The sequence below is a fragment of the Citrobacter sp. R-1.5.2 genome (genome assembly GCF_035064245.1).
Taxonomy (GTDB): domain Bacteria; phylum Pseudomonadota; class Gammaproteobacteria; order Enterobacterales; family Enterobacteriaceae; genus Citrobacter.
This window is the reverse complement of record NZ_JASEYC010000007.1, coordinates 52,560-102,410: the sequence shown is the minus strand read 5'-3', so window position 1 is coordinate 102,410 and position 49,851 is coordinate 52,560. Positions and strand designations below refer to the sequence as shown.

Below are 49,851 nucleotides of genomic sequence, written 5' to 3'. Positions count from 1 at the left end.
GGGGCGCTTCGCTTGCCCGGCCTACATTTATCTACTCTTGTAGGCCGGATAAGGCGTTAGCCGCCATCCGGCAAAATGCTCGGGGGCGCTTCGCTTGCCCGGCCTACGTTTAGCTACTCTTGTAGGCCGGATAAGGCGTTAGCCGCCATCCGGCATTTTTATCAGGAGGCCAGAGACAGCTGGTGTTTCTCAACGTATTCTGCCAGCCACTGTGTCATGCGGGACTGCTGTTCGGCAGTTAGCCACATCCCTTCTTTCGTACGACGCCACAGTGCATCTTCTGCACGGCGAACCCACTCGTGCTCGACCAGGTATTTCAGCTCGGCTTCATAGAATTCATGGCCAAAGTCTTCGCCCAACTCGGCAACCGAAGTCGCTTCGCCGATGATCCATTCCGTGTTGCTGCCATAGGTGCGAGAATAATGGCGCGCCAGCGACTCGGTCAGGAACGGATAGCGACGGCGCAGTTTTGCCGCGTAATCCTCACGATCGCCACCAATATCGCCGCCTGGCAGGATGCACTCTTTGGTCCATGCTGGCCCAATGCCCTGATAGTAAGATGACAGTTTTTCCATCGCGTGTTCGGCCAGTTTACGGTAGGTCGTCAACTTGCCGCCGAAGACGGACAACAGCGGAGCTTTGCCGTTTTCATCATGGATATCCAACGTGTAATCACGGGTGATAGCCTGTGGTGAGTCTGATTCGTCATCGCACAGCGGACGCACACCTGAATAGGTCCAGACGATATCGTCACGGCCCAGCTGTTTCTTAAAGTGAGCGTTGTAGACTTTCAGCAGGTAATTGATTTCGCTTTCATCAATTTTCACTGCTTTTGGATCGCCTTTGTACTCCACGTCGGTCGTCCCGATAATCGAGAACTCATCCATCCATGGGATAACAAACACAATACGTTTATCTTCGTTTTGCAGGATGTACGCCTGCTTCTGGGTATGCACGCGCGGCACCACAATGTGGCTGCCTTTAATCAGGCGGATACCGTATGGTGATGGCAGGTGCATGCCGTCGTCGAAGAACTCTTTTACCCACGGGCCGGTGGCGTTTACCAGACCGCGCGCCTGCCAGGTGTGTTTTTTACCGGTATCGATATCTTCAGCTTCAACAACCCACAGACCGTTTTCACGGCGAGCGGAGGTGGCGCGGGTACGGGTTAATACTTCCCCACCTTTACGCACCACCATTTGGGCGTTTGCCAAAACCAGACGTGCATCGTCTACCCAGCAGTCAGAATATTCGAAACCGCGCACAATCTCGGGTTTCATTACGGAATCCGCGCCAAAACGCAAACCGGTCGAGCCCGGCAAACTGGTGCGTTTGCCCAGATGATCGTACATAAACAGACCAATACGGATCATCCATGCCGGACGCAGGTGCGGGCGGTGGGGCAGGCGAAAGCGCATTGGGAAGGCGATATGCGGTGCCATTTTCAACAGCACTTCACGTTCGGCCAGCGCTTCGCTAACCAGGCGGAATTCGTAGTGTTCCAGGTAGCGCAGGCCACCGTGGATGAGTTTGGAACTGGCGGAGGAGGTCGCGCAGGCTAAATCCTGTGCTTCCAGCATCAGCACGGATAAACCGCGTCCAGCGGCATCTGCCGCGATACCGGCACCGTTGATGCCTCCACCTATCACAATCAGATCTTTGGTTTCCATGCTGGCCTCTCGCACTTTCGTTATAGCTCATTAATGTTCGTTATCGAGCATAATAGCAAAGAATCGCGCCATTGGTAACATCGGATAAACAATTTACAGTGATACATATAACATTATGGCGTTTACCTGCTCAGGCAACGTACACTGGAGGGTAATATTGGTTACCTGCCAGAACATAAGTAGAACTTAAAAAGAGAACACCATGGATCAGTTTGAATGTATCAATGTCGAAGAAGCTCATCAGAAACTACTGCACGGAATGGCGGTGCTGGTGGATATTCGCGATCCGCAAAGTTATGCGATGGGTCACGCACCCCAGGCGTTTCATCTGACGAACGATACGCTGGGGACGTTTATGCGTGACCACGATTTCGATACCGCCGTGATGGTGATGTGCTATCACGGCAACAGCAGTAAAGGTGCGGCGCAGTATCTGCTTCAGCAAGGTTATGATGCGGTTTACAGCGTCGACGGCGGCTTTGATGCCTGGCATCGACATTTTCCTGCAGAAGTGGCATACGGTTCGTAAGCTAACAAAGATGCAGCCTGAAACAGGCTGGGTCTATATACTGTCCTCTTTTGTGTGGAATAAGCGACAGCAACAATGTTGATGATTACTTCTTTTGCTAACCCCCGCGTGGCGCAGGCGTTTGTTGATTACATGGCGACACAGGGCGTTATTCTGACGATTCAACAACATCAGCAAACGGATGTCTGGCTGGCGGATGAGTCCCAGGCCGAGCGCGTGCGGGCTGAACTGGCGCGTTTTCTGGAGAATCCGGGCGATCCGCGTTATCTGGCGGCAAGCTGGCAGTCGGGCCAGACCGACAGTGGTTTGCGCTATCAACGCTATCCGTTTCTTGCCACGTTACGCGAACGTGCGGGTCCGGTGACCTGGGCGGTGATGGCCGCGTGTGTGCTGGTGTTTATCGCAATGAATGTGATGGGTGACCAGGCGGTTATGCTCTGGCTGGCATGGCCGTTTGATCCTACGCTGAAATTTGAATTCTGGCGTTATTTCACCCACGCGTTTATGCACTTCTCTCTGATGCACATTCTGTTCAACCTGTTGTGGTGGTGGTATCTCGGCGGTGCGGTTGAAAAGCGTCTGGGTAGTGGAAAACTGATTGTTATTACCGTGATCAGCGCCCTGTTGAGCGGCTATGTTCAGCAGAAATTTAGCGGCCCGTGGTTTGGTGGGTTGTCTGGCGTGGTATATGCGCTGATGGGCTATGTGTGGTTGCGCGGCGAGCGTGATCCGCAAAGCGGTATTTTCCTGCAGCGTGGTTTGATTATCTTTGCTTTGATCTGGATTGTTGCCGGCTGGTTTGATCTATTCGGCATGTCGATGGCGAATGGCGCTCATATCGCTGGGTTGGCCGTGGGTCTGGCAATGGCGTTTGCCGATACGATGAATGTGCGGAAACGAACTTTGTAGGCCGGATAAGCGTTAGCGCATCCGGCAAAATTTCAGGGAACACTAATGAAGCAAACACAACGACATGACGCGATCATCGAGCTGGTAAAAAAACAGGGATATGTCAGCACCGAAGAGCTGGTGGAGCATTTCTCCGTCAGCCCACAAACGATTCGCCGGGATCTCAACGATCTGGCCGATCAGAACATGATTCTGCGCCATCATGGCGGCGCAGCGTTGCCGTCCAGTTCTGTGAATACCCCGTGGCATGACCGTAAGGCGACACAGACGGCGGAAAAAGAGCGTATTGCCCGTAAAGTGGCCACGCAGATCCCGAACGGCTCCACGCTGTTTATCGACATTGGCACCACGCCGGAAGCGGTCGCTCACGCGCTGCTTAATCACAGTAACCTGCGCATTGTGACCAACAATCTCAATGTGGCGAATACGCTGATGGCAAAAGAGGACTTCCGCATTATTCTGGCCGGTGGCGAACTGCGAAGCCGCGATGGTGGGATTATGGGCGAAGCGACCCTCGACTTTATTTCACAGTTCCGTCTGGACTTTGGCATCTTAGGGATAAGCGGTATCGACAGCGATGGTTCGCTGCTGGAGTTTGATTATCACGAAGTTCGCACCAAACGCGCCATTATTGAGAATTCACGTCATGTGATGCTGGTGGTGGATCATTCGAAGTTTGGTCGTAATGCGATGGTGAACATGGGCAGTATCAGCATGGTCGATGCGGTATATACCGACACGCTGCCGCCTGCTGGCGTGATGCAGGTCATTGCTGACCATCATATCCAGTTAGAGCTGTGCTAAGCGAATTCCAGGCCTGATACGCGTAGCGCATCAGGCGTTAACTAAACGCCATACCCCATCATTTTCAGCAGCTTCTGCGCATGTTGCACCGCATCCTGGCGGTGCGCCACGCCAAGCTTTTGGTACAAGTTGCGGATATGCGTCTTAATGGTCGTCGCAGCAACAGCCAGCTCACCGGCAATCTGCTCGTTGCTGTAGCCAGAATAAATCAGACCGAGAACCTGCCATTCACGTTGGGTCAGCGGGCTGGTACGGATCAGCTCCGGGACGTCCGGGTGGGTGAGCAGGCGTTCAACGAACCCTTCATCAAAGTGGGCGAATTTGTGGCGGTGATGCTGGTTAATCTCGCGCAAAATACGCTGCGCACGATGCTGCTCAAGTTCCGGTAATGTGTTGAGCTGAATCAGCTGGCGTAGCTGCTGCGCCATGGCCTCGCCTTCGATCACAAAGTGGCTGATGAACCCGGTGCGGTTCGCCAGTTGCAGGGCATCGAGCAACACCCGCTGTGCATCATTTTTACGCCCCGCTTGCCAGTACAACTGGTTAAGCAGCAGCAGGTTACGGTTAAGATCGCTCATCAGGCGCAGGTTACGCGCATTTTCGTTTAGTTCTTCCAGCACAATTTCTGCCGGTTCAAACTCACCCAGCAGGATCTGCGCGCGGGCGATGTTACGCCACTGGCTTTGCAGGAAGTGGTTGTTAGCGAATTCTGGTTTCGGCGTGTGGCGCAGCCAGTTGGCGGCGGAGTTTTTGTCACCGACCATTTGCCAGTAAATGACGCGCACCTTATCGGCGTTGGAGATCCAGTCGCTGTGATAGTGGCCGTTGCCCAGCAGGTTTTCCAGACGGTTGAGCAGGCTGCGAGCGTTATCAAGATCGCCCCGAGCCAGTGAACACTGAACCAGCAGCGCCAGGCACTGAAGCTGTTGCTGCGGCTGGAAGGTTGCAAGCAGTTCAATGCCGCTGCGGGCAGAGGCCTCTGATTCATCCAGACGCGCCCATGCCCACAGGAGTTGCGCCCGTATACGCACCAGAAATTCGTGCATCGGCAGCTGTTCCAGATGCTGCTCTTTAATCAGCTGGAACGCTTTTTCCTGTGTCTCCCAGGCGGCCTGTAAAAAGCCCTGGGCAAATAAAATTTCGCTTTGTTGGATCAGACTCCACAGCGCGTAATGCCAGACGTCATGATGACGCGCCATTTGCTCTGTTTGCTGCATCAACGCCAGAGAACGCGTGAGATCGCCTTTACAGTGCAGGACTTCACCGTGCACTGACGTGGCAACGATTCGACTATAAAACCAGGCAATCGGTAATTCATCCAGTGCCAGTTTTGCCAGACGTTCTGCCTCGTCCGGGTTGCCGTCGTTAATCGCTACCTGCGCACGCAAAGCGTTAAATTCGGCATGTAGCGTCTGTTCCATATCGCCTTTCATTTCCTGCTCTGCGCGAGCCAGCAGGGTGTTAACTTCGCTGTAGCGGTGTTGGCTTTGCATCAGCCAGGCCTGCAGCAGCACCAGGCGTGGATTTTCCAGCAGGCTTTCCCACGGCAGAGCTTTCAATGATTCTTCAAGTAATGCCAATTCGCTGTGGTTAAACAGTCCCCACGCATGGTTAAGCAGAATATCGCGCAGCATATGGGCGTCACCTGCCGCCAGCGCGTGGTGGATGGCTTCCGTCGGAAAACCTTGCGCCATCCAGCTTTCAGCGGCGGCGCGGTGTATTTCGGGAAGCTCGGTAGCTAACTCCCACTGACAACGCTGGCGTAAAAAGCTGCCAAATAGCGGGTGATAGCTAAACCATTCGCCGACATCATCCATCCGCTGCAGGAATAATCCCTGCCGCTCAATTTCCTCCAGCCGCATTTGGCCGTTTTCTTCGCCCGTGACCCGAACAATCAGCGCATCGTTCATCGAGCGCAGGATGGCGCTTTTTAGCAGGAAATGACGGGTTCCGATATCGACGCTGTCCAGGACTTCATCGACCAGATAATCGGATAAATGGCTGGCGTTGATACCGGCCAGACGTCGTGCCGACTGGTGGGCGGAATGGTTGTTCTGACGGGCAGATAAGGCGATCAGCTGTAACGCCGTGGCCCAGCCTGCAACGTCATCGCACATGCGGCTACTTTCCGCAGCCTCAATCGGGGAGGACAGGCGGCGGTCAAAAAATTGTTTGGCTTCCTGGTGGTTAAAGGCCAGCTGCTGGCTGCCGATTTCCAGCAGTTGATCGCGTACGCGCAGGTTGGCAATGCCCAGTTGTGGTAGGTTACGCGACAGCACGACTAACGTCAGATTTTCCGGCTGATGGCGCAGGAAAAAACGCATTGCTTCGTGGATGGCTGGATTGGAGATCAGATGATAATCATCCACGACCAGATAGAGTGGACGATGCCACTCCGCCAGTTCAATGAACAGCTGGGCAAACAGTGAGGTCAGGCTGGCATACTGGCGTTTTTGCACCATGGCTTCGCTGGTGGTGCAGTGCCCACCGGTCGCCTGTTGGATTGCCGCAATCAAATAGCTGGCGAAGCGCTCTTGCTGGTTATCGCCTTCATCCAGGGAGTACCAGCCTAATTCGTTCTTCCCCGCCGCCCATTGTGAAACAAGCGTTGTTTTTCCATAACCAGCAGGACTTGTTATCAGGGCAAGCCTGAAATTGTTCGCGCCGGAAAGTTTAGCCAGCAGGCGCTCACGAACCACCGTATGGTCGAGTCGAACCGGACGACTTAATTTAGACGGAATCAACATAAGTTAGTCACTTCACTGTGTGAATATGGGGGAAAACGATTTTTTTTTGCGCTTCGTAATTAATAGATATAAGGTCGGCCAGATCGGGATTTATTGCAAGCTAAGCGGACTTTTTGTGTGTCTGATTTTGCACTATGTCACAAATCTATACATCTATTGCAATAATTGTTTTAAAGAGTCGCAACAGGCATGGTGACTGGATCCAGCGTTATTTTTACGGGGTGGAACAATTCCTCTTTTTTAATGTGGCTACTGTGGCGATGAATAAAAATCGATGAATTTTGTGCTCGACTTAAAACTTTCATGTGAAATATCTCAAGCAGAATATGTATTTCAGGTTAGAAACTATTTCTTCGTTTACATATTTTTTCTAAATGTCATCTTCCTGTTTGATATTGTCTGGATAATCTCTTTTGATTAATGCGAAAACCGCGATGCATTTCAGGGGTATGCGGAGAGCCTGCGTATTTATCGGCCATAATTCCCCTCTTAAAGTGGCGGCGATCACATTTTAACGCTCATCCCCGCTCCTCCTCCCTGTCTAATCCCTGGCAGGATGAGGAAGGTCAACAACGAGCCTGGCAAACTAGCGATAACGTTGTTTATTACCTAAGGACCTGGAATCCCTATGTCACAGCCTACTTTCAACAAAGATCAATTTCAGGCTGCCCTGACACGTCAGTGGCAGCGCTTCGGTTTATCGTCGGCTCACGAAATGACGTCGCGCCAGTGGTGGCAGGCCGTGAGTGGGGCGTTGGCTGAATTACTCAGTGCCCAGCCTGCGGTGAAACCGGCAAAAAATCAGCGTCATGTTAACTACATCTCAATGGAGTTTTTGATTGGTCGTCTGACGGGGAACAACTTGCTCAATCTGGGCTGGTATCAGGCGGTGAGCGACGAGCTGAAAGCACACGACATCAACCTGACCGACTTGCTGGAAGAAGAAACCGATCCGGCGTTGGGGAACGGGGGGCTGGGGCGTCTGGCAGCGTGTTTCCTCGACTCGATGGCAACGGTTGGCCAGTCAGCAACGGGTTACGGCCTCAATTATCAGTACGGTTTGTTCCGTCAGTCATTTGCTGATGGTCAACAGATGGAAGCGCCGGATGACTGGCATCGCGGCAGCTACCCGTGGTTTCGCCACAATGAAGCACTGGATGTGCAAGTCGGCATTGGCGGCAAGGTCACCAAAGACGGGCGCTGGGAGCCGGGATTCACCATCACCGGTCAGGCCTGGGACCTGCCGGTACTGGGCTACCGCAACGGCGTGGCACAACCTCTACGTCTGTGGCAGGCCACTCATGCGCACCCGTTTAACCTGACCAAATTTAATGACGGTGATTTCCTGCGTGCGGAACAGCAGGGGATCGACGCCGAAAAACTCACTAAAGTGTTGTACCCGAACGATAACCATACGGCAGGCAAAAAGCTGCGCCTGATGCAGCAGTACTTCCAGTGTGCCTGCTCCGTGGCAGACATTCTGCGCCGTCATCATCTGGCAGGACGTAAACTGCACGAACTGGCCGACTACGAAGTTATTCAACTGAACGACACCCACCCGACTATTGCGATCCCTGAACTGCTGCGCGTGCTGATCGATGAGCATCAGATGAGCTGGGACGATGCATGGGCGATCACCAGCAAGACGTTTGCTTACACCAACCATACTCTGATGCCTGAAGCGCTTGAGTGCTGGGATGAGAAGCTGGTGAAGGCGCTGCTGCCGCGCCATATGCAAATCATCAAAGAGATTAATGACCGCTTTAAGAAACTGGTCGATAAAACCTGGCCAGGCGATGCCGCCGTTTGGGCGAAGCTGGCGGTGGTGCACAACAAACAAGTGCGCATGGCGAATATGTGCGTAGTCAGCGGCTTTGCGGTTAATGGTGTGGCAGCGCTGCACTCTGATCTGGTGGTGAAAGATCTGTTCCCGGAATACCACCAGCTGTGGCCGAACAAATTCCATAATGTGACTAACGGAATTACCCCGCGTCGTTGGATCAAGCAGTGCAACCCGGCGCTTGCAGCGCTGCTGGATAAGTCGCTGAAAAAAGAGTGGGCCAACGATTTAGACCAACTGATTAACCTGGAAAAATACGCCGACGATGCGAAATTCCGTCAGCAGTACCGCGATATCAAGCTGGCGAACAAAGAACGGCTGGTGAAGTTTATTAAAGCGCGTACCGGTATTGAGATAACGACTAACGCTATCTTTGATATTCAGATCAAGCGCCTGCATGAGTACAAACGCCAGCACCTGAACCTGTTGCATATTCTGGCATTGTACAAAGAAATCCGTGAAAACCCGCAGACGGATCGCGTACCGCGCGTATTCCTGTTTGGGGCGAAAGCGGCTCCAGGTTACTACCTGGCGAAGAACATCATTTTCGCCATCAACAAGGTAGCGGAAACCATCAATAACGACCCGAAAGTTGGCGATAAGTTGAAGGTCGTGTTCCTGCCGGATTACTGCGTCTCGGCGGCGGAAATGCTGATCCCAGCGGCGGATATCTCCGAGCAGATCTCGACGGCGGGCAAAGAGGCCTCCGGCACCGGTAACATGAAACTGGCGCTGAACGGCGCGTTAACGGTGGGTACACTGGATGGCGCTAACGTCGAAATCGCTGAGAAGGTGGGTGATGAGAATATCTTTATCTTTGGCCACACGGTGGAAGAGGTGAAGGCGCTGAAAGCGAAAGGATATGACCCGGTGAAATGGCGTAAGAAAGACAAAGTGCTGGATGCGATTCTGAAGGAGCTTGAAAGCGGTAAATACAGCGATGGCGACAAGCATGCTTTTGACCAGATGCTGCACAGTATCGGCAAGCAGGGCGGTGACCCGTATCTGGTGATGGCGGACTTCGCGGCCTACGTTGAAGCCCAGAAGCAAGTTGATGTGTTGTACCGTGACCAGGATGCCTGGACGCGGGCGGCGATCCTGAATACCGCGCGCTGCGGCATGTTCAGTTCAGACCGCTCAATCCGCGATTATCAGGCTCGTATCTGGCAGGCGAAACGCTAAGGAATCGCGATGGAAAGCAAACGTCTGGATAATGCCGCGCTGGCGGCGGGGATCAGCCCCAATTACATTAACGCTCACGGCAAACCGCAGTCTATTGGTGCCGAAACCAAGCGGCGTTTGCTTGAAGCCATGCATCGCACCACCGCCGCCACGCAGGTGGCGGTGACGCCGGTGCCCAATGTCATGGTGTATACCGCGGGTAAGAAAATGCCACTGGCGGTTGAAGGTTGCGGGGAGTTTAGCTGGCTGCTGACCACTGAAGATGGTGTGCAGCACAAAGGGCATGCCACCGGCGGCAAATCTTTTCACCTTCCGACGAAACTGCCGGAGGGCTATCACACGCTGACATTGACGCAGGGCGAGCTGCGCACTCACTGTCGCGTCATTGTGGCGCCAAAGCGCTGCTATGAACCGCAGGCGCTGCTGGAGGGGCAAAAACTGTGGGGCGCGTGCGTTCAGCTCTACACCCTGCGTTCAGAGAAAAACTGGGGGATTGGCGACTTTGGCGATCTCCGTACCATGCTGGTGGACGTGGCGAAACGCGGAGGGGCGTTTATCGGTCTTAATCCGATTCATGCGTTGTATCCGGCGAACCCGGAGAGCGCCAGCCCGTACAGTCCGTCTTCGCGCCGCTGGTTAAACGTCATTTATATCGACGTCAACGCAGTGGAGGATTTTCATCTAAGCAAAGAGGCGCAAAGCTGGTGGCTGAAACCCACAACTCAGCAAACCCTGCAACGCGCGCGGGATGCCGAGTGGGTTGATTATTCTGCCGTTACCGCACTGAAGATGACTGCGCTGCGCATGGCGTGGAAAGGCTTCTCCGCTCGTGACGATGAGCAGATGGCAGCATTTCGCCAGTTTGTGACTCAGGAAGGCGAAAGCCTGTACTGGCAGGCAGCCTTTGATGCGCTGCATGCGCATCAGGTGAAAGAGGATACGTTGCGCTGGGGATGGCCGGTATGGCCGGAAGCTTTCCAGTCGGTAGATTCGCCGGAGGTCAAACAGTTCTGCGCAGAGCATCGTGACGAGGTGGATTTCTACCTGTGGCTGCAGTGGCTGGCGTATACCCAATTTGCGGATTGCTGGGAAACCAGTCAGGGCTTTGCCATGCCGATTGGGTTGTATCGTGATCTGGCAGTTGGTGTGGCAGAAGGTGGGTCAGAGACCTGGTGTGACCGTGAACTGTATTGTCTGAAAGCCTCCGTTGGTGCGCCGCCGGATATTCTTGGGCCGCTTGGGCAAAACTGGGGGCTGCCGCCGATGGATCCGCACATCATCACGGCACGGGCCTACGAACCGTTTATCGAACTGCTGCGTGCCAATATGCAGAACTGCGGCGCGTTGCGTATCGATCATGTGATGTCGATGCTGCGCCTGTGGTGGATCCCCTACGGAGAGACTGCCGATCACGGCGCCTACGTCCATTATCCGGTTGATGACCTACTCTCTATTCTGGCGCTGGAAAGTCAACGCCATCACTGTATGGTGATTGGTGAAGATCTGGGTACTGTGCCGGTAGAGATTGTCAGCAAACTGCGTGATAGCGGTGTGTATTCCTACAAGGTGCTCTATTTTGAGAATGACCATGAGAAGAATTTCCGCGCGCCAAAAGCGTACCCGGAACAATCAATGGCAGTCGCGGCGACGCATGACCTTCCTACGCTTAAAGGCTATTGGGACAGCGGCGACCTGACGTTGGGTAAAGCGCTGGGGCTGTATCCGGATGAGGTTGTGCTGCGGGGGTTGTATCAGGACCGGGAACTGGCCAAGCAGGGGTTGCTGGATGCGCTGCATAAGTACGGTTGTCTGCCAAAACGTGCCGGGCATAAGGCATCGCTGATGTCGATGACGCCGATCCTCAATCGCGGGATGCAGCGTTATATCGCCGACAGCAACAGTGCACTCCTGGGTCTACAGCCTGAAGACTGGCTGGATATGGCGGAACCAGTCAATATTCCGGGCACCAGCGATCAGTACAAAAATTGGCGGCGTAAGCTTACCGCCACGCTTGAACAGATGTTTGCCAATGAAGGGGTGAACAAGCTGATTAAGGATTTGGATAAGCGCCGAAAAGCAGCCGCGAAGAAGAAGTAAAAATGCCGGGGATTTCCCCGGCTTTTTTATGGTGATAGCTCGTAGTATGTAGGCCTGATAAGCGTAGCGCCATCAGGCTGCCGGATGGCGGCTTTGCCTTATCCGGCCCTACAAGCCGTCTCGATTAAACCACCATACCCAGCAGCAGACACCCTACCAGACCGCAGACGGAGATAATGGTTTCCAGCATTGACCATGACTTAATGGTTTCACCGATGGTCAGGTTGAAGTACTCCTTGAACAGCCAGAAACCAGGATCGTTCACGTGGGAGAAAATGACGGAACCGGAACCTACTGCGATAACCATCAGCTCTGGGCTTACGCCGGTGGTCGCGATCAGCGGTGCCACAATCCCACCTGCAGTGATTGCTGCAACGGTTGCAGAACCCAGTGCGATACGCAGTACCGCAGCAATAGACCATGCCATCAGCAGCGGAGAAACGTTAGATCCGTGCATCATTGAAGCGATGTACTTGTCGACGCCGCTATCAACCAGGACCTGTTTGAAGGCACCGCCACCACCGATGATCAACAGCATCATCGCGATGATTTTGATTGAGGACACCAGCGTGTCGTTAATCTGATCCATCGAACGTCCACGGTTCAGACCAAACGTGAACATCGCAATCAGCACCGCGATAAGCGTAGCCATGACCGGGTCGCCAAGGAATTCTGCCACCGTCAGGAAAGCATGACCTTTTGGCAGAATCATCTCCGCGACGGCGCGCATGGCCATCAGAATGACCGGTACCAGAGAGGTCCAGACGCTGACGCCAAAGCCCGGCATTTCTTCTTCAGTGAAGGTTTTCGCGCTGTACAGACCTTCCGGGATCGGCTTATCGATGCCTTTCAGGAAACGTGCGTAGACCGGACCTGCGAGAATGACGGTCGGGATTGCCAGAATCGTACCAAACAGCAGGGTTTTACCCATATCGGCGTGGAAAATGGTCGCGATAGCGGTCGGACCCGGGTGCGGCGGCAGGAAGCCGTGAGTCACGGACAGCGCAGCGGCCATCGGCACACCAACGTACAGCAGCGGAATATTCGCAGCAGCAGCGATGGTGAATACCAGCGGCAGCATCAGCACGAAGCCGACTTCGTAGAACAGGGCAAAACCAACGGTGAAGCCGGTTAAGACCACCGCCCATTGAATGTGTTTTTTGCCGAATTTAGCAATCAGCGTGGTCGCAATGCGCTGCGCACCGCCGCAGTCTGCCAACATTTTGCCCAGCATGGCGCCAAAACCCATAATCAGGGCGAGGCTGCCAAGGGTTCCGCCGACACCGGCTTTAATAGAACCAATGACTTTATCCAGTGGCATCCCTTGCATCAATCCGACAGCAAGCGCCACCAGGACGAGAGCGATGAAACCGTTCATTTTGAAACGGATCATCAGGAGGAGTAACAAGATTACACCGATAGCAACGATGACTAATGGCATGATTTACCTGGCCTTTACTTTGTTATGGGTAACGTCAGTGTTTAGATGACAAATTCCGATTGTCCCGACCGGGAACAGAGTATTCACAGCACCAATGCTGATTGCCTGTAAAACTAATCAGTTTAGCTGGCTGTTATATGCGTCTTGGGTGCTGATACGAATGATACGGGTAACATGCTGCGCTTGAAAATCACCTGGGCAGGCAAAATTTAAATTATGAGAAGCTGGTCAAATTATGGAGGGTTTTATTGCAGGAATGTAACAGAGGAATGTTGGCCCGGTTAGGTAGAAGGCCGGATAACGCGTTAACGCGACTATCCGGCATCAATGCCCGATGACGACGCTGATGTGTCTTATCGGGGCTGCGAATACTCTACTGGTCTGGTCTGGTCTGGTCGTTAGTAGTAAGAGTGCTCGCCACGCTGGTGTTCGGTTAAATCACGAACGCCCTTCAGTTCGGGGAATTCAGCCAATAGCTGTTTCTCGATACCTTCTTTCAGCGTAACGTCGACCATTGAACAGCCGTTACAGCCGCCGCCAAACTGCAGAATGGCGAAGCCTTCATCGGTAATTTCCATCAGAGAGACACGACCACCGTGGCCAGCCAGCTGTGGGTTGATCTGCGATTGCAGCATATACTCCACGCGTTCCATCAACGGCGCATCATCGGCAACTTTGCGCATTTTTGCGTTCGGTGCTTTCAGGGTCAGCTGAGAACCTAATTGGTCAGTGACGAAATCGATTTCTGCATCTTCCAGATACGGTGCGCTCAGTTCATCAACATATGCGGTCAGCAGGTCAAATTTAATGGCGGTGTCGGTTGCTTCCACGGCGTCCGGCGGACAATAAGAAACGCCACATTCAGCGTTAGGCGTGCCGGGATTGATCACAAATACGCGGATTTGTGTCCCTTCTTCCTGATTTGCCAGCAGTTTGGCAAAGTGCGCTTGTGCAGCATCGGAAATATGGATCATAGTAATGGCCTAATAGTTGACTATTTTACTTGGTTATAATACGCCCATCATCGAGGCTCTACAAGGTTCGACACAGGCACCATACCTGGACAGTCGCCGCGCCGTTGCGTAAAAGCAGCTGCGCGATTTCCGCGACGGTACTTCCGGTAGTGACGACATCATCCACAATAACCATATGGAGTCCCTGCACTGGCAATTCAAGGCGAAAGGCATTTTTCAGGTTACGTTTGCGTAACCGGGCGCTGAGATGGTGTTGTGTAGCGGTCGCCCGCACCCGTGTTATGGCCTGCCTGTTCCAGTCACAGCCTAGCCAGCGTGCTAAAGGACGGCATAGCAAGTCGCTTTGATTGAATCCCCTGCGCCAATGACGACGTTGCCAGAGCGGTACGCTGATGAGCCTGTCTGGCAGGGGGGAACCGTGAGTGCGTCGGGCCTGCAATACCTCCAGCAACAGCAGACGTGCAAGCGCAGGGGCTATTTCGTTGCGTCGTGAAAATTTAAGCTGGTGGATAAGCCCGCTTACTGGAGGAACATAGTCGCTGACTGAAACCAGGCGCTGCCACGGCGGTGGTTTTTGTAGGCAACGACCACAGGGAACCGAGGTGTGAATGGCCGGTAGTCCGCACTGCGGGCACAGACTGTCGTGCTGGCGTATTGCCTGTGTGCAGACTGAGCAAATCCCCCAATGCCCCAACCTCAGCGGCATTCGGCATAGCCAGCATAATCCTGGTACTGTTAGCATAGAGACATCCTTGTTAGCTAAAAGAGAACAGTAACTGATGAATGACATCTGGTGGCAGACCCAGGGTTCGGGAAATTGCCATCTTGTGCTGCTGCACGGATGGGGACTGAATGCAGAGGTGTGGCATTGCATAAGCGAGGAACTGAGCTCGCATTTTACACTGCATCTTGTCGACTTACCGGGATTTGGCCGTAGTCAGGGTTTTGGCGCGATGTCGCTGGAAGAGATGGCTGAACGGGTATTAAGACAGGCTCCGGGGAAAGCCATCTGGCTCGGCTGGAGTCTGGGCGGTCTGGTGGCGAGTCAGGTAGCATTGAACCATCCTGAGCGCGTTCAGGCGCTGGTGACGGTTGCCTCTTCTCCCTGTTTTAGCGCGCGCGAAACGTGGCCGGGCATTAAACCAGAGGTACTGGCTGGCTTCCAGCAGCAGTTGAGCGAAGATTTCCAGCGTACGGTGGAACGTTTTCTTGCACTACAAACGATGGGCACGGAAACCGCGCGTCAGGATGCACGGGCGCTGAAGAAAACGGTACTGGCGCTCCCCATGCCGGACGTCGACGTGCTCAATGGTGGACTGGAGATCCTGAAAACGGTCGATCTACGTGAACCGCTGTGTGCGTTAAACCTGCCGTTCCTGCGCTTATACGGTTATCTCGATGGCCTGGTTCCGCGTAAAGTGGTGCCAATGCTGGATGCTCTGTGGCCGAAGAGTGAGTCACTGGTGTTTGCTAAAGCCGCTCATGCGCCGTTTATCTCACATCCTACAGAGTTTTGCGCCGCGCTGGTGGCGTTAAAACAGAAACTGAATTGTTTCTAAAGTAACAGATATCAGCGTAAACGCTTTATCCGGCCTGAACATTTGCAGTTATTTGTAGGCCGGATAAGCGTAGCGCTATCCGGCAAAGAGCATCTGATTAGCGCAAAGCCCACCACTCGCGCAGGCAAGCTTTGCCTTCCGGACAACTCTTGCAACTTCCGGACAGACACCCATCAGCATCCTCCTGAATCCGCACAGCTTTGCCCATCTTCTCTAACTGATTCAGCATGGCGTCAATCATTGGCTGCGGGGTATGCAGCGTGTGGCTAATTTGTTTCGCCTCCATGCGCCCCCGCAGAGCCAGTAAATCACGAACCTGAATAAGCGATGCCATCGTCGATAACCTTAGTGGCAATCGCCAGTGGTGCTTGAACAGCAGGAACTTGCCGTCCTGTTGGTCGCCAGCAGCGCGAGGTCCACGTGGCTGCGAGCGCGACGTAGCAGACCCAGCAATACGATGTTAAACAGGATGACCGCTAAAATGCACACCAGGCTGTAGGTCGGGTGCTCTTTGTAGCTGACCGTCTGATAAAACAGCGTCGACAGAGAGTAGGCGATATTCAGGCCCCACAGAATCGAGAAGCTCATCCAGCCACGGCTGGATTCACGCGCGATAGCGCCCATCACTGAAATGCACGGTACATACAGCAGAACAAAGATCAGGTAGCTGTATGCCGCAGCAGCGCTGCCAAATTTCTCGCCCATCACGCCCATCGCGCCAGTGGCCATCTCACCGTCACCTTTACTGGCTTCGATAGGGTTGGCCAGAACGCTCAGGCTGAAGGTGTCTTTCAGGCTTTGCCAGGTTTCATCTACCGCACTGAGCAGCTCGTCACCGAGGTGGAAATCTGCCGGGTTGAACTCTTCTTCCTGAATGTTTTCTGCGGTATAGAGCGTGTTCAGCGTACCGACAACCACTTCTTTCGCCATCGCGCCGGTGAACAGACCTACGGTTGCCTGCCAGTTATCTTCGTGAACACCAATCGGTTTAAAGACAGGGGTAATAACGCGGCTAACGGAAGCCAGAGCTGAGTCGTTGATGTTGTCGACGATTTTTCCGCTCAGTGAGAAGCTGTTAAAGGCGCTGAGGAAAATACTGACGATGATGATGACTTTACCTGCACGCAGAACAAAGCCTTTCAGGCGCTGCCAGGTCTGAATAATCAGACTCTTAATGTGCGGCACGTGGTACACCGGAAGCTCCATCACGAACGGTGTAGCTTCGCCACGCATGATGGTGTGTTTGAGCATCAGGCCGGTCAACACCGCCATGATGATACCCAGTACGTACAGCGAGAAGACCGCCAACGCGCCGTTCTGACCAAAGAACGCGGCGGCAAAGACAGCGAAAATCGCCAGACGTGCGCCACAGGACATAAACGGTGCCATCATGATGGTCATCAGACGTTCGCGTGGGGCATCCAGCGTACGTGCGCCCATCACTGATGGTACGTTACAGCCAAAGCCGACGATCAGCGGGACGAACGATTTGCCCGGCAGTCCCAGTGCCTGCATCAGGCGGTCCATCACAAACGCGGCGCGTGCCATGTAACCTGAGTCTTCAAGGAAGGAGAGGAACAGGTACATCATGCCGATTTGCGGTACCAGCGGTAGCACGGTGTTAATCCCGCCGCCAAGGCCCTGGGCCAGGAAGATGGTTAGCCAATCCGGGAAATGTAGCGTATAGCCAATCCACTGAATACCATGGATAAAGAGCGCTACGGAGCCAACATCAAACAACGGTTGCAGCGCGCCGCCAATGTTGATGGCGAGCAGGAACATCAGGTACATCACGAACAGGAAAATCGGCAATCCGAGGAAGCGATTGAGGATGATTTTGTCTACTGCGGTGGTGAAGCGGCTGGGTTCTGCGGTCAGGGTGTTGCTGACGGTATCGCAGATAGCGGCAATGCACTGGTAACGGGCATCGGCAATATGCAGCGCCGGATCATCCATCGTTGCGCTCAGACGTGCAACGGCAGCATCCAGATTTTGTGCAGCATCACCGGCGTAAGCACGGCTGTAGATATCGCCTTCCAGCATTTGCAAGCCCAGCCAGCGGCGCTGTTTAAGCGGCATATCTTTAGCCATCGCATCGGCGAGGGTATCAGCTTCTTGCAGCAGTGGCTGGGCATAATGGACCAGCTCGACGGTGTCGTTTTCTTTGTAGCGATCGATCGCCAGCTTCAGTGCTTCAATGCCGCGGGCGCGGGTGGAAACCAGCGGAACCACCGGGCAGCCAAGACGAGCGGAGAGGGCGTCGATATCGATACGGATTTGCTGTTTCTCAGCAATATCCAGCATGTTCAGCGCGACAATACAGGGAATGCCCAGCTCCAGCAGTTGCAACGTCAGGTAGAGGTTGCGTTCAAGGTTGGAAGCGTCGACAACGTTGATTAGCAGATCCGCATCACCGCTTAAAATGTAGTGGCAGGCAATTTGCTCATCGAGAGAGGTTTGAGATGAGATCGTCGTCAGAGAATAGGTACCGGGTAAGTCGACCAGTGTGACCTGATGGTCAGTGGTCGCGAAATGACCTTCTTTACGCTCGACGGTCACACCAGCCCAGTTACCCACACGCTGGCGTGCACCGGTGAGTTGGTTGAATAAGGTTGTCTTGCCGGAATTAGGATTACCAATTAAACCAATGGTTAGTTTTTTCATTTTTATAGACTCACTGTATTAACAGGAAACCGCTTCCACTTCTAATAACGCCAAATCCTTCTTACGCAATACCAGACTTACACGACGCGTTTCAATATGGATAGGATCGCCGAGCGGGGCGACGCGAACCACATTGAAGGACGACCCGGGCAGCATGCCGAGGGATAACAGTTTCTGTCGATAAGCCGGGCTGATTTCACGGGCAAAACCGGTAATTTTCCACGCACTGTCAGGAGTGAATTGCATAGGGACCTACTTATATCTCGCTAACTGGATGATTACCTCATGGGGCGACAGGGCGGCATGAGACCAGATGATTAGCCAACGTAAGGAAAGAGTAAATAATCAACAAATCAATGATAATGAGAATGGTTTCTATCATCAATAGAATAAATGTGACGGAATGTTGGATTGAAGAATAATTTGAGTCAATTTTGATATGGCTCAATATTTATTCTGGTTGGGAACGAAGGATGCGCGGAAGTAATTATTGGGGATCTTAATGTTTAATTAAGGTTTCATCTGTTAATAAAGTGATAAATATATTGTGGAACAAAGCGAGGCATAGATTAAATATGCCGGATGTCGACGCTCATGCGTCTTATCCGGCCTACGAATTAATTGCGCCAACCCGGCCGGACAGGGCGTTTACGCCGCCATCCGGCACATGGTTTAAACTTAGCGCTTTTTACCCATTGCCGCCGCCAGCGCATCCATCATCGCGCTGTTGCCCGCAGGCTGTGCCTCACGGCCACGCGGTTTCGCCGCTTTTGGTGCCGGGCGATTGCCCTGAGTGCGTTCGTTATTCCCGCCGCCGCGACGCGCATTAGTTTCACCCGGCTGCTCGTCCAGACGCATGGTCAGCGCGATACGCTTACGCTGCAGGTCAACTTCCAGCACTTTCACCTTCACAATGTCGCCCGCTTTCACCACGGTGTGTGGATCTTCGACGAACTTATTCGACAGTGAAGAGATATGCACCAGACCATCCTGATGAACGCCGATATCAACAAACGCGCCGAAGTTGGTGACGTTGGTGACTGCGCCTTCCAGAATCATTCCCGGCAGCAGATCGTTCATGGTTTCTACGCCATCGGCAAACTGCGCGGTTTTAAACTCAGGACGCGGATCGCGGCCCGGCTTTTCCAGCTCTTTGATGATGTCGGTGACGGTCGGCACCCCGAAGCGTTCGTCGGTGAAGTCGGACGCTTTGAGATGACGCAGCGCGTCGCTGTTGCCCATCAGGTCACGCAGCGATTGCTCGGTGGCGGCCAGAATGCGTTCCACTATCGGGTAGGCTTCCGGGTGAACCGTGGAAGCGTCCAGCGGGTTGTCGCCGTGGTTGATACGCAGGAAGCCCGCGCACTGTTCAAAGGCTTTTGGCCCCAGACGACTGACTTTTAGCAACTGCTGACGGTTCTGGAACTGGCCGTTCTCATCACGCCAGGCGACGATGTTTTGCGCCATCATGCGGGTCAGGCCGGCAACGCGGGTCAGCAGGGGGACGGAGGCGGTGTTCAGATCAACGCCGACGGCATTTACGCAGTCTTCCACCACCGCATCCAGCTTACGGGCAAGCTGGGTCTGGCTAACGTCGTGCTGATACTGGCCCACACCGATAGATTTCGGGTCGATTTTCACCAGTTCAGCCAACGGGTCCTGCAGACGGCGAGCAATAGATACTGCGCCACGCAGCGACACATCGAGGTCCGGGAACTCCAGCGCCGCCAGTTCAGAGGCAGAGTAAACCGATGCCCCGGCTTCACTGACAATCACTTTCTGTGCGGTCACTTGCGGGAATTGCTTCTGTACGTCGAGGAAGAAACGTTCGGTTTCGCGCGACGCCGTACCGTTACCAATGGCTACCAGCTCTACGTTGTACTTCTCACATAACGCTGCAACGGCAACGGCGGCTTTGGCAGCCTGACCGGTATGTGGATAAATAGTGTCGGTGGCGACCAGCTTGCCGGTACCGTCAACAACAGCCACTTTTACACCGGTACGCAGGCCCGGATCGAGACCCATTGTGGCGCGCAGTCCGGCCGGGGCCGCCATCAGCAGGTCGTGCAGGTTACGGGCAAAGACGTTGATTGCTTCATCTTCTGCGCGTTCGCGCACAGTGCCCATCAGTTCGGTTTCGAGGTGCATCAGCACCTTAATGCGCCATGTCCAGCTGACAACGCCTTTACGCCAGCTGTCTGCCGGTTCGTTGTTCAGTCGCAGGCCAAGGTGATCCTGAATGATTTGCTCGCCGTGGCTCTCTTTCGGTGGCTCATCGAACTGCGGATCGGCATTTAGAGACAGCTGTAAGATGCCTTCGTTACGGCCGCGGAACATAGCCAGCGCACGGTGAGACGGCACGGTAGAAATCGGTTCGTGGTGATCGAAGTAGTCGCGGAATTTCGCGCCTTCCTCTTCTTTACCGCTTACCACGGTGGAAACCAGATGCGCGTTTTTCCACAGGTAGTCACGCACTTTCGCCAGCAGTGCGGCATCTTCAGCGAAGCGTTCCATCAGGATGTAACGTGCACCGTCAAGGGCCGCTTTGGTATCCGCCACACCGTTGTCGGCGTTGAGGTATTTGGCCGCTTCTGTTTCCGGGTCGTGAGACGGCGCGTTCCACAACAGGTCTGCCAGCGGCTCCAGTCCGGCCTCAATGGCGATTTGCCCACGGGTGCGGCGTTTAGGTTTGTACGGCAGATAAAGGTCTTCGAGTTCGGTCTTACTTAACGTGCCGTTGATAGCGTTTGCCAGGTCGTCGGTCAGTTTGCCTTGCTCGCCGATAGATTTCAGGATCGCCTGACGGCGGTCTTCCAGTTCACGCAGATACCCCAGACGGGTCTCCAGATTACGCAGTTGCGTATCATCCAGACCGCCGGTGATTTCCTTACGATAACGTGCGATAAACGGCACGGTGTTCCCTTCGTCAAGCAGGCGAACGGCAGCTTCTACCTGTTCTGCACGAGCCTGAATTTCACCTGCGATAATGCGGCAGAAAGAATCATTCATCATGGATAGCTTCGTCTATAGGATAAAAAATCAGGGGATAGTTATACGGACTGACTGGCAAAAATGCCAGTCATCTACAGGGGCTTCGGATTGTTCCGGTCTCACTTCACGTATTCGATCTCATTGACGTACCAGCTGGCTTCCCCGGCAGGGGTGTTCACCACCGCGAGATCGCCGACCTCTTTTTTCAGCAGCGCACGCGCCATGGGGGAATCGATAGAGATGTAATCCTTACGGCCAAAAATTTCATCGTAGCCAACAATGCGGAATTTGCGGATATCGCCATTGTCGTTTTCAATCTCGACCCACGCGCCAAAGAAGACTTTACCCTCTTGCTGTGGGGAGTAATCGACAATTTTCAGATTCTCCATGCACTTGGTCAAATAACGGACGCGACGGTCGATCTCGCGCAGGCGCTTTTTATTATACTGGTAGTCAGCATTTTCGCTGCGGTCGCCCAGACTTGCGGCCCAGGTAACCTTCTTGGTGACTTCCGGGCGCTCTTCACGCCAGAGATAATTGAGCTCTTGTTTGAGTTTTTCATACCCTTCACGGGTTATCAGGGGCGTTTTCATCTTATTGTTTTACCTTCGACTCTGTGATGATGCGCACAATTAGTATTACATGAGCATATCAACAGAATAAATAATGTATTGCGAGAAACATTGTATACTTAAGCTGCTGTTTAATATGCTTTGTAACAATTTAGCCTGGAATTCATACCAGAATTTGCTGGTGACTCACGCGAGCTTTCTTAAGAATATACACTTAATTGTTGCGAACCTTTGGGAGTAATAACAATGCAAGAGAACTATAAGATTCTGGTGGTCGATGACGACATGCGCTTGCGTGCGCTTCTGGAACGTTATCTGACCGAGCAGGGCTTCCAGGTTCGAAGCGTCGCAAACGCTGAGCAGATGGACCGTCTGCTGACCCGTGAGTCCTTCCACTTGATGGTTCTGGATTTAATGCTGCCAGGGGAAGATGGCCTGTCAATTTGCCGCCGCCTGCGCAGTCAAAGCAACCCAATGCCGATCATTATGGTGACGGCGAAGGGCGAAGAGGTTGACCGTATCGTTGGGCTGGAAATCGGTGCTGACGATTACATCCCGAAACCCTTTAACCCACGTGAACTGCTGGCGCGTATTCGCGCGGTGTTGCGTCGTCAGGCGAACGAACTGCCGGGCGCGCCTTCTCAGGAAGAAGCCGTTATCGCTTTCGGTAAGTTTAAGCTGAACCTGGGGACGCGTGAAATGTTCCGCGAAGATGAGCCGATGCCGCTCACCAGCGGTGAATTTGCGGTGCTGAAAGCGTTGGTAAGCCACCCACGTGAACCGCTGTCCCGCGATAAACTGATGAACCTGGCGCGTGGTCGTGAGTACTCCGCGATGGAACGTTCCATCGACGTGCAGATTTCTCGTCTGCGTCGTATGGTGGAAGAAGACCCGGCTCATCCTCGTTATATTCAGACCGTATGGGGTCTGGGCTACGTTTTTGTTCCGGACGGTTCTAAAGCATGAGGCGAATGCGCTTCTCGCCACGAAGTTCGTTTGCTCGCACGTTATTGCTTATCGTCACCTTGCTGTTTGCAAGCCTGGTGACGACCTACCTTGTGGTGCTGAACTTCGCGATTCTGCCGAGCCTCCAGCAGTTTAATAAGGTCCTGGCCTACGAAGTCCGTATGCTGATGACTGATAAACTGCAACTGGAGGACGGTACGCAACTGGTAGTGCCACCTGCATTCCGTCGGGAAATTTACCGTGAGCTCGGTATTTCCCTCTATTCCAACGAAGCCGCTGAAGAAGCGGGTCTGCGTTGGGCGCAACACTATGAATTCTTAAGCCATCAGATGGCGCAGCAGTTGGGTGGTCCAACGGAAGTACGTGTTGAGGTCAACAAGAGCTCGCCTGTCGTCTGGCTGAAAACCTGGCTGTCGCCCAACATCTGGGTACGCGTGCCGCTCACTGAAATCCATCAGGGTGACTTCTCACCGCTGTTCCGCTATACGCTGGCGATCATGCTGCTGGCTATTGGTGGCGCGTGGCTATTTATCCGTATTCAGAACCGGCCGTTGGTGGATCTTGAACATGCAGCGCTGCAGGTAGGGAAAGGCATTATTCCGCCGCCGCTGCGCGAGTATGGCGCCTCTGAGGTGCGCTCTGTGACCCGAGCCTTCAACCATATGGCCGCCGGTGTAAAACAGCTGGCCGATGACCGTACGCTGTTAATGGCGGGCGTGAGCCATGATTTACGCACCCCGCTTACGCGTATCCGTCTGGCGACGGAAATGATGGGCGAAGAAGACGGATACCTCGCGGAATCCATCAACAAGGACATCGAAGAGTGTAATGCCATTATCGAACAGTTCATCGATTATCTGCGAACGGGTCAGGAGATGCCGATGGAAATGGCCGATCTGAACTCGGTATTAGGTGAAGTGATCGCGGCAGAAAGTGGTTACGAGCGTGAAATTGATACTGCATTACTTCCTGGCGTCATTCAGGTGAAGATGCACCCACTGTCTATCAAACGCGCGGTTGCTAATATGGTGGTTAACGCTGCCCGCTACGGTAATGGCTGGATTAAGGTCAGTAGCGGTATGGAAGCGCATCGCGCCTGGTTCCAGGTCGAAGATGACGGGCCGGGTATCAAACCGGAACAGCGTCAACACCTGTTCCAGCCGTTTGTACGCGGCGATAGCGCGCGTAGCACCAGCGGCACGGGCCTGGGACTGGCGATTGTGCAGCGTATTATCGATAACCATAACGGTATGCTGGAAATTGGTACCAGTGAACGGGGCGGGCTGTCGATACGCGCCTGGCTTCCGGTGCCCTTCACGCGTGCGCAGGGGACAACGAAAGACGCGTAGAAAAGGGAGGCTAAATGCCTCCCTTTTTATTTCGCTAACCGCCTGATGTTGCTGCGCTTATCAGTTGCTGTAGGCCGGATAAGACGAAGCCGCCATCCGGCACTTTTGGTTACAGCTTCGGACCGGCGCTGACTAACGCGGCGCCCGCAGGCGTGTCGGTGTACTTCTCGAAGTTCTCAATAAACAGTTTCGCCAGAGCATTGGCTTTTTCCTGCCACTGCTCCGGGGATGCGTAGGTATTACGCGGATCGAGAATACGTGTATCCACACCCGGCAGTTCGGTTGGGATTGCCAGGTCAAACATCGGCAGACGGAACGTTTCTGCGTCATCCAGAGACCCGTTCAGGATGGCATCGATAATGGCACGGGTATCTTTGATTGAGATACGTTTGCCGGTGCCGTTCCAGCCGGTGTTAACCAGATAAGCCTGTGCGCCAGCCGCCTGCATGCGTTTTACCAGCACTTCTGCGTACTGCGTTGGGTGCAGTGACAGGAATGCTGCGCCGAAGCAGGCAGAGAAGGTTGGTGTTGGCTCAGTAACGCCACGCTCGGTACCAGCCAGTTTGGCGGTAAAGCCAGACAGGAAGTGATACTGCGTTTGATCGGCCGTCAGGCGAGAAACCGGTGGCAGTACGCCAAATGCGTCGGCGGTCAGGAAGATGACTTTGGTTGCATGACCCGCTTTTGACACCGGCTTAACGATATTGTCGATGTGATAAATCGGGTAGGAAACGCGGGTGTTCTCGGTTTTGGAACCATCATCGAAATCGATGGAGCCATCTTCGCGCACGGTGACGTTTTCCAGCAGGGCATCACGGCGGATTGCGTTGTAGATTTCCGGTTCAGCATCTTTAGACAGTTTGATGGTCTTCGCGTAGCAACCGCCTTCGAAGTTAAATACGCCGTCGTCATCCCAGCCATGCTCATCATCGCCAATCAGGCGGCGTTTCGGGTCAGTGGACAGCGTGGTTTTACCGGTACCGGACAGACCAAAGAAGACTGCAACATCACCTTTTTCACCGACGTTTGCTGAGCAGTGCATCGATGCAATGCCTTTCAGCGGCAGCAGGTAGTTCATGACGGAGAACATACCTTTCTTCATCTCGCCGCCGTACCAGGTGCCGCCAATTAACTGAATGCGTTCAGTCAGGTTGAACGCCACGAAGTTTTCGGAGTTCAGACCTTGTTCTTTCCACTGTGGGTTAGTGCATTTTGCACCGTTCATCACGATGAAATCAGGTTTGAAATCAACCAGTTCTTCGTCGCTCGGGCGGATGAACATGTTTTTGACAAAATGTGCCTGCCAGGCGACTTCAGTAATGAAGCGCACGGAAAGGCGGGTATCCGCATTAGCACCGCAGAAAGCATCAATGATAAACAGACGTTTGCCGGAGAGTTGATGGGTGACTAACCCTTTCAAATGCTGCCAGGTTTCCTGGGAAAGCGGTTTGTTGTCGTTCTTACCTTTACCTTTGTCGGACCACCAGAGAGTGTCTCGTGTGGTGTCGTCACGGACAATGTACTTATCCTTTGGCGAACGCCCGGTAAAGATACCGGTATCAACTGCAACGGCGCCCAGATTCGTCAACACGCCACGCTCATAACCTTCCAGGTTTGGATCAAGTTCTTCCTGATAAAGCGTGTCGTAGTCTGGATTGTAAACGATATCCTGAACGTCATTGATACCATAAGCCTTGAGATCTTGCGGGGTTAAACTGTTGTTCACACGCATTTCACTGCTCCTTAGCCAATATGTATTACCTGGAATAGTAAGGTTTTTTAGGGATTGCTAACCGCGACAAGGCTCATAGATTTACGCATCCGGTAATTCCACGAATAACCGAATACGCTGCGACTCCTGTCACAAAGAGGCGGATATTATGGCAGGAAACCCTTTTTTGTTGTGGAAAATGTTCTTAAAACGTTAATGGAGAGTGTTTTTGGCGGGAATCTTGTGAGTGTAATCGCATTCATGTAAGAAATAAACGTAACTCAAACATAAACAATATCGATTCACCTCGCGCAGCTGAGGTCCGAAATGGGCTGACGAATACTCATATTTGTGAAGTTGATGCGATAATTAGATTTTATCTTCTTTCTGGAAAACGACATGGACAGTGTTGAGCTTTCACCAACGACCCGCTGGGGCATGGTCTTTATCGGACTGCTACAAGGGTGTGTGTGCTACCTGCTGATGGCGTATCTTGCGCCGCAGAACAGTGACTGGCTGTTCTACGGAATGCCCGTAACGATTGCACTCTCCTCCGCGCTTTTGCTGGCTGTCGTCTCATTTAAGCAACGTGCGCTATGGTGCTGGATGGCGCTGATCTGCGTGGTTGTGCTGGCGATGAGTGTGTGGCTGAAGTGGAGTGCGGCGGACAGTGACAGATGGCGACAGGATGACATTTTTTTTGCCTACGGTTGGCGCTTATTGTTGATGGCGATGCTGGCTTTGCCGTGGATTCAATATCAACTTCACGCCCGTCGTGAACAGGCTCGCTATCCACAGTTTTATACCTACCTGTGGCTTAACTCGCTGACGTTGCTGATCGCTTTTGTGGCCAACGGCCTGTTCTGGCTGGTGCTCCTGCTGTGGAGTGAAATGTTTCAACTGGTCGGAATCACTTTCTTCAACACGCTTTTCTTTGAGACTGACTGGTTTGTCTATCTGGCGCTTGGCCTGATCACTGCACTGGCAGTGGTACTGGCGCGTACGCAGTCGCGCCTGGTTGCTGCGGTTCAAAAGTTGCTGACGTTCCTCGCCACAGGTTTACTCCCACTGGTTGCACTGTTAGCGCTGATGTTTATGCTGACCCTGCCTTTCACCGGACTGGATGCTATCTCACAGCGCGTGTCAGCGGCGGGTCTAATGTCTACGTTGACGCTGATCTTCCTGTTGCTGATGGCCATCGTACGCGAGCCGCACAAAGAGGCGTTACCTTATCCTGGTGCATTACGATATTTGATTAACGCTTCACTGGTTGTTGCTCCTCTCTATATGCTGATTGCCGGTTGGGCAATGTGGCTGAGAATTCATCAGTATGGCTGGACGCCTGAGCGTTTGTATGGCGCATTAGTGGTCTTTGTATTACTGGTGTGGTCCCTCGGTTATCTGGTCAGTATTTTGCGCGCTGGAGGCAATCCGCTCGATATTCAGGGAAAGGTCATTCTTGGCGTTTCGCTCCTGACATTGGGCCTATTGATTCTGCTGACGTCGCCGGTCATTGATGTCTGGCGTATTAGCGTCAATAGCCATATGGGGCGCTACTACAGCGGGAAAATTACGGCTGACCAGGTCAGTCTGTATATGTTGGATCACAGCGGAAAACCCGGTCGCGCCGCACTGGAAGCATTACAAAAAGATGATGCGTTCAACAAAGACAGCAAACGCAGGCGTGATTTAAATGCCATTCTGCGAGGGCATCGCGATCCGGTAAATGAGCTGACGGCAACGCAGTTAGCGCCGAAGGTGATGATTGCACCGGGAAGCAAGAAACCCGATGACGCGTTTTGGACGTTTTTACAGGGACAACGCTACCGGATCGCTTCCTGTATCGAGCAGGATGCATGTGTGTTGGTGGATCAGGATCTCAACGCGGATGGGCAGCCCGAGCAAGTATTGTATGCTTTTGGTGATGGGGAGAGTCTGGTCTTTGGCGTTAAGGAGAACAAATGGGTGTTGATTGCGACAGCCCGACTACCGGAGGGATTCAATAAAGAGCAACTGCTGCAGGCGCTGGCGAATCATCAACTGGATTCGGCCCCCAGAGTCTGGCGGGATATCACCATTAATGGCAAAAGACTGCCAATGACTTATTACAATGAGTGAATCTGTTGCCGGATGGCGGCGCGAGCGCCGTATCCGGCCTACAACAGTTTTACCGTAGGCCTTAAAGCTGCGCGCCACCGGGCAAAACGGGGATTAATGCACCTGTGGATCGGCAGGGGAGGCGTTGCTGCGGATCTCTGCAATATCCATGGCGTTAAACAGATAGTGGCTACCGCAATAATCGCAGTGCATATCGATCTCACCTTCTTCTGCCAGAATGCTGTCAACTTCTTCATCCGGCAGCGTTTTCAGAGCGCCTGCGCAGCGTTCGCGTGAACAGGTACATTTGAACTCAACATCCTGCGGATCGTATAGGGTGACTTCTTCTTCGTGGTACAAACGCCACAGAACTTCGTTGGCTGGCAGCGTCAGCAACTCTTCGGCTTTGATGGTTTCTGTCAGTGCAGCAAGGTGATCGAAATCATCTGCCTGTGCGTTTTGCGCTGGCATGACCTGCAACAGCATACCGCCAGCAGCAGGTTTACCGTCGACGTCGCCAGTACGGATAAACAGACGCGTCGGCAGCTGTTCTGAACGCATGAAGTAATCTTCCAGGCAGGCCGCCAGCGTGTCACCTTCCAGACCGACCACGCCCTGATAGCGTTCGCCTTCTTCCGGTGTAATGGTGATCACCAGGTAGCCGTTGCCAACCAGTGTTTTCAGATCGGCATCTTCAGGGATATCACCCTGTATACGAGCCACTCCGCGCATTTGCTGGTTGTTGTTGCCGTTAATTACCGCCAGGCTCAACGGACCGTCGCCTTGCAGTTGAACGGTGATATCACCGGCAAACTTCAGCGTCGCGGTCAGTAGACTGGTGGCAACCAGCAGCTCCGCCAGCACGGTTTTGACCGGCTGTGGGTAAGTATGATTTTCGAGGATCTGTTGCAGGGTTTGTGAAACGGTTACCAGCTCGCCGCGCACGGCAAAGTTTTCAAACAGATAACGATGTAATTGGTCATGTTGCGGCATAATCATCTCTCTTGCAGGTGACAGTCACTCGCTGTCGCCGTGTTTAAATCGTAACAGGTCGCGGCGCTCTTTTTTGTCCGGTCGCCTGTCCGGATGCGGCATGGTTAACGCGTTAAGTTTACGCGCCAGCGCCATTTTTTCGCGTTTTTCCACGCTTTCCGCGGTTTCTTCATACAGCATAACGGCTTCAGTTGCCGGGCGACGCTGCTCGCTAATGGCTTTAATAATGACCGTCCGTTCGTCATTTCCCTGGCGCAGGGTGAGGGTCGCATTTAGCTCGACAATCTTACTCGGCTTGCTGCGCTGCCCGTTGTAATGCACCTTACCGCCTTCAACCATTTCGCGGGCGACTGCGCGCGTTTTATAAAAGCGTGCTGCCCACAGCCATTTATCCAGCCTGACTTCGACAAGGGGCTTCTCTTTCATGGCATCTCCTTCACATCAGTGAGGGGATCAGTCGGCGGTAGTCATTGAGTGACGGATGGCGTGCATACTGTTTTTCCGCTGTACCGGAGTCGGGATTGGTTACGCCGAGGCAGTAACGAATGCCGAATTGAGCAGCGGCGTCGAGAATGGGTTCGCTGTCGTCAATAAACAACGTCTTCTCTGCACTCATTCCCGTTTCTTCAGCGACAGCGTGCCATAACCGCTGATCCTCTTTGGGATAACCAAATGTGTGGGTGGAAAGTAATAAATCAAGGTGTGAGGCCAGACCGGTATGCTGAAGCTTCACCGCCAGGTTATGCGGATGCGCATTGGTGAGCAAAATACGACGTTTGCCGCTGGCTTTCAGAGCATCAAGGAACGGTACCGTATCTTCACGCAGTACGGCGCGTGGTCCCTGTGCGGTTGTCATAGCGCATATATCCAGACCCAGGCGTTCGCTCCAGTAATCCAGACAGTACCAGTTTAGCGTATGCTGTACGGCATGATACTGCTGACGAATAAATTCCTGGGCTTCCTGGGGAGAGATACCCTGTTGCGTGCCGTAGGTTTCCGGCACCAGTTTTTGCCAGAAATAGTTATCGAAAGCCAGATCGAGCAGCGTACCGTCCATATCCAGCAGAACGGTGTCGACGTCCTGCCAGGCAATATCTATGTGCATGGAAACTCCCCAGAGGAAAACAAGATGCGCGACAGGGTAGCATATTCCGTCGCGCGGGCGTGTTATCGAATCAGGCTTTCTGGGGCCTCAATCAGCGTTGGATTCAGGCAACTCTCGTAATATTCCTGAATCTCCGTGATGCGGGAACGATGACGCTGGTAACGTCTGAATGCCTGAACGCTGTTGTAGATAGCGCATCCCAGCATGGAGAGCATCAGCAACGTGGTGCCAAGATAGCGCCATAAACCTGAACGATCCGGGATTCGGTGCAGGCCAATGTGCTGGGTACCGTTGGCGTCGGTCGAGATGTTGGTGACAATCCCTTCAGCGCGAAATGGCGTTTGCATAAGCATCTGGGCAAGACGCTGGAAGGCGTTCCATTGTTCTTGTGGCGGATAGTCGTACAACGAGGTCGCCGGCCAGGGCTGATCAACCAGGTCGCTGCCTTCGTCACTGATAATCAGGAAACCACCGGGGGCAGGGCTATTCAGTGCCTGAGCCGCCCGGGCGGTCTCGCGTGAAATGAACGGTGCCGTAGAGGTATTCACCAGGTTATCCAGTGATTCGGCGCTTACCGGGCGCAACAGCACATTTACACCATCCAGTTTCCCGGCGTTTGCTCGCTTAACGAGAGCGTTCCAGTCCTTACTGTTACCCAGGTTAACCAGGGCATTTTTCAGGCGTACGCATTCATCTTCGGCGGCACACAGATCGGCGGTTTTCAGGACAATATCGCCAAAATCATCCAGCAACACCATGCCGGACTTCTGAATGGCTGAGCGTAACGATGAGCTGACGCGAGAGTCATCGTCGGGTTTGGGGTGCAGTTGGCGATTAACGCTTTGGGTCAGCGCCGTCGCCTTATTGACCAGGTCGGATTCGGGCAGCGGTAGGGCGCGCGCGTCATTCCAGATAATCTGCGAACAATCAAATGGCATAAAAGGTGTCGCAGGTTGTGCGTTCCAGCTCCCCTGAGTATGGATGTTACACATCCCCGTGCCACTCAGATGCAGCGTATCGCCCACGCGTACGCCTGCCTTTTCCAGTTGCTTAACGCTGGTGGCCTCAATAGTTTGCGCCCCTTTCATCCAGGAAAGCGTAAGTTTAATCGGCATATCCAACGGGACCCAAAACAGCAGCATTAGCAATACCAGCAACGAACCGCTGGCAATGACGGCGCTGCGTAGCCAGTGCTGCAACGGGAAGTTTTTCACCTCGTCATGCAACGATAAAAAACGCCCCTGGCGGACAACATGGCGATCCAGATAGATATCAATATCCGTTTGCTGGCCAAGGTCCTGTGCAATGTAAGGCTGCCAGTGTGGTGGATAAATCAGGTCAATAATACCCAGGGAGATATTATTAATTTGCTCCTGATCGTTTTCACCAAACAGCCCCCAGCGACGTGGAGTGCCACGCAGACAGTGGATTTCTCGTAAGGCCGTTTTAGACGGTGGTGCAAACAGGCCCCACAGACCCGCAGCCAGCAGCAACACTGCGCCACCGGCGGTCCACGGTACGAACGTGTCTGGCATGATTAAACAGAAAAAGAACAGCAGGAATGATGCGGCAATCAGTAACGCTTCGCGCAATCCCGACGGGCGGCTGAGCGCATACTCTTCATGCGTTTCCTGGCGAATATTCAGCAGTTCAATCTGCTCGCTTTCTTCACCGCGTATGGACGCCTGAGTAGACGCGGTATGCTGTAGCGCATAGCCACGCGCTTCCTGCATATACTCTTTCAGCGTGTGACCGTTCAACGAGATAACCAGCGGCAGCGTATTGGTGTGGATCAGCTCAACGCTGTTTTCATCATTGATGTATTGTTCCCAGAAGGGAGGCAAATGTACTTCGACGGAGTCGAGATAGTAGCGCCATTTGTTCGGATCGTCGGTGGTGATGCCATAGCGCGTAATGGAATGCGTCAGTACGATGACGCTATTACTTTGGGCATTCAGGGTTAACGATACCGGTGCCGAACTGGCACCTGTTGGGCCAGGCACCTGCTGAATTTGACTGAGGTTTTCGAGATAGTTTTCGACCGCACCACGTTCTTCGGGTGTTAGTTTACGCTTAGAGGCGTCAGAGAAGACGTTGCTCAACGGTAACTTTTGTTGTCTGAGTTTTGATCTGAATCGCCACCCTGCAAGCAATGAGCAGGCTAGCAAAGCAGCTAAAAAAATCAGAATGGTGCTCATGCTTTCCCCATCTTACTTAGTCTGTCAGGCGTGGTCAGTCGCACCCTGTTCAATATTCGTGATTCTGTGGTTGGCTATCGGCAAGTGTGGAGTTGAACTTGAGCATCTTTAAGTACAGCCCAATAAATGCGAATAATAGCAAAATCACCAAAAACGGAATATCAGCAAATTCCTGGAGTTATTTCAACCTATTGACTTTTAGTTTGAAATAGGGATTAACTTTTAGTACGTTACATAAATGTAAATAAACGGCAATTCACATTGCCGAAACCGTGCTGTATATCGCACAATAACCCCAGATTTCACAGCAAAGATCCTCATGATGAGCAAATCATTACAAAAACCCACGATTTTGAAAGTGGAAACCGTCGCACAATCCCGACTCTTTAAAGTCGAAAGCGTGGACCTTGAGTTCAGCAACGGCGTACGTCGTGTTTATGAGCGTATGCGCCCATCCACGCGCGAAGCGGTAATGATTGTGCCGATTGTGGATGACCACCTGATCCTCATTCGCGAATATGCGGTCGGAACTGAATCCTACGAGCTTGGTTTTTCCAAAGGGTTAATCGATCCGGGTGAAAGCGTGTTTGAAGCGGCTAACCGGGAACTGAAAGAAGAAGTGGGATACGGTGCGAAGGACCTGACGTTTTTGAAAAAACTCAGCATGGCACCTTCCTATTTCTCCAGCAAGATGAATATTGTGGTCGCAGAGGATCTTTATCCTGAGTCACTGGAAGGTGATGAGCCTGAGCCATTGCCACAGGTGCGCTGGCCGCTGGCGCATTTGATGGATCTGTTAGAAGACCCTGACTTCCACGAAGCGCGTAATGTCAGCGCGCTGTTCCTGGTTCGTGAATGGCTGAAAGGGCAAGGGCGATTGTAGTTTATGTTGCCGAATGTCGGCTGACGCCTTATCCGACCTACAACATCCAGCAATATCAAATGATTGCGCCGAAAATGTAGGCCGGATAAGCGAAGCGTCATCCGGCAAAAGATTAGAACAACTCGTGCGTCTCACCATTATCGATAATGGTTGTCCCCACCTCATGTACCGCCTGTTGCGTTGGCTGAGTACCTTCAATGAAATACTCCGCACGGCTGTTACCACCGTTCGCCAGTTGGCCGGTGCTACGATCGATATTGACGGTAACGATACCCGGTGGCGGCGTCAGCGGCTGCTCAGGTACACCTTCTAATACACTCTTCATGTAGGCATCCCACGCAGGTTGTGCACTCTTCGCACCACCTTCGTAGCCGGAGATTTGGTCTTTGATCGCGCCGGATGCCGTCGTATGTCCGAGATCGCGACGATGATCATCAAACCCGATCCATACCGAGGTCACTACTCCTGGGCCATAGCCGGAGAACCATGCATCTTTCGAGCTGTTGGTGGTCCCGGTTTTCCCGCCGATGTCATGGCGCTGTAAATCACGTCCTGCACGCCAGCCGGTTCCCATCCAGCCTGGTTCACCAAAGATATTGGTGTTCAACGCGCTCTTGATCAGGAAGGCCAGCGGCGTGTTGATGACGTGTGGTGCGTATTCTTGCGTTCCGCTTTGTGCGACCAGCGCCTGGTTAGCTTGTTCCAGCTGTGGCATGGGCACGGCGGCATTTTGTTGTTCCTGGGATACCGCAACATCTTCGACGTTACTGTTTTCCAGTACATTAGACTTCTGCGTATCGCCATAAATCACCGGAATATCACATTCCGGGCAGGCAATTTTTGGCTTCGCCTCAAAGATAACGCCACCCATATCGCTTTCAATCTTACTGATGAAATACGGGTCGACCAGGAATCCACCGTTCGCCATTACCGCGTAACCGCGAGCAACCTGCAGCGGAGTGAACGAGGCTGAACCCAGCGCCAGTGATTCAGTATGCACAATGTTCTGTGCCGGGAAACCGAAACGTTGCAGATACTCTGCCGCGTAATCCACACCCATTGCGCGCATAGCACGAACCATCACCACGTTTTTCGACTGACCCAGCCCCTGACGTAAGCGGATAGGGCCAGCATATTGCGGCGGTGAGTTTTTCGGCTGCCAGTCAGAACCTGCACCGGCATCCCAACGGGAAATTGGTACGTCATTCAGCATACTTGCCAGCGTCAGGCCTTTATCCATCGCGGCGGTATAGAGGAAGGGTTTGATGTTCGAACCCACCTGGCGTAATGCCTGGGTCGCACGGTTAAATTTGCTCTGGTTGAAATCAAAACCACCCACCAGTGCCAGCACTGCGCCGTTTTGCGGGTTAATCGAAACCAGTGCGGAGTTAACATCCGGCACTTGTGCCAGCCACCAGGCGTCGCCAACCTGGCGTACCCAGATTTGCTGACCGGCCTGAACCACATCGGTTACTTTACGTGGCGTCGGGCCTTGCTGTGTATCGGAACGATAAGGACGCGCCCAGCGCATACCTTCCATACGTAATGAGACCGAGGTTCCATCCGCCAACGCAGCGGTCGCTTCCTGTGGGTTGGCGCTGGTGACAACCGCGGGCAGCAGTGGGCCATAGGTCGGTAGCGCTTTCAGCGTATCGGTGATTTTCTTGCTATCCCAACTGGCTTCACCGACTTTCCACAGGACATTTGATGGGCCGCGGTAGCCGTGGCGCATGTCGTAATCCATGACATTGTTACGTACCGCCTGCTGGGCGGCCTGCTGGACTTTGCGCGTAATGGTAGTGGTGATGCGATACCCGTCTTCATAGGCTTTTTCACCATAACGGTTATACATCTCCTGACGCACCATTTCAGACAGATAAGGGGCTGAGAAAGCGATTTCCGGCGCGTGATAGTTGGCATCGATCGCTTCACTACGCGCCTGATCGTATTGGGCCTGAGTGATGTAGTTTTCGCTCAACATACGCGACAGTACAACGTTACGGCGCGCGGTTGCCCGGTCCATCGAATAGAGCGGGTTGAAGGTTGACGGCGCTTTTGGCAGACCGGCGATCACCGCGATTTCGCTTAAACTGAGTTGATCAACGGTCTTGCCGAAATAGACCTGCGCGGCAGCACCCACGCCGTAGGCGCGATACCCCAGATAGATCTTGTTCAGGTAAAGCTCGAGGATCTCGTCTTTACTCAGCAGTTGCTCAATACGGATAGCCAGGAACACTTCTTTAATCTTACGCATCAGCGTACGTTCCGGACTCAGGAAGAAGTTTCTTGCCAACTGCTGGGTAATGGTACTTGCCCCTTGTGAGGCATGGCCGGAGAACAACGCGACGCTGGCCGCACGGAAGATCCCCACCGGGTCCACCCCGTGGTGCTCATAGAAGCGGCTGTCTTCTGTAGCGATAAAGGCTTTAACCATTACCGGCGGCATTTGATCCAGCGTGACCGGAATTCGACGTTTCTCGCCATATTGCGCGATGAGTTCGCCGTCAGCACTGTAAACCTGCATAGGGATCTGCAGACGTACATCTTTTAGCGTCGCAACGTCAGGTAATTGTGGCTCGATATAGCGATAGAGGCCATAGATCGAGCCTGCTCCCAGCAGGATGCAACATACTGCAAGGATTAATAAATACTTTACGAACTTCACTGGAGATTTCCCATTTAGTGGCATTTGGGCAGTTTATAAACAAACGCGCGGTAGTATAAAGGCAAGCCAGACGCATTGATATACCCGTTGAAGCAACGGGTGATAAGGAGATCATCAGCAATGGCTTTTCGTATATGGAAAATTGGTCTGCATATTCAGCAACATGACGTGTTGGCTGTCGCTATCGTTCGTGACGCGTCCGGTTGGGTCCTACAACGCTGGTGGCGTATGCCGCTGGCACATCAGGTTGTCGTCGATGGCCACATTCGTGAGCCGGAACAGCTCGCTGCGGTGCTCCTGCCGTGGAGCCGTGAGCTACCGTACAGGCACCATATTCACCTTTCTTTTCCTGCCAACAGGACGTTACAAAAAAAGTTACCCCGTCCGGCAATGATCCTGCGCGAACCAGAGCAAACGGCATGGTTGTCTGGGGCGATGGCTCGTGAACTGGATATGGAGCCGGATGCGCTGCAGTTTGATTATAGCGAAGACGCACTAAGCCCGGCATTCAACGTGACTGCGGCACAAAGCAAAGAAATATCGGCACTCCTGACACTGATGCATCCCCTGAAAGTACAGGTTACGGCCATTACGCCGGATGCCAGCGCCTTGCAGCGATTAATGCCTTATTTACCCAAGTATCAATCATGTCTGGCATGGCGCGATGATACCCAATGGCTCTGGGCGAGCCGCACGGCATGGGGACGTAAATCGACGGGGGAAATTGACGATATCGGCGCGCTTGCCGCGGCATTATCTCTTTACCCTGCGGATATTGCGCTATGTGACACCGGTGGCTTTGATCCCTTAAATGCGGTGTCCGTCCGCCAGCCACCGATTCCTACGGAAAGCCACAACTTTGCTGTTGCGCTTGGGCTGGCGATGGGAGGTGTGTACTGATGACGGCGACCATCAATCTTTTGCCCTGGCGTCAGTCGCGGCGGTATGCCTGTCTGCAATGGTGGGGAGCGTTATTGAGTGGATCTTTACTGGCTATTGTGGGTATCGCATTGGGTTATTACGCGCTTTCTCGCGTAGATAATCGGGTCGAATTACTGTTGTCAGAAGCCGAAAAAACGCGGGCTGAAGCTCTGATAGCGCTCAAACCGCACCTGCAACAGCGACAACAACAATGGCAGCAGGCGCAACAAAGAGAAAAACGGCGTGAACAGATGCGAAGCTGGCAGTCTGTTTTACAAGGGGTGGCGGAGTTGCTGCCAGAACAGGCGTGGTTAACAGGAATGACCTGGCAGCAGGATACGCTGGCGCTGACAGGGCTGACGCTGAACATTACCGCGCTGCAGAGACTGGAGACGCAACTACGCAAACACCCCAGGTTTCAATTGGCAAGCTCAGGGGAAACGCGACAAGATTCGCAGGGACGCTGGCAGTTTCACTATCGTCTGATACGGAGCGTTATGCATGCAGGCGCTTTGTGATGGCTGGTTAGCACAGACGCCGAGGTTTCGACTGTTGTGCTGGGGCGGCTGGATGTTGGTCCTGATCACGGCTGCGCTGCTGTGCCTTTATCCTGCAGAGCAGCAACGGAAGGCGCAGCAGGCAGCATTAGTCCGCCAACGCGTGGCGATTCAAGATCAATGGCGCAATTTGTATCTGTTGGCGTCATCGGTTGGGAAACCCTTTTCCCCCACTGAAGCGAGGCCAGTTCCTTTTTCCCCATTGCTATATCAAACCTCTCTTACACGTCTGATCCACTGGCAGCCCTCCGTACGGGGAGGTGAACTGGCGCTGAAAACTGCGTGGGATGCGGTCCCACAGGTGTTTGCCCAACTGGCGGAACAGGGGATGAGTACGAGTCAGTTTTCTCTTCGTGCAGAAGATGCTGATGTGTTGTTGACGATACAGCTGGAGCGTCGGAATGATGACTAAGCGCTGGCTGTTCGCATGTTTTAGCGTGCTGCTGCTGACCGGCATGCGCAATCCCTTTCAGCCGCCAGAGGATCACTGCCGGATGGCTGAGTTGTCGGCATGGCGTTATCAGGGGGCGGTGATCCAGGGAGGACGCTCAATTGGTTTTATTCGGGATGGTCAACACAAATGGCGGAGGGTCGAGCAGCGAGATGTTTTGAATAACATCTGGAGGGTATCTCAGGTGACAGCCCAAAGCGTAACTATCGACACAGGGAGCGATTGTGAGCCATCACAGTGGCAGTGGCAACGACAAGGAGAGGCGAATGAAGCGGTGGATAGTCATCGTGCTGATGACCGTAATACCCAGCGTGCTGGCCGGGAAGGCACAAAACATGACGCTGGTGGTGGATGATGTTCCCGTTGTCCAGGTGCTGCAGGCGCTGGCGGTGCAGGAGAAGAAAAATCTGGTGGTGTCACCGGATGTCAGTGGCGTGCTGTCATTGCATCTGACGGATGTGCCGTGGAAACAGGCATTGCAGACGGTGGTCAAAAGCGCCGGACTGGTGTTACGCCAGGAGGGAAACATCCTGCATGTGCATACTGTACGCTGGCAAAACGAAAATGCAGCCCGCCAGGAGAGTGAACAAGCGCGGATTCAGGCCGGTTTGCCGCTGGAACATCGCAGCATAATTTTGCAATACGCGGATGCCACTGAGCTGGCAAAAGCCGGTGAAAAACTGCTGAGTGCTAAAGGAAGTATAACGGTCGATAAACGTACCAACCGCCTACTGCTGCGAGACAACCCTGTTGCGCTAAACATACTGGAACAGTGGGTGGCGCAAATGGACTTGCCCGTTGAGCAGGTCGAACTGGCGGCGCACATCGTCACGATTAATGAAAAAAGTTTGCGTGAGCTGGGGGTGAAGTGGTCGCTGGCAGATGCACAACTGCCAGGGGCGGTGGGGAATGTCACCACGCTGACCAGCGATCTTTCCGTGTCTACTGCAACATCGCGGGTGGGATTTAATATTGGCCGCATTAATGGTCGTTTGCTGGAGCTTGAGTTGTCTGCACTGGAGCAAAAACAGCAGCTCGATATTATTGCCAGTCCTCGATTACTGGCTTCTCATCTGCAACCTGCCAGTATTAAGCAGGGCAGTGAAATCCCGTATCAGGTTTCCAGCGGTGAAAGCGGCGCAACGTCCGTCGAATTTAAAGAAGCGGTGCTGGGGATGGAAGTAACGCCAACCGTGCTGCAGAAAGGGCGGATCAGACTGAAACTGCATATTAGCCAGAATGTTCCCGGACAGGTGCTGCAGCAAGCGGATGGCGAAGTGCTGGCCATTGATAAGCAGGAAATTGAAACCCTGGTGGAGGTTAAGAGCGGTGAAACGATCGCGTTGGGCGGGATTTTTTCACATAAAAATAAATCAGCAGCTGACAGTGTGCCGTTACTCGGCGACATTCCGTTGCTCGGCCATTTTTTTCGTCATGATGGTAAAGAAGATGAGCGGCGTGAGTTAGTGGTTTTTATCACGCCCAGACTGGTCCCAACAGAATAACTTATGCATGAAAACCCGTTGTTTTTGCGCTGAACACGTTTCAGGGATTTGACGTGCGGGTGTATTTAGCATACAAGGAGTACCGATTTGAGTGTCGGGACTTTTCTTTACTTATGCAGCAGTGAATAACGCTTCGCCTTTCCGGTGGTGTGTCATAGGCTTATTTGGCGTCATTTGGCTGCACGACACGTCGTCAGGCCAGATGTTTGCAGGGTAGCATGCCTGCCACGACCAGAAATGCGTAAGGTTTGGTGATTTATTCAGTTGCCAAACCCGCTTGAGTATTGAGATAATTTTCAGTCTGACTCTCGCAATATCTTATGAGGTTTCAGTTCATGTCCTGCTGCGCTGGGTGTCTGCGAAGCGGGTTTACCATTAACGAATAGTCTTAGTAGTACCGAAAAAATGGCAGAGAAACGCAATATCTTTCTGGTTGGGCCTATGGGTGCCGGAAAAAGCACTATTGGGCGCCAGTTAGCTCAACAACTCAATATGGAATTTTACGATTCTGATCAAGAGATTGAGAAACGAACCGGAGCTGATGTGGGCTGGGTCTTCGATGTAGAAGGTGAAGACGGCTTCCGTGATCGCGAAGAAAAAGTCATCAACGAGTTGACGGAAAAACAGGGTATTGTGCTGGCAACTGGCGGTGGCTCTGTTAAATCACGTGAAACACGTAACCGTCTTTCCGCGCGTGGCGTCGTGGTCTATCTTGAAACGACAATTGAAAAACAACTTGCACGTACTCAACGTGACAAGAAGCGCCCGCTGCTGCAGGTAGAATCGCCGCCGCGTGAAGTTCTGGAAGCATTGGCTGACGAACGCAACCCTCTGTATGAAGAGATTGCCGACGTGACCATTCGCACCGACGATCAGAGCGCGAAAGTCGTAGCAAACCAGATTATTCATATGTTGGAAAGCAACTAATTCTGGCTGAATACACACTCGTCTGCGGGTACAAGTAACTAAGGTGGATGTCGCGTAATGGAGAGGATTACAGTCACTCTCGGGGAACGTAGTTACCCTATCACCATCGCGGCTGGTTTGTTTAATGAGCCAGCTTCATTCTTACCGCTGAAATCGGGCGATCAGGTTATGTTGGTAACCAACGAAACCCTGGCTCCCCTTTATCTCGATAAGGTTCGCGGCGTACTTGAACAGGCGGGTGTTAACGTTGATAGCGTTATCCTTCCCGATGGTGAGCAGTATAAAAGCCTGACGGTTCTGGATACGGTCTTCACTGCGTTACTGCAAAAACCGCATGGTCGCGATACCACGCTGGTCGCACTTGGCGGCGGCGTGATTGGCGATCTTACCGGTTTTGCAGCAGCCAGCTATCAGCGTGGTGTGCGTTTTATTCAAGTCCCGACAACGCTGTTGTCGCAGGTTGACTCCTCCGTAGGCGGTAAAACCGCCGTAAACCATCCCCTCGGTAAAAACATGATTGGCGCGTTTTACCAACCGGCTTCCGTGGTGGTGGATCTCGACTGTCTGAAAACGCTTCCTGCGCGTGAATTGGCATCGGGCCTGGCGGAAGTGATCAAATACGGCATCATCCTTGACGGTGAATTTTTCAGCTGGCTGGAAGAAAATCTGGACGCATTATTACGCCTGGATGGTCCGGCAATGGCGTACTGTATTCGCCGTTGTTGTGAGCTGAAAGCAGAAGTTGTCGCCGCGGACGAGCGCGAAATGGGCTTACGTGCTTTACTGAATCTGGGACACACGTTTGGCCATGCTATCGAAGCTGAAATGGGTTATGGCAATTGGTTACATGGCGAAGCCGTCGCAGCAGGTATGGTAATGGCTGCTCGCACGTCAGAACGTTTGGGCCAGTTTACCTCCGCTGAAACGCAGCGCATTATTACGCTGTTGCAGCGCGCAGGTTTACCGGTGAATGGGCCGCGTGAAATGTCTACACAGGCTTATTTGCCGCACATGCTGCGAGATAAAAAAGTGTTGGCGGGAGAGATTCGTTTAGTGCTTCCGCAGGCAATAGGGAAGAGTGAAGTGCGCGGCGGAGTGTCGCACGAGGTGGTTCTTAACGCGATTGCTGATTGCCAGCAGGCGTAACAACAAGAAAGGTCAGGCTTGCGTTGTAAAGCGTAAGTCTTTTAGCTTCAGGTTATATGCAAAGTCGTAAGCATTAACCTTTGAGTGGGGTGTTAAATGGATGAATTCAAACCAGAAGACGAGCTGAAACCCGATCCCAGCGATCGTCGTACTGGTCGTTCTCGTCAATCGTCTGAACGCGATAATGAGCCGCAAATCAATTTTGATGATGTTGATCTGGATGCCGACGATCGCCGTCCTGCGCGCGCACGTAAAGAGCGTGATGAAGAGCAGGACATTGAAGAAGACTATGAATCTGATGACGATGCTGTGGATGAAGAACGTGTAGAACGTCGCCCACGCAAGCGTAAAAAAGCGGTCAGTAAACCAGCCTCCCGTCAGTACATTATGATGGGTGTGGGTGTTCTGGTGCTGCTACTGCTGATTGTCGGTATCGGTTCCGCACTGAAGGCCCCCTCATCTTCCTCTTCCAGTGAGCAGGCTGCGTCTGGTGAGAAGAGCATCGATCTTTCTGGCAGCAATGCGACGGATCAGACGAACACCACAATGCCTGCGACGGGTGCTGAGCAGACCGCTGGGAATACGCAGCAGGATGTTTCTCTGCCGCCGATTTCCTCTACCCCAACTCAAGGCCAGGCACCTGCAACAGCAGAAGGTCAGCAGCGCGTTGAAGTTCAGGGCGATCTGAACAATGCGCTGACACAGCCGCAAGGTCAGGCACAGGTTAACAACGTCGTCGTCAACTCTACGCTGCCAACTGAACCCGCTACCGTAGCACCTGTTCGCAATGGCAATGCAGGGCGTCAGACGGCGAAGACTGAGCCAGCAGAACGTACTGCAACTGCGCATCAGGAACGCAAACAGGCTGTTATTGAGCCGAAGAGCAAGCCGCAGACCACGGTAAAAGCGACGCCGGCAGAGCCAAAACCTGTCGCTCAGGCGAAACCGACTGTGACCGCGACCGCGCCGACGACAACAACGAAAGCGCCAGTGGTAACCGCGACACCTAAAGCGTCAACTGAGCCAAAAGCAACGGCAAGCGCCGCGCCAGCTCAGCAGACAGCAACACCTGCACCAACGACAGCAACACCGGTTGCGGGTGGGGCGAAAAGTGCAGGGAACGTTGGCGCGTTAAAATCAGCGCCATCCAGTCACTACACGCTGCAGCTCAGCAGTTCCTCTAACTACGATAACCTGAATGGTTGGGCGAAGAAAGAGAACCTGAAGAACTACGTGGTGTACCAGACGACGCGTAACGGTCAACCGTGGTATGTTCTGGTGACGGGCGTGTATGCGTCTAAAGAAGATGCGAAACGTGCAGTGTCTACGTTACCCGCCGACATTCAGGCGAAAAACCCGTGGGCAAAACCGCTGCACCAGGTTCAGGCCGATTTGAAGTAAGATAGGATATGTTCTGCAATGGTTTGCTGTTTCGCCCAATTGCGGGACAAAGACTAAAGCGCAGGATGCTGTCGGAGCTTTCTCCACAGCCGGAGAAGGTGTAATTAGTTAGTCAGCATGAAAAAAAATCGCGCTTTTTTGAAATGGGCAGGGGGGAAATACCCCCTGCTTGATGATATCAAACGGCATTTACCTCAGGGTGAGTGCCTGATTGAACCCTTCGTGGGTGCCGGGTCGGTGTTTCTCAACACCGACTTTTCTCGTTATATTCTTGCCGATATCAACAGCGACCTTATCAGTCTCTATAACATCGTGAAGACGCGTACCGATGAGTATGTGCAGGCTTCACGTGAGCTGTTTATGCCTGAAACGAATCAGGCTGAGGTGTACTACCAGTTCCGGGAAGAATTTAATGCCTGCCAGGACCCGTTCCGACGTGCAGTGCTGTTCTTATATCTCAACCGTTTTGGCTATAACGGGTTATGCCGTTATAACCTGCGCGGTGAGTTTAACGTCCCCTTTGGTCGTTATAAAAAACCCTACTTCCCGGAAGCCGAGTTGTACCATTTTGCTGAAAAAGCGCAAAATGCAGAGTTCCATTGCCTCTCCTATGAAGAGTGCATGGATCGCGCGGATACCAACTCTGTGGTCTACTGTGACCCGCCATATGCACCGCTCTCGGCGACGGCAAATTTCACCGCGTATCATACCAACAGCTTTAGCCCGAAAGAGCAGGCGCACCTGGCCGAGATGGCAGAAAAGCTGGTCAGTAAGCAGATCCCGGTGTTAATTTCGAATCATGACACGCCGGATACCCGTGAATGGTATCGAGCGGCGAAACATTTTCAGGTCAAAGTGCGGCGCAGTATAAGCAGCAACGGCGGCACACGTAAAAAGGTGAACGAACTGCTGGCGCTATACAAACCAGGAGTCGCAACGCCTGCGAAAAAATAATTCTCAAGGAGAAGCGGATGAAACAGTATTTGATTGCCCCCTCAATTCTGTCGGCTGATTTTGCCCGCCTGGGTGAGGACACCGCGAAAGCACTGACGGCGGGTGCTGATGTCGTTCACTTCGACGTCATGGACAACCACTACGTGCCGAACCTGACCATCGGCCCGATGGTACTGAAATCGCTGCGTAAATATGGGATCACCGCTCCGATTGATGTTCATCTGATGGTGAAGCCAGTCGATCGAATTGTCCCTGACTTCGCAGCAGCCGGTGCCAGCATCATTACTTTTCATCCGGAAGCCTCCGAACACGTCGATCGCACTTTGCAGCTGATCAAAGAGCATGGCTGTAAAGCGGGGCTGGTGTTCAACCCGGCCACTCCGCTGAGCTATCTGGACTATGTCATGGATAAGCTGGATGTGATCCTGCTGATGTCTGTTAACCCAGGTTTTGGTGGACAGTCCTTTATCCCGCAAACGCTGGATAAGCTGCGCGAAGTACGTCGTCGTATTGATGAGTCTGGCTATGACATTCGTCTGGAAGTGGATGGCGGCGTCAAGGTGAACAACATTGGTGAAATTGCGGCTGCCGGTGCGGATATGTTTGTCGCCGGCTCTGCTATTTTCGACCAACCAGACTACAAAAAAGTCATTGATGAAATGCGCAATGAACTGGCGAAGGTAAGTCATGGATAAATTTCAGGACATTCGGGGCGTAGCATTTGACCTCGACGGCACGCTGGTTGACAGCGCGCCGGGATTAGCCGCTGCGGTCGATATGGCGCTGTATGCGCTGGAGCTACCGGTGGCGGGTGAAGAGCGTGTCATTACCTGGATTGGTAATGGTGCCGATGTGTTGATGGAGCGTGCGCTTGCCTGGTCTCGTCAGGAGCGTGCGACCTTACGTAAAACGATGGGCAAACCGCCTGTTGATGATGATATTCCCGCTGCGGAACAGGTGCGAATTCTGCGCAAGCTGTTCGATAGATATTACGGCGATGTCGCCGAAGAGGGGACGTTCCTGTTCCCTGATGTCGCCGACACGTTGGGCGCACTGCATGCCAACGGATTGCCGCTGGGTCTGGTGACCAATAAACCGACCCCGTTTGTCGCGCCGTTACTTGATGCGCTGGATATTGCCAAATACTTTAGCGTGGTCATTGGTGGTGATGATGTGCAGAACAAAAAACCGCATCCGGACCCGTTGCTGTTGGTGGCAAGCAAGCTTGGTATCAAGCCTGAGCAAATGCTCTTCGTAGGGGATTCACGTAATGATATTCAGGCGGCAAAAGCTGCTGGCTGTCCGTCCGTTGGCCTGACCTATGGCTACAACTACGGTGAGTCGATCGCGCTGAGCCAGCCCAACGTTATTTACGACCGTATTAATGAACTACTGCCCGCTCTCGGGCTTCCGCATAGCGAAAATCAGGAATCAAAAAATGACTAAGCCCATCGTTTTTAGTGGCGCACAGCCCTCAGGTGAATTGACCATTGGCAACTATATGGGTGCGCTGCGTCAGTGGGTGAGCATGCAGGATGACTACCATTGCATCTATTGCATCGTTGACCAACATGCTATCACCGTTCGTCAGGATGCCCAGCAACTGCGTAAAGCCACGCTGGATACGCTGGCGCTGTACCTGGCGTGTGGCATCGATCCTGAAAAAAGCACCATCTTCGTACAGTCGCACGTGCCGGAACATGCACAGTTAGGCTGGGCACTGAACTGCTACACCTATTTCGGTGAACTGAGCCGTATGACCCAGTTCAAAGATAAATCGGCACGTTATGCAGAGAACATCAACGCCGGGCTGTTTGATTACCCGGTGCTGATGGCGGCGGATATTCTGTTGTATCAGACCAACCAGGTACCGGTTGGTGAAGATCAGAAACAGCACCTGGAACTGAGCCGCGATATCGCCCAACGCTTTAACGCCCTGTACGGCGATATCTTTAAAGTGCCTGAGCCGTTTATTCCGAAATCCGGTGCGCGCGTCATGTCGCTGCTTGAACCGACGAAGAAAATGTCCAAGTCGGATGACAACCGCAATAACGTGATCGGCCTGCTGGAAGATCCAAAATCAGTGGTTAAGAAAATTAAACGTGCAATGACCGACTCTGATGAGCCGCCGGTTGTGCGTTACGATTTGCAGAACAAAGCTGGCGTATCCAACCTGCTGGATATTCTCTCTGCCGTTACTGGTCAGAGCATTTCTGAGCTGGAACAGCACTTTGAAGGCAAAATGTATGGTCATCTGAAGGGGGAAGTCGCAGAAGCCGTCTCCGGCATGCTGACCGAACTCCAGGAGCGCTATCACCGTTTCCGTAACGATGAAGCCTTCCTGCAGAAAGTGATGAAAGAGGGTGCGGAAAAAGCCAGTGCGCGTGCCTCTGTTACGCTGAAAGCTGTGTATGAAGCTATTGGCTTTGTTGCCAAGCCGTAATGCTTTCTGCGTTGCCGAAAAAACCGGGAATTTCCCGGTTTTTTTGTATCTGCGCAAAGAGATTTATTGATTATTCAGCCGCTGCGCCGCAACCGCCAATCATTTTAGAAATCGAGATTGCCGGGTGCAGCAGGTAATCATACGAGCAGGTTTTATTACGGTTTTCAACATGACCCGTACAAGCGGTCAGCGTGGCCAGAATCCCTGCCACAACGGCAATTTTTGCAATCTTAAGCATAACGAAATCCTTGTAGATATAACTATTTATATATATGAAAAAAATGGAAAAAATCCATTTTCCGCCGGTGAAAATATCAAGTAATGGAACAGGGAGGTAGTCCAGATAAGGACTACCCAAAGACAAGGAAATATGCTTTAAAAAACAGGTGGGAAATAAAAACGGCAGTCAGGAAAGAGATTCCAGGACTGCCGTTTGTGTTAATTAGCGGAACGATTTCAGAACGGTATGCGGTTGGTTATTTCGCTGAGTTGTTGGGAATCAATGGTTAGAGAACCAGTTCAGCTTATCGCGTAATCCCACAACACGGCCCACGATAATCAGCGCCGGGCTTTCAACCTGTTTTGCCAGTTCACCGAGCTGTGTCAGCACACCGCTGACGACGCGCTGTGTTACAGCGGTACCATTCTCGACCAGGGCAACCGGCATATCAGCTTGCATACCAAACTCGATGAGTTTTTCCTGAATCGTCGCCGCCTGATTCAATCCCATGTAGAACACCAACGTTTGTTTCTCTGCCGCCAGGTTTTCCCAGTCCAGTTCACCGCCTGTTTTCAGGTGTCCGGTAACCAGACGAACGCTCTGCGCATAATCGCGATGGGTCAGTGGGATACCGGAGTAAGCAGAACAACCAGAAGCAGCGGTAATGCCTGGTACGACAGAGAATGGAATACCGGCATGACACAGGGTTTCCAGCTCTTCACCACCGCGTCCAAAGATGAACGGGTCACCGCCTTTCAGTCGCACTACGCGTTTACCTTGTTGCGCTTCGCGCAGCAGGATCTGGTTGATCTCTTCTTGCGGTACGCAGTGATAGCCCGCACGTTTGCCTACGAACACACGGTCTGCGTCGCGACGCACGAGGTTCATGATATCGTCGGAAACCAGACGGTCATACACCACAACATCAGCTTGCTGGATCTGCTGTAACCCTTTCAGAGTCAGCAGCCCGGCATCACCAGGACCGGCACCGACCAATACCACTTCACCCCGGTGATCCAGCGGTTCGCTGAGCAACTGCTCAGTGGTTTCCTCTACAGCTTGCTGATCGTTGTTCGCCAGCGACTGCGCCAGGCGGTCATTAACAAACAATTTTTCCCAGAAGCGGCGACGTTCACCCATGCTGGCGAACTGTTTTTTCACGCGGGAGCGCAGTTGCCCGGCATATTGTGCGACCTGGCCCAGATGCTGCGGCAGCACGGATTCGAGTCTTTCACGCAGCAGGCGGGCAAGAACAGGGGATGTACCGCCTGAGGAGACCGCCACCATCAGCGGAGAGCGGTCGATAATGGAAGGCATGATAAAACTGGCTGCTTTTGGCGCATCGACCACGTTGCAGAAGATACGACGTGATTCTGCGGCGGTGCTGACGCTTTGGTTAACGGCATCGTCATCAGTAGCGGCAATAGCCAGCCAGCAGGTGTCGAGCAGGGACTCATCGAACGGCCCCTCAACCAGCGTCAGCATATTTTCATCTGCCCATACTTTGAACTGCGGAATAAACGCCAGCGCATTAACCGTTAAACGGGCGCCCGCTTCCAGCAGTAACCGCGCTTTGCGTTCTGCGACATCACCACCGCCGACGATCAAGCAGTCGCGGTCACGTAGTTGACAAAATATAGGCAAATGATCCACGACATTACCCCTTAATTATTTGGCTGTTATGCCAGATTCTCAGCTTGGTTGATTTTTGCCGGAACAGGACGCTCCGATTTTGGCGTAGCATACCAATAACCCAATCCCATGAATACGACACCGGACAAAGTATTACCGAGTGTCACCCACAGAAGGTTATGACCAATTCCGGACAGGGTATAGGCCTCGCTGTGATGGCCGAACCAGGAAAGGGCAAACAGCGTCATATTGGCTACGGAGTGTTCATAGCCGGACGCGATAAACGCCAGCAGACACCACCAGATTGCAAGGAACTTCGCCGCGCCTTCGGTGCGGATTGCCATCCAGATTGCCAGACAAACCAACCAGTTACACAGGGCGCCTTTAAAGAACAGTACTGTTGCAGGTGCGGTGGTTTTCGCCAGCGCGACCGTATGCACGATGCTGGTGTCGACCGGCAGCAGACTGCCACCGCCCCAACTGTATAACAGAGCGACAAACACAGAGCCCACGAGGTTGCCGAGCCAGGTTTGTGGCAGAATCGCCCACATTTGACCGTGGCTGATGGTGCCCGCTTTAACGCCGAGCGTGAGAAACATCGTGTGACCGGTGAACAGTTCTGAACCGGCGATAATCACCAGCGTTAAGGCAATACCAAAGGTTGCACCCATTACCAAAGGACGTACGGACGGATCGAGTAAATTACCGAGAGTAAAAATAAGAATGATGCCGAGCCCCACATAGGCTCCCGCCATTGCTGAGCTGACCCAGAATCCGAGTGGATTATTTGCCGACAGGCGTGCGATGCGCGCAGCGTTAGCCGCACACTTATTAATAGTGTCTGTGAACATGTGTTGATTATCCTTGAAGTACAAAAATAAAAAGAAATCGTAACCGTAGGCCGGATAAGGCATTTATGCCGCCATCCGGCAATTGCCTGATGGCGCTATGCTTATCAGGCCTACCAATAAAAGACCTACAAATACGTCAAAAAAGGGAGGCGTTGCGCCTCCCAAAAATAAGTTAACCGCGCAGTTGCACCATGCCGTCTTTCACTCGGGCTTCGTAATGCTTCACGGAAAACTGTTCGTCTTCCATGCACAGACCGTCGCTTAAGCGAAAACGCTGTTTTTTGAGCGGACTGGCGACCCACAGCTCACCCTGATGTTCAGCAATCAACCCACGCGACAGTACGCTGGACTCAAAGAATGGGTCGATATTGCTGATCGCAAACACCTGATCGCTGTGATACGGGCGAAAAATAGCAACCTGCTCAGTACCTAACAGGGCGCAGGCGCCTGTCGCAGGCAGAATGTCATCGATTTTGCAGATGTTTTTCCACTGGCTCATGCGTTTTCCTCCACCAGAGTCACCGGAATACGCTCATAAGGCGTAGCCGGACGATGTTGTTCGCGCTCAGGGACAACCTGAACATTCGGATCGCGTTGATCGCTGTTGATAAAGTGTTTGAAACGAACCTGCGCGGACGGCGTGTTGACCGTTTCTGTCCACTCACACACTACCGCTTCACGCAGACGGGCCATCTCTTCTTCCAGGTGCTGGTTCAGGCCCAGTTTGTCGTCGATGATGACGGACTTCAGATACTCGATACCGCCTTCCAGGTTATCTAACCACGGTGCAGTACGGGTCAGTTTGTCCGCAGTACGGATATAGAACATCATAAAGCGGTCAAGATACTTGAGCAGCGTTTCACGATCGACATCGGCCGCCAGCAGGTCTGCATGACG

The 49,851-nt window shown here is 53.0% G+C and carries 43 protein-coding genes (1 of these 43 cut by a window edge); 22 read left to right on the top strand and 21 right to left on the bottom strand.

Annotated features, from left to right (window positions below; translation table 11 throughout):
• Positions 1 to 161: 161 nt before the first annotated feature.
• Complete coding sequence (gene glpD, locus QMN38_RS14385) at positions 162 to 1,670, bottom strand: glycerol-3-phosphate dehydrogenase (protein WP_271448671.1); 1,509 nt, start codon at positions 1,668 to 1,670, stop codon at positions 162 to 164.
• 202 nt (positions 1,671 to 1,872) lie between these two features.
• Between glpD and glpE the strand changes: the two genes are divergently transcribed.
• From glpE to QMN38_RS14370, 3 genes are all read left to right on the top strand, one after another.
• Positions 1,873 to 2,199, top strand: coding sequence for a thiosulfate sulfurtransferase GlpE (glpE, locus tag QMN38_RS14380; protein WP_006687428.1), 327 nt, complete (start codon positions 1,873 to 1,875; stop codon positions 2,197 to 2,199).
• Positions 2,200 to 2,274: 75 nt separating this feature from the next.
• Positions 2,275 to 3,108, top strand: coding sequence for a rhomboid family intramembrane serine protease GlpG (gene glpG / locus QMN38_RS14375; RefSeq protein WP_271448670.1), 834 nt, complete (start codon positions 2,275 to 2,277; stop codon positions 3,106 to 3,108).
• A 45-nt stretch (positions 3,109 to 3,153) separates the two neighbouring features.
• Positions 3,154 to 3,912: a DeoR/GlpR family transcriptional regulator gene (locus QMN38_RS14370; RefSeq protein WP_003023499.1), complete on the top strand. Its 759-nt coding sequence runs from the start codon at positions 3,154 to 3,156 to the stop codon at positions 3,910 to 3,912.
• Between the two features lie 41 nt (positions 3,913 to 3,953).
• On the opposite strand, the gene malT is transcribed toward QMN38_RS14370, so the two are convergent.
• The gene (gene malT, locus QMN38_RS14365) at positions 3,954 to 6,659 is read right to left on the bottom strand and encodes an HTH-type transcriptional regulator MalT (protein ID WP_202037548.1); all 2,706 of its coding nucleotides are present in this window, start codon (positions 6,657 to 6,659) and stop codon (positions 3,954 to 3,956) included.
• 628 nt (positions 6,660 to 7,287) lie between these two features.
• Here malT and malP point away from each other — a divergent pair.
• The gene (gene malP / locus QMN38_RS14360) at positions 7,288 to 9,681 is read left to right on the top strand and encodes a maltodextrin phosphorylase (RefSeq protein ID WP_271441383.1); all 2,394 of its coding nucleotides are present in this window, start codon (positions 7,288 to 7,290) and stop codon (positions 9,679 to 9,681) included.
• Between the two features lie 9 nt (positions 9,682 to 9,690).
• Complete coding sequence (malQ, locus tag QMN38_RS14355) at positions 9,691 to 11,778, top strand: 4-alpha-glucanotransferase (RefSeq protein ID WP_323605251.1); 2,088 nt, start codon at positions 9,691 to 9,693, stop codon at positions 11,776 to 11,778.
• A gap of 124 nt (positions 11,779 to 11,902) precedes the next feature.
• Here the strand turns inward: malQ and gntT are convergent, their stop codons facing one another.
• From gntT to gntX, 3 genes are all read right to left on the bottom strand, one after another.
• On the bottom strand, positions 11,903 to 13,219 hold the full coding sequence (gntT, locus tag QMN38_RS14350; RefSeq protein ID WP_003023507.1) for a gluconate transporter: 1,317 nt from the start codon (positions 13,217 to 13,219) through the stop codon (positions 11,903 to 11,905).
• Positions 13,220 to 13,617: 398 nt separating this feature from the next.
• Complete coding sequence (gene nfuA, locus QMN38_RS14345) at positions 13,618 to 14,193, bottom strand: Fe-S biogenesis protein NfuA (RefSeq protein WP_005121621.1); 576 nt, start codon at positions 14,191 to 14,193, stop codon at positions 13,618 to 13,620.
• A gap of 58 nt (positions 14,194 to 14,251) precedes the next feature.
• On the bottom strand, positions 14,252 to 14,935 hold the full coding sequence (gene gntX / locus QMN38_RS14340) for a DNA utilization protein GntX (protein WP_323605250.1): 684 nt from the start codon (positions 14,933 to 14,935) through the stop codon (positions 14,252 to 14,254).
• 37 nt (positions 14,936 to 14,972) lie between these two features.
• Between gntX and bioH the strand changes: the two genes are divergently transcribed.
• Positions 14,973 to 15,752, top strand: coding sequence for a pimeloyl-ACP methyl ester esterase BioH (gene bioH, locus QMN38_RS14335; protein WP_323605249.1), 780 nt, complete (start codon positions 14,973 to 14,975; stop codon positions 15,750 to 15,752).
• 97 nt (positions 15,753 to 15,849) lie between these two features.
• Here the strand turns inward: bioH and feoC are convergent, their stop codons facing one another.
• The 5 genes from feoC to greB form a co-directional block, all read right to left on the bottom strand.
• Positions 15,850 to 16,086 (bottom strand): [Fe-S]-dependent transcriptional repressor FeoC, encoded by a 237-nt coding sequence (gene feoC / locus QMN38_RS14330; protein WP_038634895.1) that lies wholly within the window; start codon positions 16,084 to 16,086, stop codon positions 15,850 to 15,852.
• Positions 16,087 to 16,097: 11 nt separating this feature from the next.
• A complete protein-coding gene (feoB, locus tag QMN38_RS14325) occupies positions 16,098 to 18,416 on the bottom strand; it encodes a Fe(2+) transporter permease subunit FeoB (protein WP_323605248.1) in 2,319 nt (772 codons plus the stop codon).
• Between the two features lie 18 nt (positions 18,417 to 18,434).
• Positions 18,435 to 18,662, bottom strand: a complete 228-nt coding sequence (gene feoA / locus QMN38_RS14320; protein WP_003023519.1) for a ferrous iron transporter A — start codon at positions 18,660 to 18,662, stop codon at positions 18,435 to 18,437.
• Between the two features lie 432 nt (positions 18,663 to 19,094).
• Positions 19,095 to 21,428: a Tex family protein gene (locus tag QMN38_RS14315; protein WP_323605247.1), complete on the bottom strand. Its 2,334-nt coding sequence runs from the start codon at positions 21,426 to 21,428 to the stop codon at positions 19,095 to 19,097.
• Positions 21,429 to 21,526: 98 nt separating this feature from the next.
• Entirely contained in the window at positions 21,527 to 22,000 is a 474-nt protein-coding gene (greB, locus tag QMN38_RS14310) for a transcription elongation factor GreB (RefSeq protein ID WP_137383524.1), read from the bottom strand.
• 225 nt (positions 22,001 to 22,225) lie between these two features.
• Between greB and ompR the strand changes: the two genes are divergently transcribed.
• Positions 22,226 to 22,945 carry an osmolarity response regulator transcription factor OmpR gene (gene ompR, locus QMN38_RS14305; protein WP_001157751.1) on the top strand — a complete coding sequence of 240 codons (720 nt, stop codon included), beginning with the start codon at positions 22,226 to 22,228 and terminating at the stop codon, positions 22,943 to 22,945.
• On the top strand, positions 22,942 to 24,294 hold the full coding sequence (envZ, locus tag QMN38_RS14300) for a two-component system sensor histidine kinase EnvZ (protein ID WP_137383523.1): 1,353 nt from the start codon (positions 22,942 to 22,944) through the stop codon (positions 24,292 to 24,294). Before ompR ends, envZ begins: the two co-directional genes overlap by 4 nt.
• Before the next feature lie 109 nt (positions 24,295 to 24,403).
• On the opposite strand, the gene pckA is transcribed toward envZ, so the two are convergent.
• Positions 24,404 to 26,026, bottom strand: a complete 1,623-nt coding sequence (gene pckA / locus QMN38_RS14295) for a phosphoenolpyruvate carboxykinase (ATP) (RefSeq protein ID WP_271441391.1) — start codon at positions 26,024 to 26,026, stop codon at positions 24,404 to 24,406.
• A gap of 378 nt (positions 26,027 to 26,404) precedes the next feature.
• On the opposite strand from pckA, the gene QMN38_RS14290 reads away from it, so the two are divergent.
• A complete protein-coding gene (locus tag QMN38_RS14290; RefSeq protein WP_323605246.1) occupies positions 26,405 to 28,123 on the top strand; it encodes a DUF4153 domain-containing protein in 1,719 nt (572 codons plus the stop codon).
• A 93-nt stretch (positions 28,124 to 28,216) separates the two neighbouring features.
• Here the strand turns inward: QMN38_RS14290 and hslO are convergent, their stop codons facing one another.
• From hslO to igaA, 4 genes are all read right to left on the bottom strand, one after another.
• Entirely contained in the window at positions 28,217 to 29,095 is an 879-nt protein-coding gene (gene hslO / locus QMN38_RS14285) for an Hsp33 family molecular chaperone HslO (RefSeq protein WP_005121631.1), read from the bottom strand.
• 24 nt (positions 29,096 to 29,119) lie between these two features.
• Positions 29,120 to 29,521, bottom strand: coding sequence for a ribosome-associated heat shock protein Hsp15 (gene hslR, locus QMN38_RS14280; RefSeq protein WP_271441393.1), 402 nt, complete (start codon positions 29,519 to 29,521; stop codon positions 29,120 to 29,122).
• A gap of 10 nt (positions 29,522 to 29,531) precedes the next feature.
• Positions 29,532 to 30,200: a GMP/IMP nucleotidase gene (gene yrfG, locus QMN38_RS14275; protein ID WP_271441394.1), complete on the bottom strand. Its 669-nt coding sequence runs from the start codon at positions 30,198 to 30,200 to the stop codon at positions 29,532 to 29,534.
• A gap of 62 nt (positions 30,201 to 30,262) precedes the next feature.
• On the bottom strand, positions 30,263 to 32,398 hold the full coding sequence (igaA, locus tag QMN38_RS14270) for an intracellular growth attenuator protein IgaA (protein WP_323605245.1): 2,136 nt from the start codon (positions 32,396 to 32,398) through the stop codon (positions 30,263 to 30,265).
• Positions 32,399 to 32,720: 322 nt separating this feature from the next.
• Between igaA and nudE the strand changes: the two genes are divergently transcribed.
• Entirely contained in the window at positions 32,721 to 33,281 is a 561-nt protein-coding gene (gene nudE / locus QMN38_RS14265) for an ADP compounds hydrolase NudE (protein ID WP_115602375.1), read from the top strand.
• Positions 33,282 to 33,393: 112 nt separating this feature from the next.
• On the opposite strand, the gene mrcA is transcribed toward nudE, so the two are convergent.
• Positions 33,394 to 35,946, bottom strand: a complete 2,553-nt coding sequence (mrcA, locus tag QMN38_RS14260) for a peptidoglycan glycosyltransferase/peptidoglycan DD-transpeptidase MrcA (protein ID WP_271441396.1) — start codon at positions 35,944 to 35,946, stop codon at positions 33,394 to 33,396.
• 120 nt (positions 35,947 to 36,066) lie between these two features.
• On the opposite strand from mrcA, the gene QMN38_RS14255 reads away from it, so the two are divergent.
• The 12 genes from QMN38_RS14255 (at position 36,067) to trpS (ending at position 46,251) form a co-directional block, all read left to right on the top strand.
• Entirely contained in the window at positions 36,067 to 36,846 is a 780-nt protein-coding gene (locus tag QMN38_RS14255; protein WP_323605244.1) for a type IV pilus biogenesis protein PilM, read from the top strand.
• Entirely contained in the window at positions 36,846 to 37,385 is a 540-nt protein-coding gene (locus QMN38_RS14250; RefSeq protein ID WP_271456017.1) for a PilN domain-containing protein, read from the top strand. Before QMN38_RS14255 ends, QMN38_RS14250 begins: the two co-directional genes overlap by 1 nt.
• Positions 37,369 to 37,836: a HofO family protein gene (locus QMN38_RS14245; protein ID WP_271448659.1), complete on the top strand. Its 468-nt coding sequence runs from the start codon at positions 37,369 to 37,371 to the stop codon at positions 37,834 to 37,836. The genes QMN38_RS14250 and QMN38_RS14245 overlap by 17 nt, the downstream gene beginning before the upstream one ends.
• Positions 37,826 to 38,230, top strand: a complete 405-nt coding sequence (locus QMN38_RS14240) for a HofP DNA utilization family protein (RefSeq protein WP_323605243.1) — start codon at positions 37,826 to 37,828, stop codon at positions 38,228 to 38,230. Before QMN38_RS14245 ends, QMN38_RS14240 begins: the two co-directional genes overlap by 11 nt.
• Positions 38,142 to 39,380, top strand: coding sequence for a DNA uptake porin HofQ (hofQ, locus tag QMN38_RS14235; RefSeq protein ID WP_323605242.1), 1,239 nt, complete (start codon positions 38,142 to 38,144; stop codon positions 39,378 to 39,380). The genes QMN38_RS14240 and hofQ overlap by 89 nt, the downstream gene beginning before the upstream one ends.
• A 405-nt stretch (positions 39,381 to 39,785) precedes the next feature.
• Positions 39,786 to 40,307 (top strand): shikimate kinase AroK, encoded by a 522-nt coding sequence (gene aroK / locus QMN38_RS14230; protein WP_003023552.1) that lies wholly within the window; start codon positions 39,786 to 39,788, stop codon positions 40,305 to 40,307.
• Positions 40,308 to 40,364: 57 nt separating this feature from the next.
• On the top strand, positions 40,365 to 41,453 hold the full coding sequence (aroB, locus tag QMN38_RS14225) for a 3-dehydroquinate synthase (protein WP_005121642.1): 1,089 nt from the start codon (positions 40,365 to 40,367) through the stop codon (positions 41,451 to 41,453).
• Positions 41,454 to 41,549: 96 nt separating this feature from the next.
• Positions 41,550 to 42,854 carry a cell division protein DamX gene (damX, locus tag QMN38_RS14220; RefSeq protein ID WP_323605241.1) on the top strand — a complete coding sequence of 435 codons (1,305 nt, stop codon included), beginning with the start codon at positions 41,550 to 41,552 and terminating at the stop codon, positions 42,852 to 42,854.
• Positions 42,855 to 42,971: 117 nt separating this feature from the next.
• Complete coding sequence (gene dam / locus QMN38_RS14215; protein ID WP_137361508.1) at positions 42,972 to 43,808, top strand: adenine-specific DNA-methyltransferase; 837 nt, start codon at positions 42,972 to 42,974, stop codon at positions 43,806 to 43,808.
• A gap of 17 nt (positions 43,809 to 43,825) precedes the next feature.
• On the top strand, positions 43,826 to 44,503 hold the full coding sequence (rpe, locus tag QMN38_RS14210; RefSeq protein WP_040231743.1) for a ribulose-phosphate 3-epimerase: 678 nt from the start codon (positions 43,826 to 43,828) through the stop codon (positions 44,501 to 44,503).
• A complete protein-coding gene (gene gph, locus QMN38_RS14205; protein WP_323605240.1) occupies positions 44,496 to 45,254 on the top strand; it encodes a phosphoglycolate phosphatase in 759 nt (252 codons plus the stop codon). The genes rpe and gph overlap by 8 nt, the downstream gene beginning before the upstream one ends.
• Positions 45,247 to 46,251 carry a tryptophan--tRNA ligase gene (trpS, locus tag QMN38_RS14200; RefSeq protein ID WP_271448652.1) on the top strand — a complete coding sequence of 335 codons (1,005 nt, stop codon included), beginning with the start codon at positions 45,247 to 45,249 and terminating at the stop codon, positions 46,249 to 46,251. The genes gph and trpS overlap by 8 nt, the downstream gene beginning before the upstream one ends.
• Positions 46,252 to 46,321: 70 nt before the next feature.
• On the opposite strand, the gene QMN38_RS14195 is transcribed toward trpS, so the two are convergent.
• From QMN38_RS14195 to nirB, 5 genes are all read right to left on the bottom strand, one after another.
• On the bottom strand, positions 46,322 to 46,489 hold the full coding sequence (locus QMN38_RS14195) for a YhfL family protein (protein WP_271441406.1): 168 nt from the start codon (positions 46,487 to 46,489) through the stop codon (positions 46,322 to 46,324).
• 261 nt (positions 46,490 to 46,750) lie between these two features.
• Positions 46,751 to 48,124 carry a siroheme synthase CysG gene (cysG, locus tag QMN38_RS14190; RefSeq protein WP_271457495.1) on the bottom strand — a complete coding sequence of 458 codons (1,374 nt, stop codon included), beginning with the start codon at positions 48,122 to 48,124 and terminating at the stop codon, positions 46,751 to 46,753.
• A gap of 26 nt (positions 48,125 to 48,150) precedes the next feature.
• Positions 48,151 to 48,954, bottom strand: coding sequence for a nitrite transporter NirC (gene nirC, locus QMN38_RS14185; protein ID WP_271455115.1), 804 nt, complete (start codon positions 48,952 to 48,954; stop codon positions 48,151 to 48,153).
• A 172-nt stretch (positions 48,955 to 49,126) separates the two neighbouring features.
• Positions 49,127 to 49,453: a nitrite reductase small subunit NirD gene (gene nirD, locus QMN38_RS14180; RefSeq protein ID WP_323605239.1), complete on the bottom strand. Its 327-nt coding sequence runs from the start codon at positions 49,451 to 49,453 to the stop codon at positions 49,127 to 49,129.
• Positions 49,450 to 49,851, bottom strand: the 3' end of a protein-coding gene (nirB, locus tag QMN38_RS14175; RefSeq protein ID WP_323605238.1) for an NADPH-nitrite reductase large subunit. Its footprint extends 2,142 nt past the window's final position; 402 of the gene's 2,544 nt are visible here — the last part of the coding sequence; the start codon falls outside the window, past its right edge — the gene reads right to left on this strand; the stop codon is at positions 49,450 to 49,452. The genes nirD and nirB overlap by 4 nt, the downstream gene beginning before the upstream one ends.

Bases quoted from the DNA above. Each gene is read 5' to 3' on its own strand.
- QMN38_RS14290 (WP_323605246.1), top strand. From the start codon at position 26,405: ATGGACAGTGTTGAGCTTTCACCAACGACCCGCTGGGGCATGGTCTTT.
- nirD (WP_323605239.1), bottom strand. From the start codon at position 49,453: ATGAGCCAGTGGAAAAACATCTGCAAAATCGATGACATTCTGCCTGCG.
- nfuA (WP_005121621.1), bottom strand. From the start codon at position 14,193: ATGATCCATATTTCCGATGCTGCACAAGCGCACTTTGCCAAACTGCTG.
- nirC (WP_271455115.1), bottom strand. From the start codon at position 48,954: ATGTTCACAGACACTATTAATAAGTGTGCGGCTAACGCTGCGCGCATC.
- hslO (WP_005121631.1), bottom strand. From the start codon at position 29,095: ATGCCGCAACATGACCAATTACATCGTTATCTGTTTGAAAACTTTGCC.
- feoB (WP_323605248.1), bottom strand. From the start codon at position 18,416: ATGAAAAAACTAACCATTGGTTTAATTGGTAATCCTAATTCCGGCAAG.
- gntX (WP_323605250.1), bottom strand. From the start codon at position 14,935: ATGCTAACAGTACCAGGATTATGCTGGCTATGCCGAATGCCGCTGAGG.
- QMN38_RS14315 (WP_323605247.1), bottom strand. From the start codon at position 21,428: ATGATGAATGATTCTTTCTGCCGCATTATCGCAGGTGAAATTCAGGCT.
- glpD (WP_271448671.1), bottom strand. From the start codon at position 1,670: ATGGAAACCAAAGATCTGATTGTGATAGGTGGAGGCATCAACGGTGCC.
- dam (WP_137361508.1), top strand. From the start codon at position 42,972: ATGAAAAAAAATCGCGCTTTTTTGAAATGGGCAGGGGGGAAATACCCC.
- hslR (WP_271441393.1), bottom strand. From the start codon at position 29,521: ATGAAAGAGAAGCCCCTTGTCGAAGTCAGGCTGGATAAATGGCTGTGG.
- QMN38_RS14240 (WP_323605243.1), top strand. From the start codon at position 37,826: ATGATGACTAAGCGCTGGCTGTTCGCATGTTTTAGCGTGCTGCTGCTG.
- QMN38_RS14245 (WP_271448659.1), top strand. From the start codon at position 37,369: ATGCAGGCGCTTTGTGATGGCTGGTTAGCACAGACGCCGAGGTTTCGA.
- QMN38_RS14255 (WP_323605244.1), top strand. From the start codon at position 36,067: ATGGCTTTTCGTATATGGAAAATTGGTCTGCATATTCAGCAACATGAC.
- malQ (WP_323605251.1), top strand. From the start codon at position 9,691: ATGGAAAGCAAACGTCTGGATAATGCCGCGCTGGCGGCGGGGATCAGC.
- trpS (WP_271448652.1), top strand. From the start codon at position 45,247: ATGACTAAGCCCATCGTTTTTAGTGGCGCACAGCCCTCAGGTGAATTG.
- envZ (WP_137383523.1), top strand. From the start codon at position 22,942: ATGAGGCGAATGCGCTTCTCGCCACGAAGTTCGTTTGCTCGCACGTTA.
- ompR (WP_001157751.1), top strand. From the start codon at position 22,226: ATGCAAGAGAACTATAAGATTCTGGTGGTCGATGACGACATGCGCTTG.
- nudE (WP_115602375.1), top strand. From the start codon at position 32,721: ATGAGCAAATCATTACAAAAACCCACGATTTTGAAAGTGGAAACCGTC.
- feoA (WP_003023519.1), bottom strand. From the start codon at position 18,662: ATGCAATTCACTCCTGACAGTGCGTGGAAAATTACCGGTTTTGCCCGT.
- malP (WP_271441383.1), top strand. From the start codon at position 7,288: ATGTCACAGCCTACTTTCAACAAAGATCAATTTCAGGCTGCCCTGACA.
- QMN38_RS14195 (WP_271441406.1), bottom strand. From the start codon at position 46,489: ATGCTTAAGATTGCAAAAATTGCCGTTGTGGCAGGGATTCTGGCCACG.
- aroB (WP_005121642.1), top strand. From the start codon at position 40,365: ATGGAGAGGATTACAGTCACTCTCGGGGAACGTAGTTACCCTATCACC.
- malT (WP_202037548.1), bottom strand. From the start codon at position 6,659: ATGTTGATTCCGTCTAAATTAAGTCGTCCGGTTCGACTCGACCATACG.
- rpe (WP_040231743.1), top strand. From the start codon at position 43,826: ATGAAACAGTATTTGATTGCCCCCTCAATTCTGTCGGCTGATTTTGCC.
- greB (WP_137383524.1), bottom strand. From the start codon at position 22,000: ATGAAAACGCCCCTGATAACCCGTGAAGGGTATGAAAAACTCAAACAA.
- yrfG (WP_271441394.1), bottom strand. From the start codon at position 30,200: ATGCACATAGATATTGCCTGGCAGGACGTCGACACCGTTCTGCTGGAT.
- QMN38_RS14250 (WP_271456017.1), top strand. From the start codon at position 36,846: ATGACGGCGACCATCAATCTTTTGCCCTGGCGTCAGTCGCGGCGGTAT.
- glpG (WP_271448670.1), top strand. From the start codon at position 2,275: ATGTTGATGATTACTTCTTTTGCTAACCCCCGCGTGGCGCAGGCGTTT.
- gntT (WP_003023507.1), bottom strand. From the start codon at position 13,219: ATGCCATTAGTCATCGTTGCTATCGGTGTAATCTTGTTACTCCTCCTG.
- bioH (WP_323605249.1), top strand. From the start codon at position 14,973: ATGAATGACATCTGGTGGCAGACCCAGGGTTCGGGAAATTGCCATCTT.
- glpE (WP_006687428.1), top strand. From the start codon at position 1,873: ATGGATCAGTTTGAATGTATCAATGTCGAAGAAGCTCATCAGAAACTA.
- aroK (WP_003023552.1), top strand. From the start codon at position 39,786: ATGGCAGAGAAACGCAATATCTTTCTGGTTGGGCCTATGGGTGCCGGA.
- QMN38_RS14370 (WP_003023499.1), top strand. From the start codon at position 3,154: ATGAAGCAAACACAACGACATGACGCGATCATCGAGCTGGTAAAAAAA.
- damX (WP_323605241.1), top strand. From the start codon at position 41,550: ATGGATGAATTCAAACCAGAAGACGAGCTGAAACCCGATCCCAGCGAT.
- hofQ (WP_323605242.1), top strand. From the start codon at position 38,142: ATGAAGCGGTGGATAGTCATCGTGCTGATGACCGTAATACCCAGCGTG.
- gph (WP_323605240.1), top strand. From the start codon at position 44,496: ATGGATAAATTTCAGGACATTCGGGGCGTAGCATTTGACCTCGACGGC.
- feoC (WP_038634895.1), bottom strand. From the start codon at position 16,086: ATGGCATCGCTTATTCAGGTTCGTGATTTACTGGCTCTGCGGGGGCGC.
- pckA (WP_271441391.1), bottom strand. From the start codon at position 26,026: ATGCGTGTGAACAACAGTTTAACCCCGCAAGATCTCAAGGCTTATGGT.
- igaA (WP_323605245.1), bottom strand. From the start codon at position 32,398: ATGAGCACCATTCTGATTTTTTTAGCTGCTTTGCTAGCCTGCTCATTG.